We start from the raw sequence: 57,671 nt of genomic DNA on the forward strand, positions 1-57,671 counted from the left end.
ATCTGCTGTAGGCTTTCCAGCAAACATTGGCGCTGTTCAGGTGAGGGGGCAAGCGCTTCCGGGGCTAATGCCAGCATATCCAGATAGGCACGTTCCAGTGTTTTACGACGGAAAAAGTCGACCATTACCCGTTTGGCCAGGGTGACCAAAAAATCTTTGGGTTCACGGATGGCGGTGGCGGAATCACTTTTTAGGATCCGAAGGAAAGTGTCTTGCGCCAAATCGTCAGCATCAAATGCGCAACCTAGTCGACGGCGTAGCCAGCCCTGGAGCCAACCATGGTGGGTCGCATAAAGGCGTGTGAGCGCATCAGAGGGAGAAGGGGCTGTGGCTGACATGGATTCCGCGCTGCCGGTCAATAAAGATGCGCGGATGATAATTGAGAATGGTTATCGTTTCAAGTTTGATGCCGTCCCTGGCAGGGTGTTCCTCAACTTTCACTCAATCGTTGCCCTGTCGCGGCGTCAAACAGGTGGATTGCATTGCTGTTGGGGGCCAACCACAGCAACTGACCGCTGTCTGCATTCACCCGTCCGCTGAATTGGACATGCAGGCGATAACTGCCCCAGGTGAGATGTAGCAGGCTGACATCGCCCGTGATCTCCATCAGTCGCAGCGTGGCGGCCGGTTGCTCGCTGTCTTCCACTAAGCGGAAATCATGCGGACGCAAGCCGAGGATCACTGCGCTGCCAGGGATGGCTTGATGCCATTTTGCGGGCAGTGGAAACCACAATTCACCACAGGCCACACCGGGCCGATCGTCACGTGGTGTGACGATGCCTTCCAACAGATTCATTGGCGGTGAGCCGATAAAACGCGCGACAAAGGTATCAGCAGGTGCATCGTAGATTTCCAGCGGTTTACCTTGCTGCACGATATTACCGTCTTTCATCACCACAATTTGGTCAGCCAGCGTCATCGCTTCGATCTGGTCGTGAGTGACATACACCGTGGTGGTTTTAAATTGCTGATGCAGTGACTTGATCTCGGCGCGCAGCTCCATACGCAGTTGGGCATCGAGATTGGACAGCGGCTCATCAAACAAAAAAACCTTAGGATTGCGAACCATTGCACGTCCCATCGCCACGCGTTGGCGCTGACCGCCTGACAATTCTTTCGGATAGCGCTGTAAAAGATGGTCGATCGCCAAAATACGCGCAGCTTGTTGTACCTTGGCCTGCTGCTCGCTTTTGGCCACTTTCATCACCTGCATGTGGAACGCCATGTTTTCCGCTACCGTCAGGTGCGGATAGAGCGCATAGCTCTGAAACACCATGGCGATATCGCGATCGGCCGGGTCCAGATCGTTAATTTTTTGCTTATCCAGCAGGATTGCGCCGTCGGTAAGCGTATCCAACCCGGCTAACAGACGCAGTAGCGTGGATTTTCCACAGCCGGAGGGGCCAACCAATACGGTAAAACTGCCGTCGGGAATGGTCAGGTTCAACGGGTTTAGCACGCGTTGTTTACCGTAGTATTTGGCTACTTTTACCAATTCTACACTTGCCATCAGACCATTTCTCCGGCGCAGGTTTTCAGGGTGTTCCAGTCCAGGTACTGGCGCGGTGAGCTGCTGATGGCATGACTTGCGGCATGGATACCCCAGCGTAATGCTACCGCGGAGGAATGGCCGCACAGGCAGGCGGTCAGGAATCCCGCGTTAAAACTGTCGCCGGCACCGATGGTGTCGACCACCTTTATCGGATGTGCTGCCGCTTGCAACAAGCGTTCGCCACACCACATACGTGCGCCGTCTGGGCCGCATTTCACCACACAGGCGGCATCGGTCGGTTGTTGCCGGTTTAGAGTGCGGGCGGCAGTGTACAGATCTTCATGACCGGCCATACCGCAGGTCTCCACTTCATTGAGCAACAGAATGTCGCAGAACGGCAGCCAGTCGGCGATCTGCCCGCGCAGTGCATCACTCCACCCCTGTGGCGGCCAGCCGGTATCAACCGCAATGCGATAGCCGCGTTGGCGCAGGGTTTGTAGCAGCGCCGGATATTCCGCCATCAAGGTGGTACACAGGAAGGTGCCGCACAGCAACACGGTGTCGCCAGTGCCGGCGAACAACGGGATCTGATGTAATACGTCGTCCTGACTCAGGCGGGTTATATGGCCCTGATTGCTGAAAAAGGTGCGCTCGTTATCGGGGTGCGTGACACCGAAGGTCAGTGAGGTTTCGCAACTGTAGGTTGGCCAGTACAACGAACTTTCCGGGAACAGCTGTGCCAGCCAAGGGCTGAAATAGTCGTTGCCCTGGTTGGCCACCAACCGGTAAGGAGTTTCCAGCGCCGCCAGCGCGAGTGCGCAGTTACCGGCCGAACCGCCCGGGCGCAGTTCGCTGTGATCCAGCATCGCCTCGGTACCTTTTTGCGGCCACTGTTGCAATGTGCTCATGATTACATCGACGTTAATATTGCCAACCACATACAACGTGGGTCTGGTGTTGGTGTTCATCATATTAATTTCCCTGAATAAATTAGCCCTTGCTGCCGCCGCTGGTTAAACCGCTAACCAGCGTTTTTTGCAGCCAGATGGCAATAAAAAGAGGCGGAATGGCGGCCAGAATGCCGACGGCGGCGATCAAACCGTCATCGGTGGCGCGTCCGGCGGTGAAACCGGCGATGGTCACCGGTAACGTCTGTGCCTGAATATTGCTGGTGAACAACAGCGCGTAAAAAAACTCGTCCCAGGCCAACAACCAACCGAATAACGCTGAGGCGCCCAGTGCCGGTTTGGCCAATGGCAGGGTAATGCGCAACAGCACCTGCCACTGACGCAGTCCGTCCAGCCGCGCGGCTTGCTCGATGTCTATTGGCAGGGCATCGAACTGGTTTTTCAGCATCCAGGTGAGGAACGGCAGGATCAGCGAGCAGTAGACCAGTACCAGACCGATATGGGTGTTCAACAGCGCCAACTGCTGCAAAATAAAGTACAGCGGCAGCACAAAGGCCACGGGGGGCACCATGTAAATGGCCAGGCTGGCAAACAGCCAGCCATCGCGTCCTGGATAGCGTGAAAAGCTGAACGCTGCGGGGATTGCCAGCAATAATGAAATGAGCGTAGCGCCGCAGGCCACCAGCAGGCTGTTGAATAGCGCATGCAGGAACAAGGTGCCCGGCTGGCCTGGCTGCATTGAAAGCAGGCTGTCGTAGCGTGAAAAGTCCCAATGACGCGGCAACCATTCCAGCGGTACACGAGTCAAATCAGCCGAAGAACTGACGCTCATCAGAAACAGCCACAGCATGGGGGCAAGGATTGAAACCGCCAGCAACAGCGCGGCACTGTAGCGCAGTACCAAACGAATTTTACGCTTCATCGGCGAGGCTCCTTTTGCGCTGACGGAACAGCATCAGCATGTACAACGCGATCAGCAGGCCGCATAGCAATGTCATCAACACCGCATAGGCTGCGCCGCTGCCGGCCCGCAGATAGCTGAACGACTCCTGGTAAACGAAGAAGCTGAGGGTCTTGGTACTGTCCATCGGCCCGCCACGCGTCATCACGTAAACGATGTCGAACACTTTGAAGGCATCAATCGTCCGTAGCACCAAGGCCACCGCCAGCGGTGCCAGAATGGCGGGCAGGGTGATGGCTTGGAACCGTCGCCAGGCAGTGGCACCGTCCAGTCGCGCAGCTTCGTACAGATCGTCAGGGATGGATTGCAACGCTGCCAGCGTTAGCAGGGTAATCAACGGGTAGTTCTTCCAAATATCCGCCAGCATCACTGCGTTCAGCGCCGAAGCAGGATCGCCCAGCCAACTGCGATAATGGTCAATCACCCCTAGTTGGGTTAACAGCGCGTTGATACTGCCGTAATCCGGGTTGAAGTTCAGCCGCCACATCGTGGCGTTGACGATGGTGGGTAGCGCCCAGGGCAAGATAACCAACACCCGCAGAACGTTACGACCATAGAATTTCTGGTTAAGCAGCAGCGCAACCAATACGCCAATCACGCCTTCAAATACCACTGACACCACGGTGAAATACAATGTGCGCCACAGTGCAGCCTGGAAATCCGGGTCGGTCAGTGCGTAGAAAAAGTTATCCGTACCGACCCAGGCGGGCGTTACGCCGTCGCCCACCAGCGCCACGTCGGTAAAGCTCAGCCATAGGGTGCGAGCCAACGGCCAGGCGGTTAACAGCAGCATCATCAGCAGCATGGGTGCCAGCAGCACCCATGCCTGACGCCGCTCACGTTGAGGTAAAGTGAGCATCGTCATCGCTTAACGCAGCCGTGCAGCGCTTTGGGTCGCGGCATCCAGCCCGGCCTGCGGCGTGACCTTGCCCTGCAAAATTTGCTGCAAATCCTGTTGCAAACCGTTGGACAAGCGGGAGTAGTCAGCGGTTTCAGGGCGCGACAACATCACGTTCAACGATTGTTTGGCGGCGGCGATCAACGGCTCCTGATCCTTCTGCACTGCCGGATCATCGTAGGACGATTTCCAAATCGGCAGGCTCAGCTTGGCGTATTTGTCTTGCACCGGCTGTGAGGTCATATAGCTGATGTACTGCCAGGCCTGATCGGGATGGGCGCTCGCCTTGGCGATACCAAGCCCCATCGAACCATTAACCGCAGAGACCTGACCTACCACCGATCCCGGAGCCGGGACAATCCCGACGTCACCGGCCACTTTGCTTTGCTTCGGATCGTTAGCCATGTTGTACATGTAGGTCCAGTTGAGGGCGAAGGCGGCATCACCGTTGGAAAACGCCTTGCGCACGTCTTCTTCCAGATACTCGCGGGAGTTTGGGTTGGTCAACCCTTTATCCAGAGACGCTTTCATATAGTCGACAGCTTGCAGTGAACCCGGCGTAGAGAAGGTTATTTTCCCTTGCTGGATAAACTGTCCCTTAAAGGCAGACACCAAGGTGGTGTAGTCGCAAACCAATGCCTCTGCCTGTGACCAGCTCCACACCAGCGGGTATTTGACCACGTTTTTCTGTTTCAGGATTTCTGCCTGTTGTGCCAGCTCCTGCCAGGTTTTCGGTGGGGCAGTGATCCCGGCCTTGGCTAGCATGGCTTTGTTGTAATACAGGTATTTAGTGTCGAGTATCCACGGCATGCCCCAGCGTTTGTCCTTATAGGTAACGGTGGTCATGGCTCCGGCAAAGATCTTGGCGCTGTCGTCGGCACTGATGCGCGAGGTAACGTCCTGCAACAGGCCGAATTTGGTGAATTCCGCCGGCCAGATAGCATCGAACAACACCACATCGTAGCCGTTGCTGCCGGCACCGCGCGCCGCGACGATTTTGTCGTGCAGCGCTTCGTAAGGGACGAACTCCAGGTTAACGGTAATATCCGGGTGTTGTTTGCTAAAGTCTGCGGTCATGGCACGGATATCATTTTCGCTGTACGCCGCTTGAGTCATAAACAACGCGTTGATTTGCGTCGGGGCGGCATAGGCAGATGACAGGCTAAGTGCCAGGGCAGAAAGGGTACAGACTGCCGTAGCGGCAAGGGTATGGCTTTTCATTGTGCGTTCTCCGGTGTTGAAAAAGATTCTTAAATCAATTTGATTGCTTTATTGGAGGGCACCATACTGCAAAGACGATTTCCCTTTCTGCATAGGCAGTTATGACGACTTCCGGCACTAACCTTGAACATGCTCGTGCACACAACCGGCGCGTAGTGATAGAGGCTATCCGTCTGCACGGTGAACTGACCCGTGCTGAAATTGCCCGACTGACCTCACTGACGCCGCAAACCGTTTCAAACATTGCAACAGAACTGGAACAGGCCGGAATTCTCTCCTCGCACCTGCCGCGTCGTGCCGGCGGGCGAGGTCAACCGGCTACGCCTTTGACCCTGAACCCAGACAGTGCGTATTCCATCGGCATCCATCTGGATCACCAGTCATTGCTGATCATCGTGGTTGACTTATCAGGCAGCGTTCGTTTCCACCGGCTGATTATGGTGCAAAAGCCGCAACCTGCTGCGACCTTGAAACTGATTTGTGATGTACTGCAAGAAATGCGCCAGCAGCCGGATCTGAGCTGGGGAAAAATGTTGGGGATCGGTGTCGTGATGCCGGGGCCGTTTGGCGTAGAAGGGATCTCATCTGTCGGGCCGACTACGCTTAACGGCTGGGAAAATATCGATGTAGTGGCTGAACTTAACGCGCAGAGTGGCCTGCCGGTGACGCTGGAAAACGATGCTACCGTGGCGGCCATTGGTGAGCGTTTGCACGGTGTAGCCAGGCAGCTTAACTCGTTTATTTATTTGTATCTTGGCACCGGTCTTGGTGCAGGGATTTTCACCGATGGCCGAATTTATACCGGCCATGCGCACAATGCTGGTGAAGTCGGCCACATGATTGTGCAACCGGGTGGGCGGGCGTGTTATTGCGGTAACCAGGGGTGCCTGGAACGCTATGTTTCATTACAGGCGGCCTATGAAAGTTGCGGGCTGGATCCGATGCGCGCTATGCCGCAAGACCTGCTGACGTTACCGCAGTCGCAGATCGACGCCTGGCTGGATACGGCGGTGCCGGCGTTACGTCAGGCGATTAACATTATCGAATGCATGTTTGACGCTGAAGCCGTGATTATTGGCGGTCTGATGCCGGAAAGTCTTGTTGAGCAACTGATCAAACGGCTCGCGCCATTGCATCGCTCTGTGCGCAGTAAATACCTTGACGGTCTGCGTGTACGACTGGGGACCACCGGTGCGGATACTGCCGCATTAGGTGCGGCGGCATTACCCTTGTTTGATGAGTTTAACCCACGTTATGAAGTGCTATTGAAGTAATAAAACCCATTCCTCCATTTGTATTCTTGCCCAATATTGGTGCGCGCACACAATTAACGCAATACAAGCAAACGGTTGCTATTTAAATGCAACCGTTTGCTTATTCCTGGCTTATTTCCATTGATTCAGAATGTTGTGTGATTTGTTTTTATTGCTTTGTTTTTAAAGGTAAATATTCAATAAAAAACCAACTGGCACGCTGATTGCTATTCTTAAATCAACACCTGCGATCGATAAAAAGACCGCGATCATTCCCTGGCCTGAATTGACTCAGCCGGGAGCTGTGCGCTGGTCGGTAAAGAAGGAAAGCAAAATGAGCATCCCATTCACCACGGCAATCCGTGGCAATTTTTTCGATATCACTGCCTGTGTGGATAATCCGCAACAGTTGAGTCAGCAATTACGCCATCTTCCTGACGGATTAATTCTGCTGAATGAAGGCACCATTGCCTGGTTTGGTAGTTGGCAGCAAGGGGAGTCGCTATTGCCGCCGGGATGTGAGGTCACACACTATCAGGACAAACTGATCGTGCCGGGTTTTATCGACACCCATATTCATTACCCACAAACCGAAATGATTGGCGCCTACGGCGATCAACTACTGGCGTGGCTGAAGCGTTATACCTTCCCGACAGAAAGCCAGTTCTGCTGCGAACATCATTCCGACAAGATGTCTGCGTTTTTTCTACAACAACTGTTAAGCAATGGCACCACTACTGCGCTGGTGTTTGGCACCGTGCATCCGCAGTCAGTTGAAGCCTTGTTCAGTCAGGCCGCGGCACTGAATATGCGCTTGATCGCCGGCAAGGTGATGATGGACCGCCACGCGCCGGACGAACTGTTGGAAACCCCGGAACAGAGTTATCAACAAACACGTGCGTTGATTGAACGTTGGCACGGTAAGCAACGGCTGAGCTATGCCATTACACCGCGTTTCGCTCCTACCAGTACACCGGCCTTGTTAACTCAGGTGCAACGGCTGCGTGAAGCCTTTCCAGATGTGTATTTGCACACCCATCTGAGTGAGAACCTCGATGAAGTGGCATGGGTGAAAGAACTGTTTCCGGACAGCCGCAGTTATCTGGATGTTTATCATCAGTATGGAATGACGGGAGAGCGGAGCGTGTTCGCCCATTGTCTGCATTTGGAAGAACAAGAATGGGACTGCTTATGCCAGACCCGGTCGGCGATCGCCTTTTGTCCGACCTCCAATCTGTTCCTTGGCAGTGGCCTGTTCAATATACAAAAGGCCTGGCAAAAACAGGTGAAACTGGGTATCGGCACCGATGTTGGTGCGGGTACCACGTTCAATATGCTGCAAACGCTGGGTGAGGCCTATAAGGTTGGTCAGTTGCAGCGTTATCAACTTTCTGCCTGCGAGGCGTTTTACCATGCCACGCTGGGCGGAGCCCGCGCACTGTCGCTAGAGGATAAAATCGGCAACTTTGACGTCGGCAAAGAGGCGGACTTTGTGGTGCTGGATCCTGCGGTGTCACCGTTGCAGAAGCTGCGCCATGAAAACAGTCGCGAACTGGCGGAACAGCTGTTTGTGCTGATGACGTTGGGAGATGATCGCAACGTTTACCGTACCTACGTCGACGGTAAAGTGGTCTATCGACCAGCTACGCATCAGGAGGCGGCATGATCCAGTTTCTGCTTAATCAAACGCTGAAAATCGAAACTGCGCTCGATCCCAACACCACGGTGCTGAACTATCTGCGTCGCGATCTCGGCCGTTGCGGTACGAAAGAAGGCTGTGCTTCTGGTGACTGTGGTGCCTGTACAGTGGTGCTGGCGGAGCCGGACGGCGAGCAATTGCGCTACCGTAGCGTAAACGCCTGTCTGACCTTTGTCAGCGCACTGCATGGCAAACAGGTGATCACCGTAGAGGATCTGAAACAGCAGGGAGAGTTGCACAGCGTGCAACAAGCGATGGTTGACTGCCATGGTTCACAGTGCGGTTTTTGTACGCCGGGGTTTGTCATGTCGATGTTCTGCCTGCAAAAGAACAGTGAAACCTACCAGCGTGAACAGGCGCAGCATGCGCTGGCCGGTAATCTGTGTCGTTGTACCGGCTACCGACCAATTTTGGCGGCGGCGCAGCAGGCCTGCAATACCAGAACACCTGACAGTTTCGATCGCGACCAGTTACAAACACGGCAGCGCTTACAGGCGATCCGCGCGGCGACTTTGGTGGCGTCTGCGGGAAAACGCTGCCTGTTGCCACAAACCCTCGATGAACTGGCGACGCTTTATCAACAACACCCCCAGGCCAAACTGTTGGCCGGTGGCACCGATCTGGCCCTGGAGGTGACACAACGCCATCAGGATTTACCTTTGATGATCGCCATTGGGCAGATTGACGCGCTCAAACTCGTCAGTTGGCAAGGTGATCGTCTGATCATTGGCGCCGGGGCCACGTTGAGTGACTTATCCCCGCTGCTGGCCAGCTATCACCCGGCCTTTGGCGAACTGCTGGGGCGTTTTGCTTCGCAACAAATTCGCAATCAGGGCACATTGGGCGGCAACATTGCCAATGCGTCCCCGATAGGTGATGGTGCACCGCTACTGTTAGCGTTGGATGCACAGCTGACTTTACGCTGTGGTAGCGAATGTCGTGAACTACCGTTGAAGGATTTCTTCCTGGGCTACCGCCAGACCGCATTGCAGCCGGGTGAATTTATTGAAAACATCGTGCTGCCAGCCCGTGCGCCGACTGACTTCCGTGCCTGGAAAGTTTCCAAACGGTTGGAGGATGATATTTCAGCGGTGTGTGGTGCCTTCAATCTGACCATTGAACAAGGCGTCATTCGTGACGCCCGCTTGGCGTTTGGGGGGATGGCTGCAACGCCGAAGCGTGCCTTGCTGAGTGAACAAAAACTGATAGGGCAGCCGTGGCAGCGTGCAACGGTAGAGCAGGCAGCGAAGGCGTTGGCACAGGACTTTACGCCGCTGAGCGACTTTCGCGCCAGTAGCGCCTACCGTTTGCTGGTCGCGCAAAACCTGCTGCGTCGCTATTTCATAGCGCTGACCGAGCCACAGATGGCAATCGAGGTGACCTCTCATGAGTCATAACAAACACAGCGAACAGACGCAGGCACAACTGGCCGAACGCTTCCGTCAGTCGTTAACCAGCGGTGTGGGACGGAGTCGTAAACACGAAAGCGCCGACAAACACGTCAGCGGAGAGGCACAATACATTGACGACCGGCTGGAGTTTCCCAATCAATTGCATCTGGCGGCCAAACTGAGCGAACGAGCGCATGGACGTATAGAAAAACTGGATCTGTCCGCCTGTTACGATTTTCCCGGTGTCGTGCGAGTAATCACCTGGCAGGACGTGCCAGGTGAGCTGGATATTGCCCCGTTAACGTATGGCGATCCGCTGTTGGCGAAGGAAGTGGTGGAATATGTCGGACAGGTGATCGCCGTGGTGGCCGCGGAAGATCCTGAGATCGCCTGGCGTGCCGCTCAGGCGGTCAACGTGATCTATCAGGATTTACCTACCCAGTTGGACGTCACGCAGTCTCTGCGTGACGGTTTTGTCGTGCAGGAGGCACATCATCATCAACGTGGTGATGTCGAGGGCGCGCTGGCACAAGCGAAACACCGCATCCAGGGAGAATTGCACGTCGGTGGTCAGGAGCATTTCTATCTGGAAACCCAGATAGCCTCGGTGTTGCCGGTCGAAGACGGCGGCATGCTGGTCTATTCATCAACTCAGAACCCGACCGAGATACAAAAACTGGTCGCTTCCGTGCTCAACCTGCCAATGCACAAGGTAACAATCGACATGCGTCGTATGGGCGGTGGCTTTGGTGGCAAAGAGACCCAGGCCGCAGGCCCTGCGTGCTTGTGTGCCGTGGTGGCGCATCTCACCGGACGACCGGTAAAAATGCGACTTAATCGCCGTGACGACATGTTGATTACCGGTAAGCGTCATCCGTTTTATATTCGGTATGACGTCGGCTTTGACGACAACGGCGTGTTGCACGGCGTGAAAATCGACCTGGCCGGTAACTGTGGTTACTCGCTAGATCTTTCAGGTTCTATCGTCGATCGTGCGATGTTTCACGCCGATAACGCCTATTTCTTGCAAGATGTATTGATTACGGGTCATCGATGTAAAACCCATATTGCGTCCAATACCGCCTACCGTGGTTTTGGTGGGCCGCAGGGCATGATGGCTATCGAAGAGATCATGGATTGTATCGCGCGCTATCTTGCGCTCGATCCACTGGCGGTGCGTAAAACCAACTATTACGGCAAAGATCAGCGCAACGTCACCCATTACTATCAACCGGTGGAGCAGAACCTGCTGCAAGAGATCACCGCCGAACTGGAACACAGCGCCGACTATCAGGCGCGGCGTCAGGCAATTCGGCACTTCAACAGACAAAACCCGATTTTGAAGAAAGGGTTGGCGCTGACACCGGTGAAGTTTGGCATATCCTTTACCGCCAGTTTCCTCAATCAGGCAGGGGCGCTGGTACTGGTTTATACCGATGGCAGTATTCAACTCAACCACGGTGGTACCGAAATGGGACAGGGACTGAACACCAAGGTGGCACAGATTGTCGCTGAAGTGTTCCAGGTCGAGGTGGAGCGTATTCAAATCACCGCCACCGATACCGGTAAGGTGCCGAATACTTCGCCGACGGCGGCGTCGTCTGGCACGGACTTGAATGGCAAGGCGGCGGAGAACGCAGCCCTGATCATTAAGCAACGTTTGATCGACATGCTGAGCAAGCAGCATCACGTCGATGCTGCGCAGATCACCTTCAATAATGGTCAGGTTAAGGTGGGAGATCACTATTTCAGCTTTGAACAGGTGGTTGAACAGGCTTATTTCAATCAGATTTCACTCGCCAGCACCGGCTATTACCGCACGCCGAAGATTTTCTACGATCGTGACCAGGCCCGCGGCCATCCGTTTTATTACTTTGCTTACGGAGCAGCCTGTGCGGAAGTCGTGATTGATACCCTCACTGGCGAATACAAGTTGTTGCGCGCCGATATTCTGCACGACGTGGGCGATTCACTGAATCCGGCGATCGATATCGGTCAGGTTGAAGGGGGATTTGTGCAGGGAATGGGGTGGCTGACCAGCGAAGAACTGGTGTGGGATGAAAAGGGCAAGTTGCTGACCAGTGGGCCGGCCAGCTACAAAATCCCGGCGATTGGTGATGTGCCTGCCGATCTGCGAGTCACACTGCTGGAGAACCGTAAAAATCCGGAAGACACGGTGTTTCATTCCAAAGCCGTGGGTGAGCCGCCGTTCATGTTGGGGATCTCGGTCTGGTGTGCAATCAAAGATGCGGTGGCTAGTCTGGCGGATTACCGCCTGCAACCTAACATTGATGCGCCGGCGACGCCAGAGCGCGTGCTGTGGGGCGTACAGCAGATGCTAAGTAGTGACATTGTCACTAATTTGGTGCGGGAGAACGGTGATGGATGAGTGGATTGAGGCTCTGGCCGACCTGCGACGGCGCGGAGAGCCCTGCGTATTGGTGACGCTGGTGGACGAATTGGGCTCCACGCCCCGTAACCGCGGAACTAAAATGCTGGTAACCACAGAACGGGCGGTGAATACCATTGGTGGGGGGCATCTTGAGTTTCAGGCGCTGGCGATAGCCCGTGACATGCTTAAACAGGGGACTGCCATGCTGCGGCTGGAGCATTTTCCTTTGGCGGCGCGGCTGGGACAATGCTGTGGAGGAACCACCAACGTGCTATTCGAACCGCTGATACCCCCTCGACCACGGATTGCGCTGTTTGGTGCAGGACATGTGGGGCGGGCGTTGGTGAATATCCTTGCTACGCTGCCGTGCCGGGTGCAATGGGTGGATGGTCGCGCAGCGGAGTTCCCTGCTGTGATCCCGGAGGGCGTTCAACAACAGATCTGTGAAGACCCTCTGGAGATTGTCGATGCCATGCCCGCAGGAAGCTATTTCATCGTCATGACCCACGACCACGCGCTGGATCTGGCGCTGGCGGAACGGATTTTACGCCGTGGCGATGCCGGTTACTTCGGCCTGATCGGCTCGCTAACCAAACGCAAACGCTTCGAATATAAATTGGGTCAACGTGGTATCAGTGAACAGATGATTGACGGCATGCGTTGTCCACTGGGTCTGCCGGACGTGAAAGGTAAACTGCCAGCGGAAATTGCTGTGGCGGTGGCTGGGGAAATTATTGCCTGTTATGGGCGCTCACACGCTTAGTCAATCTTGGCATAATTTCCCTGCTTCAGTACGGGACATTGGATGCTTTTTGCTATTTATAAATAAATTAACGAATGGCGATATTAATTAATTTACAAAATCGCCATTGTTGTTAATTAACTAACGGTATGTTTTATATTTAAATTAAAAATCGTTAAGCCAGTCACAAGTTCCCATCAATAATTTTGCGGTTTCAATTCCCTCTATGTATATCTCTATTCATTAACATATTAATGATGAGTCTTGCGTCATGGCGCAGACATCGAAAACGTGCCGGTCGGTGCCAGTGCCCACGCCGTCTGGTCTGAGAAAACGCCAGTCAGGAGCAGGTATGAATTCCTTTACCGTACAAGAGAGTGCTGAACAGCCAACGGAAAGTGATCATGTCATTATCCGAAAACTGTTCAGACGTCTTATTTCTTTCTTATTTATCTTGTTTGTATTTTCTTTTCTCGACCGGATTAATATCGGTTTTGCCGGATTAACTATGGGCAAAGATCTTGGCTTGAGTGCCACGATGTTTGGCTTGGCAGCCACGCTTTTTTATATTACTTATTCGACATTTGGAATTCCGTCCAATGTCATGTTGGGGATTGTTGGCGCCCGACGCTGGATTGCGACCATTATGGTGTGCTGGGGAGTAGCGTCCACCCTGACAATGTTCGCCACAGGACCACTATCACTTTACGCTCTGCGGATGATTGTGGGTGTCGCAGAGGCCGGCTTCTTCCCCGGTATCATGCTGTATCTCACTTACTGGTTCCCGGCTTACTACCGGGCTCGTGCCAATGCACTGTTTATGGTCGCTATGCCGATCACCATGATGCTGGGCTCCATCCTCTCCGGCTATATTTTGGCGTTGGACGGTGTAATGAACCTGAAAGGCTGGCAGTGGTTGTTCTTGCTGGAAGGGCTTCCTGCGGTGGTGTTGGGCGTCGTGACCTGGCATTTTTTGGATGATGGCCCGCAGCAAGCGAACTGGTTAACCGCTACAGAAAAGATGCGGCTGAGCGAAATGCTTGCGGCAGAGCAAGACAGAGGTGTCGCCACAGCACAACGGCTCGGTCTGTGCTCGGTGTTCACGCCTGTAGTAGTGTTGTACGCACTGGCCTACTTCTGTCTGACCAATACCCTGAGCGCGATTAATATCTGGACCCCACAAATACTGCAGAACCTGAACCAGGGCAGCAGTAATCAAACCATTGGTCTGTTGGCGGCTATCCCACAGTTTTGTACCGTTCTGGCAATGGTAGGGTGGAGTCTACGCTCCGACCGTTATCGAGAACGTAAATTTCACACTTGGTTCCCTTTTGCCGTTGCGGCAGCAGGTTGGTTGGTGACGATCATCTCTGCCCAGCCATTTTGGCAACTTACCGGAATTATTCTTGCGTCTGCGGGTTCCTTCACCGCCATGGCAATCTTTTGGACAACCCCAGATCACGTGATCGCCGCGCCATCGCGCGCGCTAGCCATTGCACTGATATGCGCGATCGGCAATCTCGGCTCGGCATTCAGTCCGGTGCTACTGGGCGTTCTGCATGACATGACAGGCAGTTTTTCTGCCGGGATTGGTGTGATGGGTATATTGCTGTTAGTGGGGGCCGCAGTGATCACGGTTATCCCGATGACGGAAACACCTTTACCGAAGGGCAATGCATCAGACTCGGTGTTCAGACCTCGTTGAGGCAACCCGCAGCTGATTGGATAGGTTAACAACGGAGAGGTAATGATGGGAAATACAGCAACCACCGGTCAGACCATGGTTCGCTCGCTTATCGCGCATGGCATAGATACGGTATTTGGTATCCCGGGTGCACATATGTACGATTTCAATGATGCCCTGTATCAACAGCGGGAGCAGATTCGATTCATTCACACTCGTCATGAACAGGGCGCGGGCTATATGGCTTATGGCTATGCCAAATCTACGGGACGCATCGGTGCTTATACCGTGGTACCCGGCCCAGGCGTGCTTAACTCCGGAGCAGCATTGTGTACCGCTTATGGTGGCAACACCCCAGTATTGTGTCTGACGGGCAATATCATGTCCCACCTGATTGGTCAGGGGCGTGGGCAATTGCATGAGTTGCCGGACCAACTCAATACACTGAGTGGAATAACCAAGGTCGCCCGTCGGGTCAACCATGTAACCGAAGCCGCTCCGGAAATGGCCGAGGTGATCGGCCATATGTTGTCGGGACGACAAGGACCCGGCGCTATCGAAGCCCCGTGGGATGTATTCGGCATGCAGGGGGTGGAGACGGAGTTACCCTTAGCCAATCTGCGCCCGGCGCCGGCGATCAATCCTGCGGCGATAGAGGCGGCCGCGAGCCTGATAGCACAGGCTAAAAATCCGCTCATCATGGTTGGCGGTGGTGCCGTAGCGGCAGGGGACGCAGTGGCCGAACTGGCCCGGCGATTACAAGCTCCGGTGACGTCACATCGTTCCGGTAAGGGTGTGGTGCCTGACGACTCGCCTTATGCGCTTAACTTTGTCGCGGGCTTCGACTATTGGCAACAGACCGATCTGTTAATCGGTATTGGCAGCCGGCTTGAACTGCAATTTATGCGCTGGCGCTGGCTGCCGAAGAATTTGAAAGTGATACGCATTGATATTGACCCAACCGAAATGGTCAGGCTCAAACCAGACGTCGCTGTTGTCGCGGATGCACAACAGGGTGTTGAGGCGTTATTAGCGGCACTGCCGCCCGTGCAGCCGGTGGATCGGCGTGCGGCGCTGAGTCGGTTGAACCAGCAGGCCAGAGAGCGTTTCTCCTGTGTACAGCCGCAGGTTGATTACCTTAATGCCATTCGCGCTGCGTTGCCGAGGGATGGTTTTTTTGTAGAAGAAGTCAGCCAGGTAGGTTTTACCGCTCGTTTCGCTTTTCCGGTGTATGAGCCGCGTCATTATGTGACCTGTGGCTATCAGGATAATCTGGGGTTTGGCTACAACACGGCACTGGGCGTCAAAGTGGCGCATCCAGATAAGGTGGTTATCTCAGTGTCCGGTGACGGCGGCTTTATGTTTGGGGTGCAAGAGCTGGCGACGGCAGTGCAACACGGCATCAATGTGATCGCCATCGTGTTCAATAATGGCGCTTATGGCAATGTGTTACGCGATCAGCGGGATAGTTACCAGGGGCATTACCTGGGGTCTGAGCTAACAAATCCGGACTTTGTCAGACTGACGGAAAGTTTTGGTGCCTTGGCCTATCGTGCGACGACCCCTGATGAACTTAGAGTGCGGTTGGCGGAAGCGATGAACGCCGAACGTCCCGTGGTGATCGAGGTGCCTGTTGAGAGAGGATCAGAAGCCAGTCCTTGGCCGTTTATCCACCCTCAAGCACCGCAGTAACATGAGCAAAATTAGGCAGGTATCACGTGTAACGCTCGCGCTATTGAGCTTTTTGCAGCCAAAGGCTCAACAGTGCTGAAACGAAGGCACTTAGTGCACAGAGTAACAGCAGTGACGGCAAGCTTTACGGCGTGATGCCGACACCATAGTGAAATGGCACTGCGTGCCGTGCTGGCGAGGGTAGGATTCGCCATTTTGTCTGAACCAGCCTGTCGACATTTTTGGACGATGGCAGAGTGCAGCAAATATCACTGGCGTTGCCGCCTGCGCCGTTGCTGTTATTTGCCTGCCAAAACATGGGCGCTGTTGGACTTTATGAAACAGCGGCTCGATGTCGACCGAATCTTCTAATCACTTGTTTTTGCTCAAACTGCCAACTGCGCCTAAGCTAGGATGTGACTCAAGGGGAGATGAGCTTCCCGCGACATTATTCTGTGAACATGGAGGAGTTTCGATTTGATGCGTTTATCAACATTGGTGCTGGCGATCGGCATGGCGCTGGGCACTCAGGCACAAGCAGAAGAGACCAACTCGCACGCGGATCATAGCGCGTTGCCAAGCGGCCAGGCGAAGGAGGCTACCGTGACCGGCGAAGCCAACAAACACGACAATAAAAAGAACGAAAACCCGTTCTTCTACCAAAGTCGCCTGCCATTCCAGGCGCCCCCCTTCAATGAGATCAAAGAAAGTGACTATGCGCCGGCGATTGACGCCGGTATTAAGCAAAAGTTGGAAGAAGTGGAGAAGATCGCCAACAATCCAGCCAAGCCTGACTTTAAAAATACCTTCGTAGCCTTGGAGCAAAGTGGCGCATTGTTGTCGCGAGTGATGAATGTGTTTGGCGCCATGACTTCGGCCAACACCAGCGACGCATTACAGAAGCTGGATGAGGAAAGCTCACCGAAGCTGGCAGCGTTGGACGATGCCATTATGCTCAACAGTAAACTGTTTGCACGCATCAAGGCTGTTTATGAACAGCGTGACGCGTTAAAACTGGATCCTGAATCACGTCGACTGGTGGAAGTGACCTACAAGAACTTTGAGTTGGCAGGGGCTAATCTGTCTGATGCTGATAAAACCAAGCTGAAGGCGCTGAACCAGGAAGCGGCAACGCTGAGCACTCAGTTTTCCAACAAATTACTGGCAGCGACCAAAGACGGCGCGCTGGCTATCGCCGATAAAGGCAAGCTGGACGGTCTGTCGGAAAGCGAACTGGCCGCCGCAGCCCAGGCCGCCGGTGAACGTAAGCTGGATAAACAATGGTTGTTGGTATTGCAAAACACCACCCAGCAACCAGAGCTGCAGAGCCTAAAAGATCGTGATACCCGCAAAGCACTGTTTGATGCGTCCTGGAATCGGGCAGAAAAAGGCGATGCTAATGACACACGCCAGACTATCGCTCGTCTGGCCAAGGTCCGTGCTGAACAGGCCAAGCTGCTAGGCTTCCCAAATTATGCTGCCTGGAAACTGCAAAACCAGATGGCCAAAACACCGGATGCCGCACTGAGCTTTATGCGTAACATCGTCCCTGCGGCGACGGCCCGGGCCGAACGTGAAGCCAAAGACATTCAGGCCGTGATCGACCAGCAGAAAGGTGGATTTAAAGTCGAAGCCTGGGACTGGCAGTTCTATGCAGAGCAGGTCCGTAAAGCAAAATATGACCTTGATGAGTCGCAGATCAAACCTTATTTCGAACTGAATAACGTGCTGAACAACGGCGTGTTCTATGCTGCGAATTTGCTGTACGGCATCAGCTTCAAAGAACGCAAAGATATCCCGGTTTACCAACCGGATGTGCGGGTTTATGAGGTATTCGATAAAGACGGTAAATCATTGGCATTGTTCTATACCGACTTCTTTAAGCGCGACAACAAGGGCGGTGGCGCCTGGATGAGCAACTTTGTTGAACAGTCGAAGCTGAAAGGCACCAAACCGGTGATTTACAATGTTGCCAACTTTACCAAGCCTGCGCCGGGCCAGCCTGCATTGCTGTCATATGACGATGTGATCACCATGTTCCACGAGTTTGGTCATGCGCTGCACGGCATGTTCGCCGATCAGGAATATCCAAGCCTGTCTGGTACCAACACGGCGCGTGATTTTGTGGAATTCCCATCACAGTTCAACGAGCATTGGGCCCGCGATCCTAAAGTTTTCGCGCACTTCGCCAAGCATTACAAAACCGGTGAAGCGATGCCGCAGGAACTGGTCGATAAAATCAAAAAAGCCGATAAGTTCAACAAAGGCTATGACATGACGGAGCTGCTGTCTGCGGCGCTGTTGGATATGCACTGGCACATGTTGAGTGCTGATCAACCGCAACAGGACGTGGATAAGTTCGAAGCCGAATCGTTGCAAAAAGACAAGATCGATCTCAGCTATGTGCCGCCACGCTATCGCTCCAGTTACTTCAAACATATCTGGGGTAACGGCTATGCCGCTGGCTATTACGCCTATCTGTGGACCGAAATGCTGGCGGATGACGCTTTCCAGTGGTTCACCGAACACGGTGGCCTGACGCCAGAAAACGGCCAGCGTTTCCGCGACATGGTGTTGTCACGTGGCAACAGCCAGGATCTGGAAAAACTGTACATCGACTGGCGCGGCAAAGCGCCAAGCATTGAGCCGATGCTGATTAACCGTGGCCTGAAAGACCAGTAATAGGTTACGTTGGGTGCTGAGGCTGTTTGATGCTATACCCGTTGTCAGACGTTTAACCAAGTTCGTTATTAGGGAGAGCGTGCCGAAGGGGTCGTAGCAGCTTTAGCTGCCGGAGTCGCCCCTCGGTGCGCTAGGCCCGGGTATCTCGGGATCAAAGACAACTTTGTCATCAAATTAAGGACGCAAGCTTGCTTGCGTCCTTTTTTATTCCACGGGGACATGGCCGGTGTGATCGTTTATTATGCGCCGGTTATTTTTGACCCGTGAGCAATGAAGATTAAAATTCCCCTAAAGCGCAGTGTCGCCCTGATTATGCCATTGCTTATTTCCGCCTGTGGCACGCTGTCGCGCATGCCGACCGACACATCGTCGCTGGAAAGTCAGCGTCTGGCATGCAGTGGTGATCTACGCGCTGAAGTCGACAGTTTGGCGCAGCCGCTCATTGACGGTCAGCAGACACCGGGGCTGGTCGTCGGGGTGCTGACGGCAGATGGGCAAGCGCGTAGTTTTGGCTATGGCATGACGGACGCGCAGCAGCGCTATCCGGTCAATGGCAAGACGCTGTTTGCCGTGGGGTCGGTCAGCAAAGGGTTCATTGCCGAAGTCACCGTGGTGTTGGTTAATAAGGGCGTCCTGAATTGGGACGATACCTTGGCGACGTTGCTGCCCGTTGGTACACCGCTCAGCAAGGATGCGGCCAAAATCACCTTACTGCAGTTGGTGACACACACCTCTGGGCTACCGCGCCAAATGATGACGCCGGAGATGCTTGGTGCATTTGTCCGCTACCTGTTTACGGGGGATAATTTTTATCGCTCTCTGGATACGCCAAAATTCCTCGATTACCTTGCACAGTTTGAAGCCCCTTCAGTGGAGGAACCGCGCTATTCCAATCTGGGTTATGCGCTGCTGGATTACATTTTGCAACGGCGAACTGGAAAAACGGTCGATCGCCTGACAACGGAAAATATCCTCCAGCCATTGGGGCTGACGCACACCAGTTACGGTGCCCAGCAGTTGCCGGGTTACGCGCTGCGGGCCATTGGTCATGCGGGCGATCAACCCAAGTTTATTCGACGCGGGGAGCCGGTGCCGGATTGGCAGTTTTCTTCTTATATGGTCGGTGCCGCAGGGCTGTATACCGATGCCGATGATCTGCTGCGTTATGCGCAGGCGCATTTTGTCCCTACTGGTTCAGCGGCGTTGAACAAAGCCCTGAAAGATTCGTTGACCGTGCACTTTGCACGTACAAAAGAAGCCGCGGCCATTGCCTGGGTAGTGGATGATGTGGGGACTCAGCAGATTACGTATCAGGTCGGGTTTATCGGTGGTTACTCCAGCTATATCGGTATGGATCTGCGCCATAAGACGGCGGTAGTGGTGCTACAAAACAGTTTCAACTGGAGCAATAATATCGGCCACCGTCTATTGCAACGTATGGGCGAAGCCGCGGACGGGCATTTTACTTGCCAATAAGCCGGGCTCCGCGAACGGAGCCCAACACCCTTAGCGGTTAACCACTTTAGCGGGCAGAGCAATCACCAGTAACGAACTTAACAGCAAGCAACCGGCGAACGCCCAGAGAGCACCACCGCTTTTGCCAGTCAAGTCCAGTGCCAGCCCCATCAGCGAGTTACTCACCAACCCGGCGATATTCGCCAGTGAGCAGGCCAGCGCAAAACCGGTTGCCGCCGCAGTGCCGCGCAGAAAGGTGGCTGGCAGGCTGAAAAACACGGGTACTGCACCGATGATCGCCGCCTGAGCGACAGAGAACAGCAGCACGGTGGCAATGACGTTATGTGTGAAGAACGTGCTGCCCGCCATTGCCATTGCACCAACAATAAACGGCACGATGATATGCCAACGTCGCTCACGCATGCGGTCGGAGCTGGCACCGATCAGCAACATACCCAACAGGGCAGCGACGCTCGGCAGCGCAGTTAACATGCCGATGGTGGTAATGTTGGTCACTCCGGCGGTTTTGATAAAGGTCGGCATCCAGAATCCCATCGCATAGGCACTCAGCAGGATCGAGAAGTCTATGCCACCCAGCATCCAGACCTTGAGATTAAAGAAGCCATCACGGAAACGGTGTTTACTGTGGTCGGCCTCGGCTTCATCCTGTGCCAAATCATCGGCAATGCGCTGTTTTTCCTCGTCGGATAACCATTTGGCCTGCCCAAAGTTATTCGGTAATACCCAAAAAGTCAGCACACCCAGCAGTACACTGGGAACACCTTCCAGCAGGAACAGCCATTGCCAGCCGTGCAACCCGTGGCGCATATCAAAATGCCCCATAATCCAGCCGGAAATTGGGCCACCGATCACGCTCGACAGCGGTAGGCCAATCATGAACAGCGCAATAATGCGACCGCGACGGTAAGTCGGGAACCACAGCGTCAGGTAATACAACACGCCAGGCAGAAAACCGGCCTCTGCTACACCGAGAAGAAAACGGATAACGTAAAACTGATTAGGGGTAGTGACGAACATGGTGCAGGCAGAAAGCAGACCCCAGGTGATCATAATACGGGCAATCCATACCTTGGCGCCGACGCGCTGTAAGATCAGGTTGCTCGGTACCTCAAAAAGGATGTAGCCAACAAAGAACAATCCTGCACCCAAACCAAAGGCGGCTTCGCTCAATTGCAGTTGGTCGGCCATCTGCAACTTGGCTAATCCGACGTTGATACGGTCGAGGTAAGCCGCCAGATAACACAAACATAGGAATGGGATCAGCTTCCAGGTTATTTTGCGGTACAGAAGCGATTCTGCGCCCGCTTTCCCGGTTAACGGGGTTTCAACAATGGCCATGATGATGTCTCCAGGTGGTGCATTGTGGCCTCCGGAGGAGGAGCGTTGTGTGTTTGCTTGGAAGCCGCCCTGTCTCGGGCGGTCACCTGAGGCGCTTGCCGCGCCTTCTTTATTTTCAGCTCTCCGTGCAGGTGAAACTCTGGATTACAGCCGGTTCAGATAATCGATAGCCTCCTGTTTTGCCACAACGTCGCCGTATTTATTGTCGATGTCGAACAGGTTGGCCTCATGTGGGCCAGGGTGACGATCGCCCACACATTCCCGTACCACTATGGTACGGAAGCCGTGCTGTACTGCGTCCACCGCACTGGCGCGGATACACCCGCTGGTGGAACAACCGACTAACAGCAGGGTATCGACGCCGAGTGCCACTAGCATTGAGGCTAACGAGGTACCGAAAAAAGCGCTGGCATATTGCTTGGTCAACACCACTTCCGTTGTCCGCGGTGCCACCTGTGGGCAAAACGCCGCCAGCGGGTTACCGTCCACCATGTCCTTCATAACCGGTGCTTTTTTCACCCAAATACCACCATTGGCAAAATGCCCTGCATGATAGCGGATATTGGTGTGGATCACCGGAATTCCCGTCTGGCGAGCGGTAGCCAACAGCGCGATGCTTTCTTCGACCGCACTGACTACGCCGGGAGCGAACAATGGGGCACCCTCGGTGGTGTAACCCTGCATAAAGTCGATCAGTAGCAGGGCCGGTCGCTGGCCGAAGCCAATACGGTTGCCCCAAACGCCGCTGTAGTTATCGCTGAGCGAGTCATTGGCTGTGGATGCCATGATTCCTCCTTAATAGGCGCCGGACAGCAGGGCACCGGCGCCGGGAACGATCGGTTCCAGTTCCAGTGCAGTTAGCATGGCGTAAGTGGTGGCGATAGCGGCCGTCAGCACCGGTTTTCCGGTTTGCGCCTCAACGGTAGCGACTGCCGGCAAGGACGGCATTTGCACGCAGGCGGACAGCACGATGGCGTCAACGTCGTTCAGATCCATCTCAGCGACAATACCGGGCAGTTTGGCCGGATCATGACGGCCTACGGCCAGGTTGTCGGCAATTTCCAACGCCCGCCACACCGTGACCTCAATGCCTTCGTGCTCGATATAGTCCACCACCATTTGGGTCAGTGGCTTCATGTAGGGGGCCACCAGCGCAATGCGTTTGGCACCCAACACCTTCAGGCCATTGACTAATGCCCCTGCGCTGCTAATCACCGGGGCCCCGGCGTTATTGTCCTGGGTAACCTGCGCCAGCCGGGCCTGAGATTCACGGTGATAACCTAAGCCCATCGACATGATCGCTACCAGGCAGGCATACCCCAGTACATCTACCTGGGCGTCGGAAAGCTCCAGTGCGCAGCGGTCTGATTCGGCATCCATCGCCGCCAGTTCTGCCTTGCTGACGTGCTTCATACGCATGCGGCTGGAGTGAAAGGTAAAGCGTTCCGGGCGGATCAACTGGCGTGCTGTCAGCATTGCTGGGATCTCGGTTTCCATCGTGGTGTTGGAACTGGGCACTATCTGGCCGATACGGTAATTTTTACTCATGACAACGCTCCTTAATTAATCCAGAAAATCGCCCAGGGCGCGGAAGAAACCGTCAAAGTCGTCCCACGGGATCATATGTCCTGCATTTTCAACGTGTGTGATAGTGATCTCCGGTTGCAATGTGCGGATCTCCGCCTCGTCTTCCGGTTGGATCACGCCTCCCAGGCCTGCCACCATCAGCAAGGTTGGCATGTGCAGCGCGGGGTAATCGCGATGGCTGTCAACCTGATGAAAATCTTCATAGGCGCGCTGAATCGCCGGTTCATAGCAGGTGTGCAGCCACTCGGCACGCAGTTGACGCTGTTGTTCGCTCCAGGTCGGGCAGTAGGCACGCATCTGTTCCGCGTCCATTCCCAACAGCGACTGACGAATCGAATCCACGTACCAAGGCCATTTGCCTGGATATTCACGACGGCCGGGCCCTGAAACAGGCGGATCGACCAATACCAATCGCCGAACGCCAACCGGTTGCAGTGCTGCGGCGCGCAGGGCAAAGCGCGCCCCCATTGAATGGCCGAGCAGGGCGTAGTTTTCCAGATTTAGTGCTAGGGCGAAGGCGTTGACGTCTGCGGCGCAGGTTTCGGCGTCATAGGCTAGATCCGGGCCGCTGGCAGACAGACCACGGCCACGCACGTCCAGCACGTAGGTGTCGTAGCGCTCGGCCAGGCGTTTGGCAACAAAACCCCAGGTGATCGCTGGGCTCGTGATGCCGGGGATCAGGATCACTACGGGGCCTTGGCCGCCATAGCGCAGGTAGTGTTGACGAATGCCGTTAGCCTGCACGTTGGCGCCATACAGAAAGTGGCTCATGCGGCGTTCTCCGACTTCAGCGTCTGTGCGTACAGGTCATAACCATAAACCCAGGCCGGATCTTCCTGAGTGCGCAGGAAAGTGTTGGCATTGGAGACAGCCTGGACGCGGGAGGCGCGCTCTTTACGGTTGGCTTCATACAGTTGGAAAGCGGTGCGGTAGTCAGTCAGACCAGTTTCCTGCAGACAGCGCGCCAGCATAGCGGCGTCTTCGATCGCCATCGCCGCGCCTTGCGCCATGTGTGGTTTCATTGGGTGGCAGGCATCACCGAGCAGCACCATGCGGCCTTCGCTCCACAGCGGTAACGGTTTACGGTTCAACAGTGGCCATTTGGTGACCTGCTCGCTGGATTCGATCAGCGCTTGCACAATCGGGTGATAGCCAGCGAAGGTTTCGTACATTTCTTCGCGGCTGCTGTCGATAAAACTGCCCTGAAAATCCCATGCAGGGTGTGGTACACCGCTGACATAGTAATATTCGTCACGTTTTTGAGTGGTGTAATAGACCATCAGGTGACGATCTGCCGACCACCATTTCACGCAGTCTTCAAAGCTCAGATTGTATTTGGCCAGCTTCTCACCGCGGATCAACGCGCGGTGGGCAACCCAACCACTGTAGGTTGGCGCTTCTGCCCCCAGCAGATGTTCGCGAATACGGGAGTTGATACCATCGGCACCAATCACGATATCGGCGCTGGCCTGGGTGCCATCGGCAAAGTTCAGCACCACTTCGTTGTCACGCTCCTCAATTTTGCTCAGACACTTGCCAAAATGCACAGTGCCCGGTTGCAGGGCCGCCATCTGCAACGCCTGTAAATCGCCCCGGTGCACCGTCACGTAAGCGGCACCGTACTCTTTACGTGCAAAGGCCCCCAGTTCAATCCGCGACAGGTAATCACCGCTTTCGGCATCGCGGCTGAACCAAAAATCCGGATGCGAGGCCATTTGTTCCAATGGTTGCTCGATACCGAGACGGCGGAAAATCTTCAGTACGTTTGGCCCCATATGGATGCCGGCTCCCAGGCGGGAAAACACCGGACTCTGTTCGTACAGGTCGACGGTAAAGCCGGCTTTCTGCAGCAGACCCGCGGCGGCGGCGCCACCTAAACCGGCACCCACCACGGCAATGCGTTGTTGTTTGCTCATCATTTATCCCCTGACTGTTGGTTTTTTACCTGGGCATCTTAAGTGATGCCAGATGATCGATTTATAGTGTATACGCTAAATAACGCAAAGTTGCACAAGTGTTAATTTAGATCTGGCTCACGCTTATCCATGGCCGATTCCTGTTAATATCATGTTAATCACAGGATTGTCAGGGGTTAAAATAGGATTTGCTTATGGTCGACTCCGACGCCTTGCTTCCTGGTTGATTTTGGTCTTAGATAACTAAAAGAGTGTATTCGCTTTAATTTGTGCAAAATAACCTCACCGACACTGGGTGTGTCGGCCAACCCTTAGCGAAACAGGAGATACACCATGGCGGTCCATGATAGTCAGTTGGTTCAACTGTTCGAGCAGGTGCTTACGCTGTCGAAGGTTGATGCATCGCAAAGCGTAGCGATCCTGAAAAGTCACTATTCCGATGCGCGTACGGTGCGTGCCGCCACCGATGCAGCACTGCGCCTGGGTGCCAAGGTTTATGCGGTAGAACTGCCATCGTTCAACCATCCGCGCGCCATGGGTAATGACATGACGGCTTACTGTGGTGATACGGCACTGACCGGTAACCACGCGGCACAACGTGCACTGGAGGCAGCCGATCTGATTGTCGACACTATGATGTTGCTGCACTCGCCGGAGCAGGAGCAGATCCTGAAAACCGGCACGCGCATTCTGCTGGCCGTTGAACCACCGGAGGTATTGGCACGGATGTTGCCTAATGCAGAGGATAAAGCGCGGGTGCTTGCAGCGGCTGCGGTGCTGGAACAAGCAAAGCTGATGCAGGTGAAATCCGCCGCTGGCAGCGATTTCCGTGCGCCAATAGGGCAATACCCGACAGTGACTGAGTACGGGTATGCCGATGAACCGGGGCGCTGGGACCACTGGCCGAGCGGCTTCCTGTTTACCTGGCCGAATGAAGAACAGGCGGAGGGGGTGCTGGTGTTAGAAGTGGGCGATATCTTGCTGCCATTCAAAAGTTATACGCGTGAACGCATTACGTTGGAGATCGACAAGGGCTTTGTGACGCGTATTCACGGTGGTTTTGAGGCTGAATATCTGCGGGAGTACATGAAATATTTTAACGATCCGGAAGTGTATGGCATTTCGCATATCGGCTGGGGCTTGCAGCCGCGAGCGCAGTGGACGGCAATGGGGCTGCACGACAAAAATGACGGTATGTGCATGGATGCCCGCGCTTTCTACGGCAATTTCCTGTTCTCCACCGGGCCGAATACTGAAGTCGGTGGCACGCGCAAAACCCCGTGTCATATGGATATAGCGCTACGTCATTGCGACATCAGTCTGGATGGCAAGACGGTGGTGGCGGATGGTGAAGTGGTAGCGCCGGCAGCATCGCGAGTCAGCCAGGGTTAACTTGCTGCCAAACGCGGGGGTTTGTACTATTCTCGGTGGTTTCCATAGATGGTGAGAGTAACGCAATGACGCCCCCCGAATACCCGACTGCTGATAACGGCAAGACCGAAAATTATCATTTTACCGAACAGGTCGGGCACTTGCTGCGTAAGGTTTATCAGCGCCATGTGGCGATTTTCCAGCAAAACGTTGGCGATTCGCAACTGACCGCCGTGCAGTTTATTACCCTGTGCGCAGTGCGCGATATGGGCCCAAGTTCCTTGACCGAGCTGGTACAGGTGACGGCGGTCGATCAGGCCACCATTCGCGGCATTATCGAGCGGCTTAAAGCGCGCGATTTGATCACCGTAATGCCGGATCCTGTCGATCGACGCAAAGTGGTGGTTGGGCTGACTGATACCGGCGCCGCGCTGCTGGTGGAAACGGTGCCGCATGCGGCGACGATCACAGAATTAACTTTCGGTAAGCTTAATCCGGCCGAACGTATAGCACTGATGTTCCTGCTTAATAAAATGCTGGAAGACCAGCCGTCTGACTGATTCGCTACCCGCAACTGCGGTTGTCTGGTGAGTGCGGTGGCGGCGAGGTCACAGCCCACAAGACATACCCTATAGCTTTCAAATTGCAGCCAGGTGACCAACTGCGGTTTGAAAGATAACGGGTATAACCAGAGCGCAGGCGGAGACGCGACAATGGCGATAGCTGAAGTGCAATTGCCCAGGGAAGGCGCGATAAAAACACTGACGGAGCATCCGCTGATGCTGTCAGTCAACGGGGAAAATACTCATACCCGGGTCATGGCGGATACCCCTCTGCTATTGGTGTTACGTAACGATCTGGCGCTCAACGGCCCGAAATACGGCTGTGGCCTCGGTGAGTGCGGCGCTTGCACCGTGTTGGTCGACGGCATTGCCGCACGTTCTTGTGTGATCCCAGCGCTGGGTATGACCGGCCGCGCGGTGACCACGCTGGAAGGTTTGGGCGATCGCGACTGCCTGCACCCTGTGCAGCGCGCCTTTATCGAAGAACAGGCCGCGCAGTGCGGTTACTGCCTCAATGGCATGATTATGACCACCAAAGCCCTGTTGGATCGCAATCCGTCGCCCAGTGATCGCGAAATCCGCCAGGCGCTGTCCGGCAATCTGTGCCGCTGCGGCACCCATATTGAAATTCTGCGTGCGGTTCAGCGCGCCATCATTCTCTGCCGCAGTGAGGAAACCTCGCCCCATGACTGACGCCCATTCCTCATTACCGAGCCAGGCTGAATTATTACAGCGTCATGGCACCTTGCTGATTATCGATCAAATCCAACCGCCGCCGGGCCTGGTACCGAAAGGCCAGACGCCGAGCCTGAAACCCAAAGAGCAGGGGCTATTTATTGCTATTTGCGACAGCGGTGAGGTCTACGCCTTCAACGGCCATGTTGATCTCGGCACCGGTGTGCGCACCGCGCTGGCGCAAATTGTCGCCGAAGAACTTTACCTGCGTATGGAGCAGGTGAGCATGGTGTTGGGCGATACCGAAAGCACGCCGAATCAGGGCGCGACCATCGCCAGCGCTACGCTGCAAATTTCTGCCGTGCCGCTGCGCAATGCCGCCGCCGAGGCCCGTCGCTGGTTGCTGCAACAGGCTGCGCAGCATTTTAACGTCACGGTTGAGCAACTGACATTGAGCGACGGTATGGTTGTCAGTCCACAGGGACAGGTGGTGAGCTATGGCGAGCTGGTCTCAGGTGTACATATTGAACTGCCGATTTCCGGCGATGCGCCGCTCAAGCCACAGGCCGAATATCGCCTGGTCGGCACCAGCACCGTGCGCGTTGATATCCCGGCCAAGGCCACCGGCGAATCCACCTATGTGCACGACATGCGGTTGCCGAATATGTTGCATGGGCGGGTGGTGCGACCGCCGTATGCTGGTTATGACAGTGGTGAGTTTGTCGGTACCAGTTTGTTGGCGGTGGACGAGCGGTCAATCGCACATATTCCCGGTATCGTTAAACTGGTGGTGATCGGGGATTTTATCGGCATCGTCGCCGAGCGCGAAGAACAGGCGATCAAGGCAGCAGAGGCGTTGCAGGTCAGCTGGAAGGACTGGCGGCGTAACCTGCCGCAGATGACCGATGTGGCGCAGGCGCTGCGTGATAACCCGCATTCGACACGGGTGGTGCATGACACCGGCAATGTGGATGCGGCATTGGCCGCTGCCGATCGTCGCTTTACCCGTAGTTATCTGTGGCCGTACCAACTGCATGCCTCGATCGGCCCCTCCTGCGCATTGGCGGACTACCAGCCGCAGCAGTTACGGGTGTGGTCAGGTAGCCAGAACCCGCATCTGCTGCGTGCCGATCTCGCCTGGTTGCTGGAATACCCGGAAGAACAGATCGACATTATCCGCATGGAAGCGGCGGGCTGCTATGGCCGCAACTGTGCCGACGATGTCTGTGCCGATGCGGCGTTATTGTCGCGTGCGGTTGGTCGGCCGGTGCGGGTGCAGCTCACCCGCGAGCAGGAACACCTGTGGGAACCCAAGGGCACGGCACAGTTGATGGAGGTTGACGGTGGGCTGGACGCCGCCGGCCATCCGGTGGCCTATGATTTTCGTACTTATTATCCGTCTAACGGCGCCCCCACGCTGGCGTTGTTGCTGACCGGCATGGTGGAGCCGGTGCCGGTAGCTTATGAGATGGGGGACCGCACCTCGGTGCCGCCATACGAATACCCGGAACTGCGCGTCAGCATTGAGGACATGGCACCCATCGTGCGAGCCTCCTGGATGCGCGGGGTGTCGGCACTGCCGAATACCTTCGCGCACGAGTCCTATATTGATGAGCTGGCCATGGCTGCCGGTGTGGATCCGCTCGAGTACCGCCTGCGTTATATTAAGGATCAACGTGCCACGGAACTGATGCTCAGCACCGCCGAGCGTGCTGGCTGGACGCCGCATACCGAACCGATGCAAACCCCTGCGGAAGATGGTGTGCTGCGCGGGCGTGGTTTTGCCTATGCGCGCTATATTCACAGCAAGTTTCCCGGCTTTGGTGCCGCCTGGGCGGCCTGGGTCGCTGATGTCGCTATAGACAAGGTCAGTGGCGAAGTAGCGGTTACGCGTATTGTGGTCGGGCACGACGCTGGCATGATGGTCAACCCGGACGGCGTGCGTCACCAAATCCACGGCAATGTGATTCAGTCGACCAGCCGGGTGCTGAAAGAGCGGGTGACTTTCGAAGAATCGACCATTTCCAGCAAGGAATGGGGCGCTTATCCGATCCTGACATTCCCGGAGGTGCCAGAGGTGGATGTGGTAATGATGCCACGGCCCTATGATCCACCGCTGGGGGCTGGGGAATCCGCTTCGGTGCCTAGCGCTGCAGCTATTGCCAACGCTGTGTTTGACGCCACCGGCATTCGTTTTCGTGAGTTACCGATCACATCCGATCGACTGCGCGAGGCGCTGAACGGTCCGGATAGCGCCCGACAGGAATCCGCATCAGTGACTAAACCCAAGAGAAGTAAATGGTGGTTTGGCGGTGCGGCCGGTATTTTCGGTGCGGTGTTGGGCGTAGCGGCTACGGCACTGCCATGGCGTGCTGAGATTGCCCCAGTGGCAACACCGGGTTCCGGTACCTGGTCGGCAGCCACCTTGGAACGCGGCCGTCAACTGGCTGCTGCCGGGGATTGCGCGGTGTGCCACACCGCCTCCGAAGGGGCGACCAACGCCGGGGGATTGGCGATGGCAACGCCGTTCGGCACGCTGTATAGCACCAATATTACTCCGGATGTGGAAACCGGTATTGGCAACTGGTCGTTTACTGCTTTTGATCGGGCGATGCGGCAGGGCATTAGCCGCGATGGGCGTAATTTGTACCCGGCATTTCCTTATACGTCGTTCAGCAAGATGACCGACGGTGATATGCAGGCACTATATGCCTACATGATGTCGCAACCCGCAGTTTCGAAGAGTAATTCAGCTAATCAGATGCGTTTTCCGTTTAATATCCGTCCACTGATGGCCGGTTGGAATGCACTCTTTTTGCGCCAGGGCGAGTTCCAGCCAGACGCTGCGCAAACTGAACAGTGGAACCGGGGTTCTTATCTGGTTAATGGTTTGGGGCACTGTGCGGCTTGCCATTCACCACGCAATTTGATGGGAGCGGAAAAGGGCGGCGCCAGTTTTCTGGCAGGTGCGATGGTGGACGGTTGGGAAGCCCCGGCGCTGAACCAACTGGCCAATGCTGATAAACCCTGGGACGAGGAGCAACTGTTCCAGTATTTGCGCAGCGGTCACTCTACCGAGCACGGCGTTGCGGCTGGGCCGATGGGGCCGGTCGTCAGTGAACTGGCTACATTACCGGAGTCCGATGTGCGCGCGATGGCCAACTACCTGATATCCTTGAGCAACCCGGTTACATTGAACGTAGAGCCGCAGGTTAAGCTGACCACTAATCTGCAACCTGTTCTGGGGCAACAGGTCGGTGAACGCCTGTTTCAGGGGGCCTGTCAGGCCTGCCACAGTGCCGCCAGTGGAGGGCCACAGCTGTTTGGTGTCAGTCCGGATTTGGCAAACAATACCAATATCTTCAGTGATCGACCGGATAACCTGATCAATGTGATCCTACAGGGTATCGCCAAACCAGCCACCACCGATCTTGGTTTTATGCCGGGTTTTAAGGATAGTTTCACCGATCGTCAGGTGGCTGATTTGGTGAACTATCTGCGCCAGCGCTATGCCAGTGATAAACCGGCCTGGCGTGACGTCGAGGCGCAGGTAGCCAGATTGCGAGCTAATCCGGGCAGCCATTAGCAGTTACTGGCGATTGACGTTATTGCGTTTGCAGGAACGCGATCAATCGTTGCGCCGGTTACGGTAACTGGCGCGTGGCCCAGGGGTTGGTGTGACAACATGCGTTGCCGGGCGCATTTTGGGTAAAGAGATGATCCAGGATGAATCGGCTTATTCACCCGTCTGGTGTTGGGCGGCAACGCTTCTTTTGGCTGTAAAGAGGAAAAAATCAGGCCAGCGGCCCACCCATAATGGTTTCTTTCATGCCAGAGAGAATGCGTTCGCCGGTTTCGGTTTTCAGCTCTTCATACCAACTATGGGTGATCTCCATTTCTTTGCCGTGCGTCACATCGCAACGTTTACGTGCTTTGAGCACCAAATCCTTTACGCGATAGCTGCGTTTTTCCTGATAGCGCAGCAGTGCGTCTTCAATACCCAGTGAATTTGTCTGCAAGGCAATCGCCAGTACTACGGCGTCCTCCATTGCTGCGCATCCACCTTGGCCGATATCCGGTGTGGTACTGTGTCCGGCGTCCCCCAGCAATGCCACGCGACCGCGTACCAGTTGTTCGAAAGGTTCGATATCGTGGATTTCAATGCGGTTGATGGTGTCGGGGTTGATCGCCGCGATCAATTTTTGCACCGGTTCAGCCCAGCCCGAGAAGTAACGCTGTAGATCGGCCCGCGCGGTGCTGCGATCTTCCGCCAGCCCCGTGGGCAGTGGAACGTCGAAGAAAAAGTAGAAACGGTTGCCGGACACAGGCATTAGCGACACGCGTTTGCCTTCGCCGACAAAGGTGGTCCACTGGTCAGCCGGTGCGATGGATTCATCAATGGTTACCAGCCCGTTCCAATTGACGTAACCGGCATAACGGCGATCAACGCCATGGCCCAGCACATACGGACGAATGACGGAATGGGTGCCGTCGGCGGCAATCAGGAAATCACCGCTGACCTGGCTACCGTCTTCGAACCAGGCCGTCACTCCTTCCGGCGTTTCTTCAATACCGCTGACACGTTTGCCAAAACGTACCTGATCGCGGCCATAAGTATCGAGTAACATAGCTTGCAGTTCGGTGCGGGCTACCGGGTAAGGGCGTTCGCCAACGCTGGCGATGAGCGGATCCAGGCTAAAGCGCGTCAACGTCTGGCCGTGCAGATATTCCTGATAGGCCATGTAGTGCATGGTGCCGCCGAGCGCGCGCAGCGGTTCTTTCATCCCCAAATAATTGAGGCATTTGACTCCGTTGGGCCAGATGGAAATTGCAGCACCAACCGGTTTGATCTCTTTGACGGCTTCAAAAACTTCGGTGTCGATGCCACAACGCTTTAATGCGATTGCGGTGCACAGACCGCCGATGCCGCCACCAATGACGATTGCCTTCATATTCTTCTCCTTCATAGCCATGCTGAGGAGAAGCAATTTCCATACCAGTCGGTGAACAAGGCACTGGCGCGGTATCAAGCGACGGATTGATGCAAAGTGGTGCAATGCATGAATGCGATAGTGCATTTTTGCACCAGAAAAGCCAACACGCTAAGTGCGATCCCGGTTTGCCAACTGGATAGCCAGGTTTTCAATGCGCTCTGCCATTTGTTTCGTCAGGGCGGTTAATTCTGTGTTTTGTTTTAACAGCGCCAGTAACTGATCAGATTGCTGCGCGGCGAGCGTTTGCCGTTGTGCCATGGCCTCATCCAAATCCTCACGGTGCTGAGCATCGGTCAGCGCATGCGCCTGATCGCGCTCGGCCTGACGGGTCTGTGCAAGCAAGATCAATGGGGCGGCATAAGCGGCCTGTAAGCTGAACGCCAGGTTAAGCAAAATGAATGGATAGGGGTCAAACTTGGTGAAACCTGCCAGATTGAGATAAATCCAGACGGCAACGACGACGGTCTGGCCAACCAAAAACGTGGGTGTACCGAAAAAACGGGCGAAGGCCTCAGCCTTCAACGCAAACCATTGGTCACCAAAGGTGTGGGTTAAGCTTTTCAGTGGGCGATAAAAACGAAACTTTTTATTGGGTTGCGACATGGCTTTCACACTCGTGGATATAATGAAGAGATACCTAATTTATAGCATGGGGGCCGAAATCCCCACGCAATACACAGCACAAATCCACCACAGAAAACCCCGCCTGAATGTTAAATAGACAAAATAATAGACTACGCTAACTATTAGTCCGTTGTGCTGGTGCATGCAGACGGTGCGTATAAAAAGAATGACTTCGCCGCATTGATTAAGGTTGATCGGCATTTTGGAGCTATGAGCAATGAATCTACCCGAAGTCCCGCTTACCCGGCGGCGTTTTATCGTCGGCGCCAGTGCGTTGGTGATCGGTGCCTATCTGCCGTCTACCGGCGCTCTGGCCCGCTCATCATCGGCTACCGCGCCTGAAATCAATCCTCATGCAGCCAATGCTTTTGTGCAGATTGACCAAGAAGGCATTGTCACTGTGATCAGTAAACATACCGAGGTGGGTCAGGGCGTATATACCGGCATGGCAACGTTGGTCGCCGAAGAGTTGGACGCTGACTGGGCACAGGTGCGGGTCGTTGCCGCGCCGGTTGACACCAACGTCTACAAAAATCTGTCGTTCGGTTTCCAGGGCACCGGTGGCTCCAGCTCGGTAGCTAATGCCTATGAGCAGATGCGTCGCATGGGCGCCATGGCGCGGGCGATGCTGGTTCAGGCCGCCGCGCAAAGTTGGAAAACCTCGGCGCAGGAAATTACCGTGCAGGCGGGCAAGATCCGCCACGCGGCCAGTGGACGTGAAGCGGGCTTCGGTGAGTTTGCCGTGTTAGCCAGTCAACTGCCACCCCCCGATCCCGCTACATTGACACTGAAAGATCCCGCCAATTTTACCCTGATCGGCAAGGCCAGTGGCCTGCACCGGGTGGATTCATTGGCGAAGACCAACGGTACTGCGCAATTTACTCAGGATATTCATGAGCCGGACATGCTGACGGTGACCATCAAAAAGCCGCCGCGCTTCGGTGGTAAAGTGGCCTCATTTGATGCCAGCCAGGCGCTGGCAGTGCCGGGTGTGGTTACGGTGAAATTGACCGATACCGGCGTAGCGGTGTACGCCAAAAACACTTGGGCGGCGATCCAGGGACGTGAAAAGTTGCAGGTGGAATGGGACGACTCGCAAGCTGAACGCCGCAACACTGAACAGATCTTTACTGAGTTCCGACAGGTGGCCCAGAAGACCGGCGTTGTAGCGAAAAGCCACGGCAATCCGGATGATGCTTTTGATAAAGCCGATAAGGTCATCGAAGCTGAATATACCTTCCCGTATGTTGCCCATGCGCCGATGGAGCCACTGGACGGCTACCTGTTCTGGGATGGCGAAAGCGTCAAGGCACGTTATGGCTGCCAGATCCAAACCCTCGATCATAAACAGCTGTGCGATCTGTTCCAACTGCCACCGGACAAGGTAGAAATTGAAACCATTTTGGCGGGCGGCAGTTTTGGACGACGTATCGATTTGGGCAACCCGACGCTGGGGCCGGATCTGGCAGCGGATATGGCGGCAGCAGCCAAAGCCATTGGCCCAGGTCACGGAGTAAAGGTGGTATGGACGCGTGAAGATGATATTCGCAATGGGTGGTATCGCCCGATGATTTTGCACCGGTTACGTGGTGCGATCCGTGGCGGTAAAGTGGTGGCCTGGAGCGATACCATCGTCGGTCATTCCTGGACGCTTAACAGCGCGATGACGGCACTGGTGGTTAATGGCCTCGACCAGATGATGGTTGAAGGCGCCAGCGAGGTGCCTTATAGCTTTGAAAGTTTCCGCTGCGACGCACATATCGTACCGGGCAAGGTGCCGACGACGTCATTGAGATCGGTCGCCAGTACTCACACTGGCCATGCGGTGGAAAGTTTTATTGATCAACTGCTACAGGAGACTGGGCAGGATCCTGTGGAAGGGCGTTTGGCGTTGATGGGGGATGCGCCGCGTGAGGCCGGCGTGTTACGGGCGGTAGCGAAAGCGGCCAACTGGCAAGGCGCGAAAGTGGTGGATGGTCGAGCGCGTGGTGTAGGTGTTGCCAAGGCGTTCGATACCCGGGTGGCGCAAATAGCCGAGGTCTCTATCGGCGAAGGCGGTATTCCACGTGTACACAAGGTGTGGTGTGCGGTGGACTGCGGCGTGGCAGTGAATCCCGATGTGATTCGTGCACAGATTGAGGGTGGCATCGGTTATGGCTTGAGCATGGCGCTGTACGGCAACATCACATTGAAAGATGGCGTGATTGAACAATCCAACTTCAACAATTTCCGCCCACTGCGCATTGATGAAATGCCGGAAATAGAAGTGATTATTGTGCCTTCAACCGAGAAACCTACCGGCGTGGGTGAATTAGGTGTACCAACGATTGCACCTGCGGTTGGCAATGCGTTGGCGTTGCTCGGGCGGCCCCGAACTTCGCTGAGTCTGCCTTTACATCGACCGAACCGCGACGCCAGCGTCTGATCAAGGAGAACAGCATGATAACTTTAACCGTGAACGACCAACCGCTGACGTTTGATGGCGATCCCCATATGCCTCTGTTGTGGTTCTTGCGTGATGAAGCCGGGCTGACCGGCACCAAATTTGGTTGCGGCATTGCGATGTGCGGCGCGTGTACCGTCCATTTGGACGGCGTGCCGGTGCGTTCTTGTATGACACCGGTCTCTGCCGCAGAAGGCAAGAAAATCACCACCATTGAAGCGATTGGCGAGACGCCGACGGGCAAAGCGGTGCAGGCGGCTTGGGTCAATCTGGACGTAGTGCAGTGTGGTTACTGCCAATCCGGTCAAATTATGAGTGCCAGTGCACTGCTGGCCCAGAGCAAAAATCCGAGCGATGCAGATATTGACGCGGCGATGAGCGGTAACGTTTGCCGCTGCGCTACCTACGTGCGCATTCGCGCCGCCATCCACCAGGCCGCCAAGGCGTTGGATTAAGGGAGAAACCCATGAGCAACGCCCTGAGATGGCTGTTATGGCTAATTGTCGCGGTAGTGGTGTTAGCAGGCGGTTACGCGCTCTATACCTTGTTACGCCCGGTCGGCCCCGAGCCCGTAGCACCTATCGCCGGTGCACCTGCGGGGATAAGCGATAAATTAGCGCGTGGCGAGTATCTGGCTCGTGCCGCCGACTGTGTGGCTTGCCACACGGCGCCTGGCGGTAAACCCTTTGCCGGTGGCTTTGCCTTTAAGCTGCCGTTCGGCACAATTTATGGCACCAACATTACCGCCGACGCAGAAACCGGTATTGGTGGCTGGAGCGACGATCAGTTTGTGCGTGCGGTGCGTGAAGGGGTTGGGCCGCAGGGTAATCTGTATCCTGCCATGCCTTACACCTCATACACTGCCATGAGCCGCGACGATGTGTTGGCGATCAAAGCCTACCTGTTTAGCCTGCCACCGGTGAAGCAGGCTAATCCGCAAAATGGATTGTCGTTTCCGTTTAACCAACGCTGGGGCATGAAGTTCTGGAACCTGGCATTCTTCAATGAAAAACGTTTTGAACCTAACCTGAATCAGGATGAACAGTGGAACCGTGGGGCTTATCTGGCAACTGCGCTGGGGCACTGCAGTGAATGTCACACGCCACGCAACCTGGGCTTTGGTATTAATCAAAGTAAAAACCTCAGCGGTGAGGTGATCCAAGGGTGGTTTGCAGGCAATATTACGCCGGACCCACAAACAGGTATTGGGGGCTGGAGTGAGCAGCAACTGTCGCAGTATTTGGCAACCGGTCATGCGGAAGGTCGTAGCAGTGCTTCCGGCCCGATGGCCGAAGCAGTAGAAAACAGCCTGCAGTACCTCACGCCGGAGGATAATCAGGCGCTGGTGAAATACCTGCGCTATATCGAACCTATCGCCACCGACAGTGCCAGTACGGTAAACCTACAGCCGAAAGGAGCGTCATCCTCAAGTGCGGTATTACCGGGTGGGCAAGAGGATTCGCTGGGGCGCCGCTTGTTTGCGGGAGACTGCAGTGGTTGTCATCAGTGGAACGGTACAGGCCGCCAGAGTAAATATGCGTCTTTGGTCGGCAGCACCGCAGTAAACGATCCACAGGGCCGCAGCGTAGTGCAGGCAATACTCAAAGGTACGCGTATCAGTATCGGTGAACAGCACGAATTTATGCCGGATTTTGGCGCTCAATATTCGGATGAGGAAGTGGCTGCAGTAGCCAACTACGTGGTTGGTCAATTTGGTGAAAAACAAGGAAAGGTAACGGCCAAGCAGGTCGCGGAACAGCGTAAACAGTAGCCGTTGGCGAGGGGGATTGCTCCCCCTCGCTATCCATCAACGCCTGCGTCGAGACATCACCAGTTTATCCTTGGGGCGATCTTGCCAGTCGGCAATCTGATTATTGAAGTTATCTGCCAGAAGATAGGCCGGGGTTTTTGCCAGCCAGTCAGACAGCGAAATATCCTGGTAAATACCGTTATCCAATACAATTAACACCTTTAGATCCTCATCACCCATATTCTCAATGTAATGGCCAAAACCTTGCGGGACATAACCAACGTCGGTGGGTGCGTATTCTGCGGTCTGCGCGTGGCCGTGTGAGCTAAATACAGTCATGCGACCCTTGCCGGAAATATAGTATTGCCACTCATTGGCATTGGGGTGCCAATGTAATTCCCGCACGGCACCGGGCTTGACGATTTCTATAATGCCGGTCATGGTGGTTGAGATTGGGAATTCTTTTGACGATACTAAATGAACGCTGCCTGCATCATTTTCAAAAAAAGGTTTTTGTTTCATTAATTCATAACGATGAGCCAACGGGGCATTATTCAAACCGCCGTCGTTGGCGGGCAGAGGGAGAGCTGGGGGGATTGAACCGCCGACAATATAGGCCTCACCCTGTTTTGCTTTGGAAAATACCGATGCCGGCATATTGACGCTTTTTTCCAACACTTCTTTGGGCATGTGCGCTACCCAATCGGTAATGCTGAAAGTACCGAATTCGGAAAAATGGCCGTTATCAAAGGTCAAGACAAAGTGCGCGCCGTCTGCCAGCGCTTGGATCGAATGTCCGTAGCCTTTGGGGAAATACCAGACGTCACCTGCGCCGAAATCCGCCACTTCGCACTTTCCTTCCGGGTCGATGATGGTGATGCGCGCATGGCCTTCCAGCATAAATGCCCACTCGGCGGCAATGGCGTGCCAGTGCAGTTCACGTACACCGCCTGGTTCCAGTGTCATATCAACCCCGGCAACACCTTCAGAAATCGGGAACTGTTCGACGGTAGCCTCTCTGGCCCAACCGTTGGGCAGGCTGCGCTTTTTACTGTTGGCAAAGACATACTTATAAACGTTTTGCGCATCGGCTGTGGGTTGGAAAGTACTGGGTGGGACAATATTACGATGTTCGTCGGCGCTGGTAGATTTAATCATACCACCCATGACGCTGGCTGCCGCTGCGCTGAGCGCAGAGGCTTTTAATATATCACGACGCGATAGCATATAACTTTCTCCAATATAGACTGCCTGCCAAAATACCGGCTTGGTTTATCGGTTTCTTATTGTCTACCAGTGTTGATTACTGAGTTTGAAATGTTCGGTGACGGTTAAATCATAGTGGGTTAAGCTGCGTTCGCAGCGAATAATTTATTTGTTTATGTTACCAATTGAGTGTGGTTGTAATTATTGATTTTGTTTTTAAATAATAATCTATCGTTATCAATTTAATTACATTTTTATTAAATAAATCATAAACGGAATTAACCCATTAGGCCGAGATTTTTATTGTTGGTGTTATTTTAATCGGTTAGTTCAACCTCGATATGTTCACGTGGGGCGTGGCGAACAACATTGCAGTGCATTTCCGAAAATTAGTGATGTCAATCACAAAGCTTAACGCAGGCTATTGCCGAAAAATCACAACTATGACGATACTTTCGCCGCGATCTTAGCGATCGCCAGACATTTTTATTACGGCGTGTTACTGCTCAGGCAGGCAAGACCAAAATAGGAATGCACCTCTCATTGCGATGAGGCGCATTTTGATTTTGGTCTTTTTTTTGCTTTTTTACCGGGGAAACATGATGGATTACAAACAGCTGGGGTTAGAAATACTGGCGCGGGTCGGTGGCAAGGGTAATGTCAGCAAACTGACACACTGTGCCACCCGTCTGCGTATGGAATTTAATGATGACAGCAAGGTGAAGGCGAAGGCTATTGAGGCATTGCCGGGGGTGATCAGCGTGGTGGAACGCGGTGGCCAGTTCCAGATCGTGATCGGCAACAACGTGCAACAAACCTTCCGCACGCTACAAAAAGAAATTGGCAATCTCAGTGGCCGTCAAAGCGAAAAGACATCTCAGGCACGAGGTGGGGTCATTTCGCAGATTATCAGCGTGATATCTACTACGTTCACTCCCGTGATCCCGGCGATTACCGGGGCGGGGATGATAAAAGCGCTGCTGGCGATCCTCAAGCTGACGGGGGTGATAGATGCTGCCAGCCCGACCTATCATCTGCTAGACACCATAGCCGATGCGGCCTTTTTCTTCCTGCCGGTGCTGCTGGCATATGGGGCGGCGATCAAATTCGAGTGCAACCCGATCTTGGCAATGACCATCGCCGGGGTGTTGCTGCACCCCAATCTGGCACAAATGCTGGCGGCAGGCACGGCGATTGATTTTATCGGCGTTCCTGTGCGTTTGGCAGATTACGCAGGCTCAGTGCTGCCGATTATTTTCACCGTATGGCTGATGTCTTATATCGAGCGCTTTGCCGAGAAAGTCTCACCGACGATGATCAAGTTTTTCACCAAGCCAATGATTATCTTATTGGTCACCGCACCGCTGGCGTTAGTGGTGGTGGGGCCGTTTGGCATTTTCCTTAATGACCTGGTTGCGGCTGGTGCGGCAATCGTTGACGGTAAAGCCAGTTGGTTGATTCCGATGCTGATGGGGGGATTACAGCCTTTCTTGGTGATCACCGGCACCGCCTGGGCCATGACGCCGATCGCCACTGGTCAGTTGAGTAAGAACGGTTTTGAAATGATCAATGGACCTGGCATGTTGGCATCTAACATTGCACAGGGCGCGGCAACTTTGTGTGTGGCTTTTCGGACTAAAAATAAAAACCTGCGCCAACTGGCGTCTTCTGCCGGTTTCACCGCGCTGTTGGGCATCACCGAGCCTTCGTTGTATGGCGTTACGCTCAAGCTGCGCAAGCCGCTGATTGCGGCGATGATCGGCGGGGGCTGTGCAGGCATCTATGCCGGTTTGAGCGGGCTGGTTCGCTATGCCTTTGTCTCCCCTGGGCTTGCTGCACTCCCTGCGTTCATTGGCGAAAACCCGATGAATATCGTCCATGCATTGATTACCTGCGCCATCGCTATTGTGGTGACCTTTGCACTGACCTGGATACTGGGTTTTGAGGATCCGGTCGATGAGCAAGACGTTAAGACAGCAGAGCCACTCATTGACGGAGAACTGCAGATTTTCAGCCCAATGTCCGGTCAACTTGTGGCGTTGGATCAGGTGAATGACGATGTTTTCTCTCAGGGATTATTGGGCCAGGGTGTCGCTATACGGCCGCAAGAAGGGGTGCTACGCGCACCGCTTGACGGCGAGGTCGTGACCTTCCTGCCGTCGAAACATGCGGTCGGGCTCAAGGGTGACAACGGCGTCGAACTGCTGGTGCACATCGGCATTGATACCGTCAATCTAGCCGGTCAGCATTTTAGTTCTACCTTGCAGATTGGCGATCGGGTCAGGGTCGGGGACGAATTGGTGTGTTTCGATCTGACGGCCATCACCGATCTGGGGTATGACGTCACCACGCCGGTATTGGTGGTCAACAGTGAGGCATTTCCACAATTGAGTTGTCGACTGCCTGGTTCTGTGGGCTTTGGCGAGCAGATTATCACTCTCAACAATGCGAAACAGGGGCAAGCATGATTTATCAACGACTGAATGATTTCCCTGCAAATTTTCTGTGGGGGGCTTCCACTTCAGCTTATCAGGTGGAGGGCGCCTGGGACGAAGATGGTAAAAGCCCATCGATCGTGGACATGCTCGATCATCCGAAAGAGACCGCTGATTTTAAGGTCGCCAGCGATCACTACCACCGATTTCGCGAGGACGTTAAGTTATTTGCCGAACTCGGGTTAAAGGCCTACCGTTTTTCGATCGCCTGGTCGCGGGTATTGCCTAATGGCACGGGTGAGATCAACGCTGTCGGGCTGGATTTTTACCGTCAATTGATTGATGAGCTTTTGAGTCAGGGTATAGAACCTGTAGTGACGCTGTATCACTTTGATTTGCCTTATATACTGGAACGACAGGGCGGCTGGTCTCATCGCGCCACCATCGACGCCTTTGTCGAGTATGCCGGGGTATTGTTCGATGCCTTTGGCGATCGGGTGAAGTATTGGCTGACTATCAATGAGCAGAACACCATGATCTTGCACCCGGGCGCCATTGGCATGCCTAAAGGGGGCGAGTTGCCGTCCAAACGGGTGTTGTATCAGCAAAGCCACCATATGCTGGTGGCCCAGGCCCGCGTGATGACGTTATGTCACCAGCGCTGCCCGGGCGCTAAAATCGGCCCGGCGATTAACACCACTTCCATGTATCAGGAAACCTGTAACCCGCTTGACGCTATCGCTGCCCACAACTGGGAGACACTTCGTTGCTGGAGTTTCCTCGACGTGGCGGTACATGGTCGTTATAACCCGCTAGCCTGGCGTTATTTGCTGGATCGTGAACTGGCTCCGCAGATGGATCCGGGCGATGCGGCGCTGTTGCTGCAGGGCAAACCGGACTATGTAGCGATAAACTACTATTCTACCGCCACCATTGCCGCCAGCCGCGGCGACGCCTCCGACATCAGCGCACGTGCAGGCGATCAGCAAATCATGCTGGGAGAACCGGGAGTTTACCGTGCAGCGGAGAATCCGTTTGTTGGTAAAACCCGCTACGGCTGGGTGATCGACCCAGTTGGGCTGCGGTTAACCTTACGCAAAACCGCTGAACGTTATCATTTGCCAATATTAATTACTGAAAACGGCATCGGTGCCCCGGATGAATTACAGGCCGATGGTACAATTGACGACAATTATCGCATTGAGTTTATGCGTCAGCATGTCGAACAGATGCAGTTGGCGATCAATGACGGGGTAGAACTGATCGGCTATTGCCCGTGGGCGGCGATAGACGTGGTCAGCACTCATCAGGGCTATGCCAAGCGTTACGGGTTTATCTATGTCAACCGGGGTGAGCAGGATCTGAAAGATCTGCGGAGAATTAAAAAGCGCAGTTTTGACTGGTATCAACGGCTGATTGCCTCCGGTGGCCGGCAACGCTAAAAAATAAAGGGTGATGGCCGCGACGATGAAAGTCATTAAGGTACTCAATAATAGCCTGGTGCTATCGACGGATGGTGATAACAATGAAGTTATCGTTATGGGCAAGGGTATAGGCTTTAACAGCAAAGTGGGTGACATTCTCGATCCTGACGCGATCGAAAAAGTGTATGTGGTGCAAAATGGCCAAAAGGGTCGAGATTACCTGCGATTGATAGAAACGACGCCGGAAGAGCATATTGAGATTGTGCAGATGATCCTCGCAGAGGCCAATCGACAGCTCAACGGACGGATTAATGAGCAGATTTTCTTCACCTTGGCGGACCATATCAGCTTTGCTATTGAACGCTATCACAAAGGGATCGCGATCCAAAACCGGCTGTTATTTGAAGTAAAGCGTTTTTACCCGCAGGAGTTTGCGGTAGCGGCGCAAGCGCTGGCACTGCTCAACCAGAGGCTGAACATTAGGCTACCGGAAGAAGAGGCGGGTAACATCGCTTTCCATTTGGTTAATGGTCAAACCGATGTGCAAAATATGGAGCACACGCTGCTGGCGGTGAAGATGTTGAAAGATATATTCAACATCATCAAATATCACTTTCGCATCAATATCGACACCGATTCACTGAATTACGCACGTTTTTTGGTACATATGCAGTTTTTTATTCAGCGAATGGTAGAAGGACAACAGGTGGTATCGAAAGACGACTTTATTTTTGAGCAGGTAACCAAAGAATATCCACATGCTTATCGCGGTGCGTTACTGATCCGCGATTACGTGAAGAATCTGCTGCAGATGGAGATGTCGAACGATGAACTGCTGTACCTGGTGATCCACCTCACGCGTATTACCGACACACAAGACTAGTCAGTCGGCTGCTCACTGACCGCCTCTGTCACCAGATCGCGAAAGCGTTTGATGATGGCGGAGGCGCGATTGCTGCGTAATGCCAGGTAAAGTGGCGCACTCAACTGGGCACGATCGCTAATCGGCCGATAGATAATGCCATCTCCCCCCAAACGCCGCATCGAAGCAGGCACGATGGATAGCCCCAAACCGGCACCGACCAAACTGAGGGTTGCGGGCAGGCGCGGGGCTTCCTGAATGACGCGTGGGCTGAACCCTGCGCGGTGGCAGGCTGCCAGAATAGCGTCGTATAAACCCTGGCCCGCAGGTCGTCGATAAAGGATAAAGGATTCGTGGGTTAGTGCCTCCAGCGGCAGGGGTTGCTCACTGTTGACAGCCAATGGGTGCCCGACCGGCAAAGCGACCAGCATGGACTCACGTAACACCGGCTCAATCGTTAGTCCTGGAATGCCTCCCACCGGCGAACGCACAAAGGCAACGTCAAGCCGTTCATCCACCAACGCGTCCAGGAGTTCTCCGCTGCCGGCCTCTTCCAACTGGGTGGTAATACCGGGCAGGATCTCACGATAGCGGCGCAGCAGATTGGGTACAAACGGATGCAGCGCGGCGGAACTGGTGAAGCCGATGGCAATATGCCCTTGTTCACCACGAGCTGCGCGGCGCACTGCTTCGGTCAAGTGTTCTGCACGCGCCAACAGGGCTCGTGCCTCATTGAATAGCACGCTGCCAGCCTCTGTGACGCGTACCCCGCGTGGCAGGCGTTGCAGCAGTTTGACCCCCAACTCATCTTCTAATCCTTGCAACAGCCGGGTCAGCGGTGGTTGCTGAATAAATAAGCGTTCGGCAGCACGGGTGATATTACCTTCTTCTACCACAGTAACGAACGCCCGCAAGCGGCGAAGTTCGATCATAGCCATACCTTATAGGTATCCTTATTGCTTCCGAAATGCATTAGACATCATGGCATGGCGGCGCGCATCATACCAGTCATCACAATAAGCAATGTGGAACGGACAATGTCTGAATCTGATGCGGTAAAAAACGATCAACTTGCGACCCCGCCAGGCAATGGTGAGTTGTTCTTGGGTTTTCTGATGCTTGGGCTGATTGGCTTTGGTGGTGTATTGCCGCTCGCGCGCAATATGCTGGTGGAAGATCGGCGTTGGCTGAGTGGCGAACAGTTCACCGAGCTGCTGGGATTGTGCCAGTTTTTGCCTGGGGGCAATGTGATCAACCTTTCGGTGGCCGTGGGGATGGAGTTTCGCGGCCTGCGTGGTGCTTTCTGCGCATTGCTGGGGCTGATCAGTGCGCCGACGGCGATAGTGGTCGGTCTGGGTATGGTTTACGCCCGGTTCCAGAACGATGCTCATGTGCAACATGTCTTTGCCGGATTGGCAGCGGCAGCGGCGGGTTTATTGCTGTCTACTGGAATCAAAATGCTGTTACCGTTACGCGGTAAATGGTTGGCGCTGGGGATTGTCGCACTCAGTCTGATTGCCATCGCCTGGCTGCGTCTGCCGTTACTCCCGACCATGTTGGTGCTGGCGCCGCTGAGTATTCTGCTGATGTGGTGGAGGAGCCCATCATGATCGGTGTTTTGATTTCGCTGGCGATTATCTTCACTGAATTGTCACTGTTGGCGTTCGGTGGTGGTATGACTATTTTGCCGGAAATGCAGCGTCAGGTGGTGGAGGTTCATCAATGGATGAGCGCGCAAGAATTCAGTGCACTGTTTGCTATGGCGCAGGCCGCGCCGGGACCGAATATGATGATCGTGCCGCTGATTGGCTGGCATGTGGCCGGTTGGGCCGGGCTGTTGGTGTCATCCGTTGCCAAATTCGGCCCATCGTCGATAGTCACGTTGCTGGTGATGGGCGCCTGGCGTCGCTTTAAGGATAAACCTTGGCGGCGCCGCGTGCAGAGTGGATTAGTGCCGGTTACCGTTGGGTTGGTGGCGGCGAGCGGAGTGTTGATTGCTGAGGCGTCAGCGCCCAGTTGGCCGTTGGCGGTGATTATTCTATTGGCAACGGTGTTGAGCATGAGCAAACGTATTCATCCGCTGTGGGTGTTGGCGGGCGGGGCGTTAATGGGATTGTTAGTAGCGTAATGAAAGGGCTTAGGCGGCAGAATAGTCACACTGCCGCCACGTAAACAACTCAGTGACTATGGGCGAGGTGTTAGCGTAAAACGAGCTTTGCCAGTGTGATTCATCACTTCATAGTGTTTTGGCGCGGTCAGCGCCAGAAACGCGACCATGCTGCCATCGGCATTGGTCAGTGTCATGCCGTCCGGTGTTGGGCGCCAGGCAACCGGCAATTCTTTAAGTGCCAGTGGGTGCAGGCATTGCGCGGAGGCAGTGAAGCGATAGGCATTAGTGCCTTCAATGGGGTCATCACTAAGTTCAACGTTGCAGGTGGCGGTCTTGTCCTCAGCGTCGATCAGTTGCCAGTGTCCCTTCAGTGCCGAGGGGGCCAGCAGAGGCAGTGAGCTGGCAAAAGTACTGTTGCTTAACATAAGGCTCATAACAACTCCTGTCAGGGCAACGCGCCGTAATGCGCGTAAAGAGATAAATCTCGGCATCGGCCACTCCTTACTAAAATCCGTTAATACCATAGCACGATCCCCGGTAATGGGTGAGTGAAGGGTAAGGGATTTTGATCCTCGTTTATTTTGTTTGTCTGATACTCTCATCAGTCTTATCGCTACCAGAATTAGGGCCATTTGGCCCTTTCTTTCCGTTTAGGAGCCGTCGATGCGTTATTTCTCGCAATTTGAGTTCGATACCCGTCTTGAATGGGGAGAAAACGCCATCGAGCACATGGCAGGTGATGCTGACTGTGTCATCATCGTTGATGTAATGTCATTTTCAAGCTGTGTGAGCGTTGCAGCCGCGCGCGGGGCAACGGTTTATCCTTACCCATGGAAAGATGCCACGGCAACGGAGTACGGTGACGGGCTAGGTGCTATCACAGCCAGTACTACTCGCCGCTTTGAAGGTGAAGGCTATTCTTTGTCACCGGCTTCGCTGGTAAAGATCCCCCCGCAGACTAAACTGGTGCTTCCTTCGCCTAATGGTTCTGCGTTGGCTTTTAAAGCAAGAGATTCAGGGGCGGCCGTGTTTTGCGGTTGTTTACGTAATCTTGAAGCGACGGCCATCGCTTGTGCGCCATTTCAACATATTCTGGTGGTCCCTTGTGGCGAAAAATGGCCGGATGGCCGCTTGCGGCCGGCACTGGAGGATTGGGTTGCGGCGGGAGGGATTATTTCTCACTTGGCAAAGAGAAATTTATCGCCGGAAGCACAGGCCGCGGCAGCGACCTTCCGGGCGTTGCCGATGGATGTATTGCGTCGGTGCAGCTCAGCCTGCGAATTGGTTGAACGTGGGTTTACCGCTGATGTTGACCTCTGTCTGGCAATAGATACAGATGACAAGGCTTGCCGGTTGCAGAACGATCACTTTGTTTATGTCTAGCCGTTACTTAGCCTCGCTGGCTTCTAACGCGAAAGAACCCGTGGTGATGTTACCGGCGCGCTGATAGTGCGCGATGATCACCCCACTGGGTGAGATAACGGATTTAACCAGTTTGAAGGCGGCCGGTGATGCGCCGTTACCGAACAGACGTTTACCGTCGCCCAGCACCAGTGGGTAGGTCAGTAGACGCAGTTCGTCCACCAAATCCTCCGACAACAACAGTTGGATTAACTCGGTGCTGCCCTGAACCACCAGAGTCGGTCCTTGACCGGCTTTGATCTCTCGCAGGCGTGCGGCGACATTCTGACTCAACCATTGGCTGTTTTCCCATGTCAGCGTCTCACCGTGGTGGGTAGCCACATATTTGGTCGCCCGATTGAAGGTGTTGGCAATCTCTGCGTTGATCTGTTCAAAACCCTCTGCGTTGGGATCGGTTTCGATACGTGGCCAGTGTGCGGCGAAAATGTCATATGTTTTACGACCCAGCAGCAAATCAAACGGCTGAGAGAAGGTATCACCCATTGCTGCGGCAATGCTGTCATCCCAATAAGGTACTGTCCAACCACCAAACTGAAAGCCACCCGTCGTATCTTCTTGTGGGCCGCCAGGGGCCTGCATCACACCGTCGAGGCTGATAAACGCGCCAACAATAATCTGTCGCATGGTCGTCTCCGCTTCTATTGCTGTCTGTAGCGCAAAGTTTAGGCAGGCGTGGACGACAGATCCAGCTTGCGGATGCTTAGCGTTGTAATGCCTTAATCAGCGCACTGTTAAATTGTGCCGGCTCCTCCATCTGAGGAGCATGACCCAATCCGGGGAATTCGATCAGGTTGGCGTGCGGAATCAGCTTCGCCACCTGCTTGCCCAGTACGTTGTATTTGCCAAGGGTGGCTTTAATCGCTGGTGGCGCGATGTCACTGCCGATGGCCGTGGTATCGGCGGTACCAATCATCAATGTGGTCGGCGTTTGCAGATCTTTAAACTCGTAGTACACAGGTTGGGTGAAGATCATGTCGTAAATCAGTGCCGAGTTCCAGGCGACCACGCGATGGCCTGGCCCATTGTTCAATCCGGCCAACATATCGACCCAGCGGTCATACTCTGGTTTCCAGCGGCCCACATAGTAAGTCTTCAACTCATATTGTCGAATCCCGGCCGCAGAGGTTTTCAGCTCGCGTTCGAACCACTGATCAACGCTGCGCCACGGCACGCCTTTAGCTTTCCAGTCTTCCAACCCAATTGGATTTACCATTACCAGACGTTCAACTGCCTGCGGATACATCAGGCTATAACGCGTCGCCAGCATGCCACCGGTGGAGTGGCCGATAATCACCGCTTTACTGATTTTCAGGTTATTGAGCAACGCGTGAGTATTTTGTGCCAACTGCTGAAAGCTGTATTGATAATGTTGCGGTTTTGTCGAACTGCAAAAGCCGATTTGATCCGGGGCAATCACCCGGTAACCGGCTTTGCTCAATGCCTTAATGCTCTCCTGCCAAGTGGCTGCACAGAAATTTTTGCCATGCATCAGCACCGCCGTGCGACCGTTGGCGTTGCCTTCTGGCGGCACATCCATATAGCCCATGCGTAAAGTTTGTCCCTGAGAGGTGAAGCTAAATTGTTGCAATGGGTACGGGTAGTGAAAGCCCTGAAGCTCTTGGCCATATTTTGGTGTTTCTGCGGCTGTCGCGGTCGTTGCGAACGTAATAAGGGCCGCTGATAACAGCCAACGATGAGAGAATCTCAGCATCCTGATGTCCTTATGAAAAATCGGCAGAGTCTGAGTATAGCCCCTAAGGTGCTGGTCTTTAGGATGAAAAGGGGATGTTCGCGATAACCGCCAGTGCACTGGCGACGGGTTTCAGTAAAACGGAACCACTATAGCCAGCCTTTGGCGCAGAAGTCATGACGAGTTTTGGCGACAAAGGGGAGTGCCGAGCGAAATGGGACACAAGGCCTCTAAAAGAGAGATGAAAGAAAACATGCCAGTTTTTAATGTGTCGATTTTGCTTAATTAAAGTTAACTGGTGCACTAGAGTGCACCGACATGACTAGGTAAGTAACTGCACCAAACAACGCTTTTACTTGTGCCATTTTGTGTCTGTTGAACTGAAACTGCCCCCCGAATTCAGACGGTTGTCCAGCATTCGGGGGCATACGTTATTAAATCTCTTTATTAATAATATCGGCAACGCGCAGAGCCATCGCATACCCGGTCAGGGTCGGATTAACTACGGTGGAGCTGGGGTGGACGCTGGTGCTGGTAATAAAGAGGTTGGCATGATCGAAAGAGCGGCATTCGTGATTGACCACCGAGTCTCGTGGATCGCTCCCCATGATGGTGGTGCCCATAATATGGGAACTGGGCACCCAGGCGTGGATATCATTCAGCACTTCAGTCGCGGCGAATAGGTTTTTGAACTGATCATAGTCTTTATACAATCTGGCCATGGCGTTCATGGTGTATTCATGGGCAATATCATAGTTGATACGTGGGGTGGGCAGATCGAGTGCATCCCGCCGATTGCTTAAGGTAACCCGGTTTGCCGGGTCGGGTAATACTTCAACATACGATGCAATCTTCAAATAGCGCGCGGAATTGTGTCGAATCAAACGATCGAGCGTCGGGCCAACAATACCCTGATCCAGCAAGTGTTGGGTGATCAACTCATTAGGAACGGTGTTATCGAGGAAATGTCGAATCGCCGCATGTTGGTGCCGGAGTGGCGTGTCGCGCCAGGTGTTGATACTGCCTTGTTGGGTAGGCCCCCGACCAGCCCAAACGGGATCTTTTGCCAGCATAGAGATAGCCCGACCGGTGTGGCCCATCATGTTACGGCCGACCTGATCAGACGAATTACCGATGTCTGACATCAACATCAGCTTCGGTATTTCCACCCCATGTGCCGCCAGGACGAAATAACGTGCAGTCAGACGCGTGCTTTCCCCTTGTGGGTTTTTATAATGGATGGCGGTGATCTTGTTATCCGGCCCTTTTTCGATACGGTAAACCACTGCATTCACTAACAGTTTGGCGCCGTGCTGTTCGGCCCATACGACAGGTTTATCTCCAGAGAACTGTGCTCCAATTGGGCAGATAGGTGCGCAGTTGTTATTACCTGCACAAATGGGCCGCCCTTGGTATGGCGTCGTCGCGCGTGCATTCGGCTCGTCAACAAAGTGATGGTTTACGGTTGATACCTTTTCCGCCACTTGGCGAGTGAGATAGGTCCAGGGTTGCATTGCCATAGGGTAGGGCTTGGATCGCGGAGGATAGGGCGTTTTCCCTTGTCCTCGCTGGTCGTCGGTATCCGAGCCACTGACCCCAATTTCTTCTTCAGCCCGCTGATACCAGGGCTCCAGCATATCGTAATCAATCGGCCAGTCGCGGCCATGACCGTACAGCGTTTTCAATTTGAAATCGCTGGGCAAATTGCGCCAGGTTGCGCCGCCCCAATGCCAGGTCGTGCCGCCCACTAAACGTAGGAAAGCCGGTTTTTGAGTGATTGCACCGACGCTCTCAATATAATCGTCAGAATATTTTCCCGTGGAGGACTTAGGCGCCCAAGGGACGTCCGGGTAAGGGCCGTTATAGTCCGACTTATTGCCGTACTGGCGGAATGCCTCCAGGATTTCCGAGCGCTTAACGCGCGGGCCTGCCTCTAAAATGATCACTGACCGCTGCTGTTTGGCAAGGCTATTGGCGATCGCGCCGCCCAGAATACCGGCACCCACGACGATAATGTCGCAATCATATTCAATGGACATAGTTTTACTCACTATTGATCTTTAATTATCTAAATTTGGCGTAGCAACCCAGTAATTAGGTCGGGCGCGGATATAGGTTGGGATGACGGTGACATCAAGGGTTTGTTGGAACATCAAGGCCTTTTCGTAACTCACGACGACGGCTTGGCGTCCACGACCAACATTACCGGTATAAAAACTTTCTATGATAAGCAGCGCGAATATCCGATCTTCATCCTCATTGGGCAGTGCGGAGATAAAGGATTGCACGTCCTGCGCACCGTTTGCCGCCAGCCTTTTTTCTAATGCCGCCAGCCTGACGCCAAAGTGGTCCGTGTGGGAGGCCAGGGTTGAATACATGGCGGTCGCAAATGCCGGATCGAGTTCCGGTCTGTTGGTCAACCGCTGGGCCAGTTTAAAAAAGGTACCCGCTGAAGGTTTATCCTCAATCGACGTGAGTGGGGCTGATGCCGTATTGAACGACAGCAAGGCGGCCCCGACGATGGCGGTGCTTTTCAGCAAATGCCGTCGGGATAAACCATAGCTGGATTTACTTTTGCGCTCATTTTTCATAACACGACGTCCTAATTGCTGGTTCCACGGAGCTTTTTAACCTGATCAGAAGTCACCGTAAGCGGGTGCCCATCGAAGCTTTGCACCAGATATTCGGCCAGTTGTGCCACTTGTTCATTGCTTAATTGGTCAGCAAACGCGGGCATAAAGTAGTGGTCCTTGCCATTGTTGACTTCGGCTCCGTGCAAGATGACCTGAAGCAGATTGTTGGCGTCTGTCGCGCCGACCACGCTGTTGCCGACCATGGACGGATAATAGCCGTCGGCGGTTCCTGCACCGTCTCTGCCATGACAGCTGGCACAATTATTCAGGTAGATCTTGGCCCCCGGCATTGCGTTTTGCTGTGTTGTTTGAACCTTGGAGGAGCGTGGTCTGCTCTGCTCATCGCTAACGGCTTTTATGTCCTTCAAATACAATGCAATAGCAGATAGGTCTGCATCTTTCATTTTGCTGAAACTGTGTGTGATGGCTTCTGCCATAGAACCGGCCGCCTGGGCTTTAAACGGGACATTGCCTGTTTTTAGATATTGCACGACGTCTCGCTGCGACCAGTTACCGATGCCAGAGGCTTTGTCGCTGGTGATGTTAAAGGCTTCCCAGCCGCCAATTTTCGCACCGGATAGAAAACCGTCCTGGCTTTCGTCATAAGCTTTTTCTTGCATACCCAGCCCACGTGGCGTGTGGCAAGAGCCACAGTGCGCCGCACCCTGCACCAAATAAGCACCACGGTTCCACTCTGTGCTTTTATCAGGTTTATAGTGATAAGCGCCTTTATCGAGAAACAGGGTGTTCCAGGCTATCAGTGGCCAGCGCATGGTAAGTGGCCATGGGAAATCGGGCGTTTTATTTGGTTGATTAACAGGTTCTACCCCATGCATAAAATAAGCATACAGATTGGCAATGTCTTCATCGGTCAGTTTGGTATAAGACGGGAACGGCATGGCAGGATAGAGATTTGAACCGTCGGGTTTAATCCCCTCGCGCAACACCTTCTTAAAATCATTCAGTGAATACGTGCCAATACCGTAGGTTTTATCTGGGGTGATGTTGGTTGAGTAGATATTCCCCATCGGCAGAGGCATTGCCAGACCCCCACTAAATGGCTTGCCGCCGGAGGCCGTATGGCAAGCAACACAGTCGGAGGCAACGGCTAAATAACGGCCTTTTTCCTGTGGAGTATCATTGCCTGTATCGACAATTTCAGCGTAACTCAATGAAGAGGATAAAGATATTACGGCGACGGTGACGCCGGCACAGATCTTTATGCCTAAATGAGTGTTTTTATTGCTCATTTTCATATTCCAAACCAACAAGTTGATATAAGTGGCTTAACTAAACCACAATACTGTAACGGTTTAGTATTAACTGTATTGATTTGTCGTTACGACTGTCAACGCTTACTTCTGGCGTGCCGCATTAATTGTTAATTCTTTGTGGGTTATATCGAGGGGCCAAAAATTCACATGGGGAATTGTTGATGTTTGGGCAAGCGCCTTACAGGAAGGCGCTTGATACTTAAACGGTCCTATGACGCCATAACGCACTCAACATGCCGGGTTTGGCGAACATTACCAGATTACCCAGCAGTATCAGGCACAGACCAACCACCGCATTCAGGTGCCATTGATACCCCTCGTAGAGTGTTGAAATGCTCAACGCGACCAGCGGGAACAAGAGTGTACTGTAGGCTGCTGCTCCGGCACCAATACGGCCCAGCAGACTGAAGTAGGCTGCAAAGGCAATCACTGAGCCAAAAATTGCCAGATACAGCAATGAGCCGATATAGCGAGTGTTGAATTCAATCTGGAACGATGCTCCCTGAGACAGGGCGATCAATGCCATCAGAACTGCGCCGTAGCTCATCGCATAGGTATTGGTGGAGAGAATATCCAGCCCGCGCCGCTGGTGGCGAGCACTGATCATATTCCCCAGAGAAAAACCGTAGGTACCGAGTGCGCTCAGCCCAATGCCTTTCAACAGCTCTGGTGCCATTTGCGTGGCTGCCAGATCTTGCCAGAACAGGGCGACGATGCCGGTTAAGCCCAGGACTGCCGCCGGTAACAGGTTTGGGCTAGGGCGTTGGCGAAAGAAAATCATGCCGTTAACGGCATTGAACAGGACTGCCATTGAAAAAATCACCGATTCCAAACCACTGCTGATATAGGCTGCAGCATGGTAGAAGCAGTAAAAATTAAACCCGAACACGCAGCAGCCTTGCAGGATGCAAAACAAATGGTCTCGTGGGGCAATACGGCGCAAGCGTCGCATGAATAACAGAATGACAAACATCGTTATGGCGGCGACCACAAAGCGATAACTGATGGAAACAGGAATGGCCACCGGCCCTGCCTGCTGTAAGGTAATGGCAATCCAGGTGGTACCCCAAATCAGTACCACGGCAAGGTACAACAGCGCGTTCATAATAGACTCCGACAAAATAGACCGGGTCAGTATCCGTCGTGGCACGTTATCGCGCTTTCAGCGCATTGCGCGCAATTGCATATTCTTGCGCTTTTTTTGGCAAAAGCGTGGGCCAGCGTCTGGTGTGGCACGGCACCACTCACTACACTGGAAACATTGAAGAAAGCGGGGTTAGGTGATGTCCAGGTACAAAGCGTTTGAAACACTGCGGGAACATAACGCGCGGTTGCACAACAGTGTGCAACTGGGGTCCGGTGTGGAAATTGCGGCCTGGTCCAACTGTAACGATCGCATTACTCAGGAAAGTGCCGATCACCACACTTTGAGTCTGTATGTTGCAGATGGGTATGAGTGTTATCAGAAAGTGCCCGGTGGTTGGAAAAATGGCGGAGGGCCAGACCGCTTCTGTATTATGCCGCGCCAGTACGAGTCCACCTGGGATGTGCGCAGCGATTTATCTTTCGTACACCTTTACTGCACCGATCAGCACCTGCGTCAGGTGGTGGAGCAAACCTGGGATCGTAGCCCAGCCACGATTAATCTCGATCAGCGTGCGTTTGGTGAAGATCCAAAGATTACGCTGCTGTTCCGCCAGTTTCTTCTCAACTGCAACTGGCAGGAGAATGCCAATCAGCTGGTGCTCAGCAGCGCGACAACCCTCTTGATGTCGCATTTGGTGCAGCGCTACAGCCAACTGCACTGGACGTTGCCGCAGGTGCGAGGTGGGTTGGCACCTGCCGTCGCCAAGCGGGTGAAAGCGTATATTGAGCAACATCTTGACCAACCGTTGCTGTTGGCCGATTTGGCGGCGGAGGCCGGGCTGAGTGAATTCCACTTCGCCCGTATGTTTAAACATGATACTGGTTTGGCGCCGCACCAGTTCGTGATGCGTGCGCGGCTGCAACAGGCAGAAAGGTTGCTGTGCCACAGCGTACTGTCACTGACGCAGATTGCGTTGGAGTGCGGTTTTAGTTCGTCCAGCCACTTCAGCAATCGCTTCAAAGCGGCCTACGGATTTTCCCCAACACAAATGCGCCGGGGGCGTTGATACCCCCAACAGGAGAGAACATGGAACAGCAGTTCGCAGGACTGGGTGTGTTATTTATCGCTGGATTCGGGCCTATTACTCAGCAGACGGATAGCAGCAAAGCATTGTATGTTGAAGCACTGGGATTGCCCCTTAAACCAATGGAAGGCAATGCCGACTATCTGTTAACCGAACATGGTGCACTGGCAGGGGTGAAACACTTTGCGCTTTGGCCGCTGGCGCAAGCTGCACAATCGTGTTTCGGCAATGATCAATGGCCGGCAGACTTGCCGGTGCCACAGGCCTGGATGGAGTTTGATGTTGCCGATATGGCGGTGGCGACGCAAGGGCTGATAGATCGCGGCTATCGCCTGTTGGTTGCCAACCGTGAAGAGCCGTGGGGCCAACGTGTGACCCGTTTACTCAGCCCGGAAGGCTTGTTGATCGGCGTGACTTATACTCCTTGGCTGCGGGATTAATCGCTGCTTATTACATTCCCTTTCTGCTGGAGAGGGATATCTTCTTTTTAAGAATACTTTTTTATTAGCTTATAAAAAAACGGATTTAAACACTTCCTATATCCGAACTATCCCCCCAATTAACGAAAGTAACTCCTGTTATTAAGATAAAATCAGCACTCATGGTTCGTTATTTCCTGTTCGTTGAAACAAAATTAACATAGCAAGTTAATGGTTACTTTTATCTCAAAATGAAATAGAGACAATTCTTATATTTCCTCTTCTACACTGAAACAATAATGATTCTTGTTTTCAACTATGAAAGGGAAGAGGGAACGATGAGAAAATTACGGATGGCAGGGATTGCAGCAGTAATATCCTTGGGGCCGACAATGATATTACCGGCGGCAATGGCGGGAAATATCACCACATCTAATAAGGATGCTAGGGTGCAAAAGAATAATTCGAACTTTATTGCCGTGGGGAAAATCGTACAGGTCACTTTCGGTGAGTTTGCCTTCACGTTGGACTTTACTGATGACAAAACCATGACCTTTACTGGCATCGGAGCCGCATCTCAGGGGGTGACCGACACCGTGCAGTATACGGCGGTCGAGATACGCCCACGGGTGTATATGGTGTACTGGAGCGAGCCTAAGTCTGGCGATAATGTCACCCATGTTGAAGATTTCGAGCGCGGTGAGGTCTACACCAACATTGCCAGTAAAGACGGTACATTTACCCATTTGAAAGGGCAGTTAAAGATTGTAGGTCATTCAGGAAAATAAAGGAGCAGTAATGAAAAAGGCATTTATTCCGTTACTTATCGTCGGCAGTATGCTTGCCAGTTATCCTGTTCTTGCCGTTGAAAACAATGCGCCGCAAAAGCGAACTGGGAAAAATCATCTGCACAGCCAGAAGAAATTAAAGGTCGTTGAAGATCTGTATGCCGGTTTCTTTAATCAGCATGACATCAGCGTGGCACAACGGTTGATTGTAGAAAACTACAAACAGCATAATCCGTTTGTCGGCGACGGTATTAAACCGTTCCTGGACTTCTTCAGCCAAAATTTTAAAGATAACCCGCAGTTCAGTGCAAAAATATACCGCAGTGCGGTCAGCGGTGATTTGGTTTTCGTCCACGTGTTGTATAAAAACAACCCGCAGGATCGTGGGACTGCCAGCGTAGATATTTATCGTGTAAATGATCAGGGAAAAATTACCGAGCATTGGGACGTCAATCAGGAAGTGCCTGAGAAATCGGCTAACGACAATACCATGTTCTAGTGCAACAGGGCCGCTGCTGCGGCCCCATTGATCACGCCGGGTCACCCTCGACTTTTTTAAACTGACTGCGAACTTGCAGGCAGTTGATCAACACCAGCACTGCCGTTACGGCGAATACCCAGCGGAAACCCATCAGTGCCGAAACACCTGAGCCTATCAGCGGGCCGACCACATTACCCAGGTACATAAATGACTGGTTATAACCAAAGATACGGCCAGTGACTTGATCGGACGAATACTTCAGCAGCAGTGTCTGTACGGCAGGCATCAAGGCACCATCAGCAAACCCCAGCATAAACCTTAAGATCCCCAGTTGGAGTGGCGTTTCTACCCAGGCCATGATCGCGAACAACACCGTTGTTAACCCCAGCGCTGCTAACAAAATACGTGAGGTGCCGATACGATCGCCCAGCCGGCCGAGGCGCGGAGCGGAAATCAAAGCCGCAATGCCAGGAACGGCGGCAATCATGCCGCTAATGAAAGCAATGTTGCTGCTATCACCGGATAATTCCTTGATAAAAAGTGTCAGGATTGGGCTAATGGACGAGTTGGCTAATTGGATCATCAGCGTGCTGACAAACAGCGTTACGATCAGCGTTGGATAGGGCAGCGACTGGAATACCGCCTTGCCGCTCAGCCGATCGGCTTTTTTGACTTCGATGCGATGTTCTTTTATCAGGAACAGGGTAATCAGGAAACTGACAAACATCAGCCCGGCAGTGACAAAAAACACCACGCGTAAGCCCAGATGGTCGGCCATCAGGCCCCCTAATAGTGGGCCAACGATCACCCCGGTCACCGGGCCGGTAGATAAGGTGCCTAAAGCCCAGCCGCTTTTATCACGTGGCACCTGCGAGGCGACCAATGCCATTGCGTTGGGGATATAGCCGGAGGTTAGGCCCATTAACGCCCGTAATGCAAAGAGTTGATAAACGTTAGTGACCAAGCCTTGCAACGCAATCACGATCGCCATCCCCAGGGACGCACGCAGCAACATCAGTTTACGG

At 53.9% G+C, this 57,671-nt stretch carries 49 protein-coding genes (2 of these 49 cut by a window edge); 26 read left to right on the forward strand and 23 right to left on the reverse strand.

What is annotated here, in order from left to right:
- From fecI to SGBXF1_RS11560, 6 genes are all read right to left on the reverse strand, one after another.
- Nucleotides 1–338, reverse strand: the 5' portion of a protein-coding gene (gene fecI, locus SGBXF1_RS11535) for a ferric citrate uptake sigma factor FecI (RefSeq protein ID WP_037414902.1). Its footprint begins 184 nt before the window's first position; 338 of the gene's 522 nt are visible here — the first part of the coding sequence; its start codon is at nt 336–338; its stop codon lies beyond the left edge, outside the window.
- A gap of 92 nt (nt 339–430) precedes the next feature.
- A complete protein-coding gene (locus SGBXF1_RS11540) occupies nt 431–1,510 on the reverse strand; it encodes an ABC transporter ATP-binding protein (RefSeq protein WP_186428400.1) in 1,080 nt (359 codons plus the stop codon).
- Nucleotides 1,510–2,463, reverse strand: a complete 954-nt coding sequence (locus tag SGBXF1_RS11545; RefSeq protein WP_130380552.1) for a carbohydrate kinase family protein — start codon at nt 2,461–2,463, stop codon at nt 1,510–1,512. The genes SGBXF1_RS11540 and SGBXF1_RS11545 overlap by 1 nt, the downstream gene beginning before the upstream one ends.
- Before the next feature lie 19 nt (nt 2,464–2,482).
- A complete protein-coding gene (locus tag SGBXF1_RS11550; protein WP_061806138.1) occupies nt 2,483–3,322 on the reverse strand; it encodes a carbohydrate ABC transporter permease in 840 nt (279 codons plus the stop codon).
- Entirely contained in the window at nt 3,312–4,220 is a 909-nt protein-coding gene (locus tag SGBXF1_RS11555; protein WP_186428401.1) for a carbohydrate ABC transporter permease, read from the reverse strand. The genes SGBXF1_RS11550 and SGBXF1_RS11555 overlap by 11 nt, the downstream gene beginning before the upstream one ends.
- A gap of 9 nt (nt 4,221–4,229) precedes the next feature.
- A complete protein-coding gene (locus SGBXF1_RS11560) occupies nt 4,230–5,480 on the reverse strand; it encodes an extracellular solute-binding protein (protein WP_061806139.1) in 1,251 nt (416 codons plus the stop codon).
- A gap of 101 nt (nt 5,481–5,581) precedes the next feature.
- On the opposite strand from SGBXF1_RS11560, the gene SGBXF1_RS11565 reads away from it, so the two are divergent.
- From SGBXF1_RS11565 to SGBXF1_RS11605, 9 genes are all read left to right on the forward strand, one after another.
- On the forward strand, nt 5,582–6,754 hold the full coding sequence (locus SGBXF1_RS11565; RefSeq protein WP_130380556.1) for an ROK family transcriptional regulator: 1,173 nt from the start codon (nt 5,582–5,584) through the stop codon (nt 6,752–6,754).
- A 313-nt stretch (nt 6,755–7,067) separates the two neighbouring features.
- Nucleotides 7,068–8,399, forward strand: a complete 1,332-nt coding sequence (guaD, locus tag SGBXF1_RS11570) for a guanine deaminase (RefSeq protein WP_061806141.1) — start codon at nt 7,068–7,070, stop codon at nt 8,397–8,399.
- Nucleotides 8,396–9,829, forward strand: a complete 1,434-nt coding sequence (gene xdhA, locus SGBXF1_RS11575; protein ID WP_186428402.1) for a xanthine dehydrogenase small subunit — start codon at nt 8,396–8,398, stop codon at nt 9,827–9,829. The genes guaD and xdhA overlap by 4 nt, the downstream gene beginning before the upstream one ends.
- Nucleotides 9,819–12,212, forward strand: a complete 2,394-nt coding sequence (gene xdhB / locus SGBXF1_RS11580; protein ID WP_186428403.1) for a xanthine dehydrogenase molybdopterin binding subunit — start codon at nt 9,819–9,821, stop codon at nt 12,210–12,212. The genes xdhA and xdhB overlap by 11 nt, the downstream gene beginning before the upstream one ends.
- Entirely contained in the window at nt 12,205–12,978 is a 774-nt protein-coding gene (gene xdhC / locus SGBXF1_RS11585) for a xanthine dehydrogenase accessory protein XdhC (RefSeq protein ID WP_186428404.1), read from the forward strand. The genes xdhB and xdhC overlap by 8 nt, the downstream gene beginning before the upstream one ends.
- A gap of 331 nt (nt 12,979–13,309) precedes the next feature.
- Nucleotides 13,310–14,662 (forward strand): 4-hydroxyphenylacetate permease, encoded by a 1,353-nt coding sequence (gene hpaX, locus SGBXF1_RS11590; RefSeq protein ID WP_186428405.1) that lies wholly within the window; start codon nt 13,310–13,312, stop codon nt 14,660–14,662.
- A 42-nt stretch (nt 14,663–14,704) separates the two neighbouring features.
- Nucleotides 14,705–16,333: a thiamine pyrophosphate-dependent enzyme gene (locus tag SGBXF1_RS11595; protein WP_238321031.1), complete on the forward strand. Its 1,629-nt coding sequence runs from the start codon at nt 14,705–14,707 to the stop codon at nt 16,331–16,333.
- A gap of 459 nt (nt 16,334–16,792) precedes the next feature.
- Nucleotides 16,793–18,994: a peptidyl-dipeptidase Dcp gene (gene dcp / locus SGBXF1_RS11600; RefSeq protein ID WP_130380566.1), complete on the forward strand. Its 2,202-nt coding sequence runs from the start codon at nt 16,793–16,795 to the stop codon at nt 18,992–18,994.
- Nucleotides 18,995–19,264: 270 nt separating this feature from the next.
- Nucleotides 19,265–20,470: a serine hydrolase domain-containing protein gene (locus tag SGBXF1_RS11605; protein WP_186428406.1), complete on the forward strand. Its 1,206-nt coding sequence runs from the start codon at nt 19,265–19,267 to the stop codon at nt 20,468–20,470.
- A 30-nt stretch (nt 20,471–20,500) separates the two neighbouring features.
- Here SGBXF1_RS11605 and SGBXF1_RS11610 read toward each other — a convergent pair whose 3' ends face one another.
- The 5 genes from SGBXF1_RS11610 to SGBXF1_RS11630 form a co-directional block, all read right to left on the reverse strand.
- Nucleotides 20,501–21,808 (reverse strand): MFS transporter, encoded by a 1,308-nt coding sequence (locus SGBXF1_RS11610; RefSeq protein ID WP_186428407.1) that lies wholly within the window; start codon nt 21,806–21,808, stop codon nt 20,501–20,503.
- 144 nt (nt 21,809–21,952) lie between these two features.
- On the reverse strand, nt 21,953–22,594 hold the full coding sequence (locus SGBXF1_RS11615; protein ID WP_186428408.1) for an N-carbamoylsarcosine amidohydrolase: 642 nt from the start codon (nt 22,592–22,594) through the stop codon (nt 21,953–21,955).
- Between the two features lie 9 nt (nt 22,595–22,603).
- On the reverse strand, nt 22,604–23,356 hold the full coding sequence (locus SGBXF1_RS11620; RefSeq protein WP_390899940.1) for a maleate cis-trans isomerase family protein: 753 nt from the start codon (nt 23,354–23,356) through the stop codon (nt 22,604–22,606).
- Between the two features lie 15 nt (nt 23,357–23,371).
- A complete protein-coding gene (locus SGBXF1_RS11625; RefSeq protein WP_186428409.1) occupies nt 23,372–24,166 on the reverse strand; it encodes an alpha/beta fold hydrolase in 795 nt (264 codons plus the stop codon).
- Entirely contained in the window at nt 24,163–25,314 is a 1,152-nt protein-coding gene (locus tag SGBXF1_RS11630) for an FAD-dependent monooxygenase (protein WP_314727909.1), read from the reverse strand. Before SGBXF1_RS11630 ends, SGBXF1_RS11625 begins: the two co-directional genes overlap by 4 nt.
- A gap of 330 nt (nt 25,315–25,644) precedes the next feature.
- Here SGBXF1_RS11630 and SGBXF1_RS11635 point away from each other — a divergent pair, with 330 nt between their 5' ends.
- From SGBXF1_RS11635 to SGBXF1_RS11650, 4 genes are all read left to right on the forward strand, one after another.
- Entirely contained in the window at nt 25,645–26,703 is a 1,059-nt protein-coding gene (locus SGBXF1_RS11635; RefSeq protein ID WP_037414944.1) for a 2,5-dihydroxypyridine 5,6-dioxygenase, read from the forward strand.
- A gap of 65 nt (nt 26,704–26,768) precedes the next feature.
- Nucleotides 26,769–27,242, forward strand: coding sequence for a MarR family winged helix-turn-helix transcriptional regulator (locus tag SGBXF1_RS11640; RefSeq protein WP_037414946.1), 474 nt, complete (start codon nt 26,769–26,771; stop codon nt 27,240–27,242).
- Between the two features lie 153 nt (nt 27,243–27,395).
- Entirely contained in the window at nt 27,396–27,938 is a 543-nt protein-coding gene (locus SGBXF1_RS11645; RefSeq protein WP_186428410.1) for a (2Fe-2S)-binding protein, read from the forward strand.
- Nucleotides 27,931–31,506 carry a molybdopterin cofactor-binding domain-containing protein gene (locus tag SGBXF1_RS11650; protein WP_186428411.1) on the forward strand — a complete coding sequence of 1,192 codons (3,576 nt, stop codon included), beginning with the start codon at nt 27,931–27,933 and terminating at the stop codon, nt 31,504–31,506. Before SGBXF1_RS11645 ends, SGBXF1_RS11650 begins: the two co-directional genes overlap by 8 nt.
- 208 nt (nt 31,507–31,714) lie before the next feature.
- On the opposite strand, the gene hpxO is transcribed toward SGBXF1_RS11650, so the two are convergent.
- Nucleotides 31,715–32,872 carry an FAD-dependent urate hydroxylase HpxO gene (hpxO, locus tag SGBXF1_RS11655; protein ID WP_186428412.1) on the reverse strand — a complete coding sequence of 386 codons (1,158 nt, stop codon included), beginning with the start codon at nt 32,870–32,872 and terminating at the stop codon, nt 31,715–31,717.
- Nucleotides 32,873–33,022: 150 nt separating this feature from the next.
- Nucleotides 33,023–33,517: a DUF1003 domain-containing protein gene (locus SGBXF1_RS11660; protein WP_037414954.1), complete on the reverse strand. Its 495-nt coding sequence runs from the start codon at nt 33,515–33,517 to the stop codon at nt 33,023–33,025.
- Between the two features lie 238 nt (nt 33,518–33,755).
- Here SGBXF1_RS11660 and SGBXF1_RS11665 point away from each other — a divergent pair, with 238 nt between their 5' ends.
- From SGBXF1_RS11665 to SGBXF1_RS11675, 3 genes are read left to right on the forward strand one after another with little or no spacing between them, the layout of a single operon-like run.
- Complete coding sequence (locus tag SGBXF1_RS11665) at nt 33,756–35,963, forward strand: xanthine dehydrogenase family protein molybdopterin-binding subunit (protein ID WP_061806157.1); 2,208 nt, start codon at nt 33,756–33,758, stop codon at nt 35,961–35,963.
- Between the two features lie 14 nt (nt 35,964–35,977).
- Entirely contained in the window at nt 35,978–36,436 is a 459-nt protein-coding gene (locus SGBXF1_RS11670; RefSeq protein ID WP_012145048.1) for a (2Fe-2S)-binding protein, read from the forward strand.
- An 11-nt stretch (nt 36,437–36,447) separates the two neighbouring features.
- Nucleotides 36,448–37,752 carry a c-type cytochrome gene (locus tag SGBXF1_RS11675; RefSeq protein ID WP_186428413.1) on the forward strand — a complete coding sequence of 435 codons (1,305 nt, stop codon included), beginning with the start codon at nt 36,448–36,450 and terminating at the stop codon, nt 37,750–37,752.
- Between the two features lie 36 nt (nt 37,753–37,788).
- Here SGBXF1_RS11675 and SGBXF1_RS11680 read toward each other — a convergent pair whose 3' ends face one another.
- On the reverse strand, nt 37,789–38,958 hold the full coding sequence (locus SGBXF1_RS11680) for a cupin domain-containing protein (protein ID WP_037414958.1): 1,170 nt from the start codon (nt 38,956–38,958) through the stop codon (nt 37,789–37,791).
- 581 nt (nt 38,959–39,539) lie between these two features.
- On the opposite strand from SGBXF1_RS11680, the gene SGBXF1_RS11685 reads away from it, so the two are divergent.
- Genes SGBXF1_RS11685 through licT form a run of 3 tightly spaced genes read left to right on the forward strand, consistent with a single transcriptional unit; the run spans nt 39,540 to nt 43,679 of the window.
- Nucleotides 39,540–41,405 (forward strand): beta-glucoside-specific PTS transporter subunit IIABC, encoded by a 1,866-nt coding sequence (locus tag SGBXF1_RS11685; RefSeq protein WP_186428498.1) that lies wholly within the window; start codon nt 39,540–39,542, stop codon nt 41,403–41,405.
- On the forward strand, nt 41,402–42,814 hold the full coding sequence (locus SGBXF1_RS11690; RefSeq protein ID WP_186428414.1) for a glycoside hydrolase family 1 protein: 1,413 nt from the start codon (nt 41,402–41,404) through the stop codon (nt 42,812–42,814). The genes SGBXF1_RS11685 and SGBXF1_RS11690 overlap by 4 nt, the downstream gene beginning before the upstream one ends.
- A gap of 25 nt (nt 42,815–42,839) precedes the next feature.
- Nucleotides 42,840–43,679 carry a BglG family transcription antiterminator LicT gene (licT, locus tag SGBXF1_RS11695; RefSeq protein ID WP_061806255.1) on the forward strand — a complete coding sequence of 280 codons (840 nt, stop codon included), beginning with the start codon at nt 42,840–42,842 and terminating at the stop codon, nt 43,677–43,679.
- Here licT and SGBXF1_RS11700 read toward each other — a convergent pair.
- The gene (locus SGBXF1_RS11700; protein ID WP_186428415.1) at nt 43,676–44,596 is read right to left on the reverse strand and encodes a LysR family transcriptional regulator; all 921 of its coding nucleotides are present in this window, start codon (nt 44,594–44,596) and stop codon (nt 43,676–43,678) included. The two genes, licT and SGBXF1_RS11700, sit on opposite strands and share 4 nt — an antisense overlap.
- Nucleotides 44,597–44,695: 99 nt before the next feature.
- On the opposite strand from SGBXF1_RS11700, the gene SGBXF1_RS11705 reads away from it, so the two are divergent.
- Nucleotides 44,696–45,268, forward strand: a complete 573-nt coding sequence (locus SGBXF1_RS11705; RefSeq protein ID WP_061806163.1) for a chromate transporter — start codon at nt 44,696–44,698, stop codon at nt 45,266–45,268.
- Nucleotides 45,265–45,786 (forward strand): chromate transporter, encoded by a 522-nt coding sequence (locus tag SGBXF1_RS11710; RefSeq protein WP_037414968.1) that lies wholly within the window; start codon nt 45,265–45,267, stop codon nt 45,784–45,786. Before SGBXF1_RS11705 ends, SGBXF1_RS11710 begins: the two co-directional genes overlap by 4 nt.
- A 56-nt stretch (nt 45,787–45,842) precedes the next feature.
- Here the strand turns inward: SGBXF1_RS11710 and SGBXF1_RS11715 are convergent, their stop codons facing one another.
- A complete protein-coding gene (locus tag SGBXF1_RS11715; RefSeq protein ID WP_186428416.1) occupies nt 45,843–46,202 on the reverse strand; it encodes an AprI/Inh family metalloprotease inhibitor in 360 nt (119 codons plus the stop codon).
- A gap of 229 nt (nt 46,203–46,431) precedes the next feature.
- Between SGBXF1_RS11715 and SGBXF1_RS11720 the strand changes: the two genes are divergently transcribed.
- The gene (locus tag SGBXF1_RS11720) at nt 46,432–47,151 is read left to right on the forward strand and encodes a 2-phosphosulfolactate phosphatase (protein ID WP_186428417.1); all 720 of its coding nucleotides are present in this window, start codon (nt 46,432–46,434) and stop codon (nt 47,149–47,151) included.
- 3 nt (nt 47,152–47,154) lie between these two features.
- On the opposite strand, the gene SGBXF1_RS11725 is transcribed toward SGBXF1_RS11720, so the two are convergent.
- The 6 genes from SGBXF1_RS11725 to SGBXF1_RS11750 form a co-directional block, all read right to left on the reverse strand.
- The gene (locus SGBXF1_RS11725) at nt 47,155–47,814 is read right to left on the reverse strand and encodes a dihydrofolate reductase family protein (RefSeq protein WP_130380600.1); all 660 of its coding nucleotides are present in this window, start codon (nt 47,812–47,814) and stop codon (nt 47,155–47,157) included.
- A gap of 76 nt (nt 47,815–47,890) precedes the next feature.
- Entirely contained in the window at nt 47,891–48,901 is a 1,011-nt protein-coding gene (locus tag SGBXF1_RS11730) for an alpha/beta fold hydrolase (RefSeq protein ID WP_186428418.1), read from the reverse strand.
- A gap of 413 nt (nt 48,902–49,314) precedes the next feature.
- A complete protein-coding gene (locus tag SGBXF1_RS11735; protein WP_037414979.1) occupies nt 49,315–50,919 on the reverse strand; it encodes a GMC family oxidoreductase in 1,605 nt (534 codons plus the stop codon).
- A 21-nt stretch (nt 50,920–50,940) separates the two neighbouring features.
- Entirely contained in the window at nt 50,941–51,471 is a 531-nt protein-coding gene (locus SGBXF1_RS11740; protein WP_186428419.1) for a sugar dehydrogenase complex small subunit, read from the reverse strand.
- Nucleotides 51,472–51,482: 11 nt separating this feature from the next.
- Nucleotides 51,483–52,763, reverse strand: a complete 1,281-nt coding sequence (locus SGBXF1_RS11745; protein ID WP_186428420.1) for a c-type cytochrome — start codon at nt 52,761–52,763, stop codon at nt 51,483–51,485.
- A 223-nt stretch (nt 52,764–52,986) separates the two neighbouring features.
- Nucleotides 52,987–53,892 (reverse strand): DMT family transporter, encoded by a 906-nt coding sequence (locus SGBXF1_RS11750; protein WP_186428421.1) that lies wholly within the window; start codon nt 53,890–53,892, stop codon nt 52,987–52,989.
- 178 nt (nt 53,893–54,070) lie between these two features.
- On the opposite strand from SGBXF1_RS11750, the gene SGBXF1_RS11755 reads away from it, so the two are divergent.
- The 4 genes from SGBXF1_RS11755 to SGBXF1_RS11770 all read left to right on the forward strand — a co-directional run bounded on the left by SGBXF1_RS11755 (nt 54,071) and on the right by SGBXF1_RS11770 (nt 56,664).
- Nucleotides 54,071–54,940 (forward strand): helix-turn-helix domain-containing protein, encoded by an 870-nt coding sequence (locus SGBXF1_RS11755; RefSeq protein WP_061806172.1) that lies wholly within the window; start codon nt 54,071–54,073, stop codon nt 54,938–54,940.
- A 20-nt stretch (nt 54,941–54,960) separates the two neighbouring features.
- Nucleotides 54,961–55,398: a VOC family protein gene (locus SGBXF1_RS11760; RefSeq protein WP_186428422.1), complete on the forward strand. Its 438-nt coding sequence runs from the start codon at nt 54,961–54,963 to the stop codon at nt 55,396–55,398.
- 428 nt (nt 55,399–55,826) lie between these two features.
- A complete protein-coding gene (locus SGBXF1_RS11765) occupies nt 55,827–56,165 on the forward strand; it encodes a MoaF-related domain-containing protein (protein WP_037415903.1) in 339 nt (112 codons plus the stop codon).
- A 10-nt stretch (nt 56,166–56,175) separates the two neighbouring features.
- Entirely contained in the window at nt 56,176–56,664 is a 489-nt protein-coding gene (locus tag SGBXF1_RS11770) for a nuclear transport factor 2 family protein (RefSeq protein WP_061806174.1), read from the forward strand.
- A 31-nt stretch (nt 56,665–56,695) separates the two neighbouring features.
- On the opposite strand, the gene SGBXF1_RS11775 is transcribed toward SGBXF1_RS11770, so the two are convergent.
- Nucleotides 56,696–57,671, reverse strand: partial view of a multidrug efflux MFS transporter gene (locus tag SGBXF1_RS11775; RefSeq protein WP_037415014.1) — the 3' portion only. Its footprint extends 221 nt past the window's final position; the window shows 976 of its 1,197 coding nt (coding positions 222–1,197); its start codon lies off the right edge, out of view — the gene reads right to left on this strand; its stop codon occupies nt 56,696–56,698.

This window comes from Serratia grimesii, assembly GCF_900186025.1.
GTDB classification, from domain to species: Bacteria; Pseudomonadota; Gammaproteobacteria; order Enterobacterales; family Enterobacteriaceae; genus Serratia; species Serratia grimesii.

Excerpts from the sequence above, each read along its gene's own strand:
- SGBXF1_RS11615 (WP_186428408.1), bottom strand. The coding sequence starts at position 22,594 with ATGGCATCCACAGCCAATGACTCGCTCAGCGATAACTACAGCGGCGTT.
- SGBXF1_RS11680 (WP_037414958.1), bottom strand. The coding sequence starts at position 38,958 with ATGCTATCGCGTCGTGATATATTAAAAGCCTCTGCGCTCAGCGCAGCG.
- dcp (WP_130380566.1), top strand. The coding sequence starts at position 16,793 with ATGCGTTTATCAACATTGGTGCTGGCGATCGGCATGGCGCTGGGCACT.
- hpaX (WP_186428405.1), top strand. The coding sequence starts at position 13,310 with ATGAATTCCTTTACCGTACAAGAGAGTGCTGAACAGCCAACGGAAAGT.
- SGBXF1_RS11720 (WP_186428417.1), top strand. The coding sequence starts at position 46,432 with ATGCGTTATTTCTCGCAATTTGAGTTCGATACCCGTCTTGAATGGGGA.
- SGBXF1_RS11710 (WP_037414968.1), top strand. The coding sequence starts at position 45,265 with ATGATCGGTGTTTTGATTTCGCTGGCGATTATCTTCACTGAATTGTCA.
- SGBXF1_RS11690 (WP_186428414.1), top strand. The coding sequence starts at position 41,402 with ATGATTTATCAACGACTGAATGATTTCCCTGCAAATTTTCTGTGGGGG.
- SGBXF1_RS11745 (WP_186428420.1), bottom strand. The coding sequence starts at position 52,763 with ATGAGCAATAAAAACACTCATTTAGGCATAAAGATCTGTGCCGGCGTC.
- SGBXF1_RS11650 (WP_186428411.1), top strand. The coding sequence starts at position 27,931 with ATGACTGACGCCCATTCCTCATTACCGAGCCAGGCTGAATTATTACAG.
- SGBXF1_RS11700 (WP_186428415.1), bottom strand. The coding sequence starts at position 44,596 with ATGGCTATGATCGAACTTCGCCGCTTGCGGGCGTTCGTTACTGTGGTA.
- SGBXF1_RS11730 (WP_186428418.1), bottom strand. The coding sequence starts at position 48,901 with ATGCTGAGATTCTCTCATCGTTGGCTGTTATCAGCGGCCCTTATTACG.
- SGBXF1_RS11735 (WP_037414979.1), bottom strand. The coding sequence starts at position 50,919 with ATGTCCATTGAATATGATTGCGACATTATCGTCGTGGGTGCCGGTATT.
- SGBXF1_RS11565 (WP_130380556.1), top strand. The coding sequence starts at position 5,582 with ATGACGACTTCCGGCACTAACCTTGAACATGCTCGTGCACACAACCGG.
- SGBXF1_RS11715 (WP_186428416.1), bottom strand. The coding sequence starts at position 46,202 with ATGAGCCTTATGTTAAGCAACAGTACTTTTGCCAGCTCACTGCCTCTG.
- SGBXF1_RS11645 (WP_186428410.1), top strand. The coding sequence starts at position 27,396 with ATGGCGATAGCTGAAGTGCAATTGCCCAGGGAAGGCGCGATAAAAACA.
- xdhC (WP_186428404.1), top strand. The coding sequence starts at position 12,205 with ATGGATGAGTGGATTGAGGCTCTGGCCGACCTGCGACGGCGCGGAGAG.
- SGBXF1_RS11675 (WP_186428413.1), top strand. The coding sequence starts at position 36,448 with ATGAGCAACGCCCTGAGATGGCTGTTATGGCTAATTGTCGCGGTAGTG.
- SGBXF1_RS11740 (WP_186428419.1), bottom strand. The coding sequence starts at position 51,471 with ATGAAAAATGAGCGCAAAAGTAAATCCAGCTATGGTTTATCCCGACGG.
- xdhB (WP_186428403.1), top strand. The coding sequence starts at position 9,819 with ATGAGTCATAACAAACACAGCGAACAGACGCAGGCACAACTGGCCGAA.
- SGBXF1_RS11685 (WP_186428498.1), top strand. The coding sequence starts at position 39,540 with ATGGATTACAAACAGCTGGGGTTAGAAATACTGGCGCGGGTCGGTGGC.
- SGBXF1_RS11665 (WP_061806157.1), top strand. The coding sequence starts at position 33,756 with ATGAATCTACCCGAAGTCCCGCTTACCCGGCGGCGTTTTATCGTCGGC.
- SGBXF1_RS11755 (WP_061806172.1), top strand. The coding sequence starts at position 54,071 with ATGTCCAGGTACAAAGCGTTTGAAACACTGCGGGAACATAACGCGCGG.
- SGBXF1_RS11750 (WP_186428421.1), bottom strand. The coding sequence starts at position 53,892 with ATGAACGCGCTGTTGTACCTTGCCGTGGTACTGATTTGGGGTACCACC.
- SGBXF1_RS11670 (WP_012145048.1), top strand. The coding sequence starts at position 35,978 with ATGATAACTTTAACCGTGAACGACCAACCGCTGACGTTTGATGGCGAT.
- SGBXF1_RS11770 (WP_061806174.1), top strand. The coding sequence starts at position 56,176 with ATGAAAAAGGCATTTATTCCGTTACTTATCGTCGGCAGTATGCTTGCC.
- SGBXF1_RS11660 (WP_037414954.1), bottom strand. The coding sequence starts at position 33,517 with ATGTCGCAACCCAATAAAAAGTTTCGTTTTTATCGCCCACTGAAAAGC.
- SGBXF1_RS11630 (WP_314727909.1), bottom strand. The coding sequence starts at position 25,314 with ATGATGAGCAAACAACAACGCATTGCCGTGGTGGGTGCCGGTTTAGGT.
- SGBXF1_RS11560 (WP_061806139.1), bottom strand. The coding sequence starts at position 5,480 with ATGAAAAGCCATACCCTTGCCGCTACGGCAGTCTGTACCCTTTCTGCC.
- SGBXF1_RS11640 (WP_037414946.1), top strand. The coding sequence starts at position 26,769 with ATGACGCCCCCCGAATACCCGACTGCTGATAACGGCAAGACCGAAAAT.
- guaD (WP_061806141.1), top strand. The coding sequence starts at position 7,068 with ATGAGCATCCCATTCACCACGGCAATCCGTGGCAATTTTTTCGATATC.
- SGBXF1_RS11760 (WP_186428422.1), top strand. The coding sequence starts at position 54,961 with ATGGAACAGCAGTTCGCAGGACTGGGTGTGTTATTTATCGCTGGATTC.
- SGBXF1_RS11705 (WP_061806163.1), top strand. The coding sequence starts at position 44,696 with ATGTCTGAATCTGATGCGGTAAAAAACGATCAACTTGCGACCCCGCCA.
- SGBXF1_RS11605 (WP_186428406.1), top strand. The coding sequence starts at position 19,265 with ATGAAGATTAAAATTCCCCTAAAGCGCAGTGTCGCCCTGATTATGCCA.
- SGBXF1_RS11635 (WP_037414944.1), top strand. The coding sequence starts at position 25,645 with ATGGCGGTCCATGATAGTCAGTTGGTTCAACTGTTCGAGCAGGTGCTT.
- SGBXF1_RS11620 (WP_390899940.1), bottom strand. The coding sequence starts at position 23,356 with ATGAGTAAAAATTACCGTATCGGCCAGATAGTGCCCAGTTCCAACACC.
- SGBXF1_RS11555 (WP_186428401.1), bottom strand. The coding sequence starts at position 4,220 with ATGCTCACTTTACCTCAACGTGAGCGGCGTCAGGCATGGGTGCTGCTG.
- hpxO (WP_186428412.1), bottom strand. The coding sequence starts at position 32,872 with ATGAAGGCAATCGTCATTGGTGGCGGCATCGGCGGTCTGTGCACCGCA.
- SGBXF1_RS11550 (WP_061806138.1), bottom strand. The coding sequence starts at position 3,322 with ATGAAGCGTAAAATTCGTTTGGTACTGCGCTACAGTGCCGCGCTGTTG.
- SGBXF1_RS11595 (WP_238321031.1), top strand. The coding sequence starts at position 14,705 with ATGATGGGAAATACAGCAACCACCGGTCAGACCATGGTTCGCTCGCTT.
- xdhA (WP_186428402.1), top strand. The coding sequence starts at position 8,396 with ATGATCCAGTTTCTGCTTAATCAAACGCTGAAAATCGAAACTGCGCTC.
- SGBXF1_RS11725 (WP_130380600.1), bottom strand. The coding sequence starts at position 47,814 with ATGCGACAGATTATTGTTGGCGCGTTTATCAGCCTCGACGGTGTGATG.
- SGBXF1_RS11610 (WP_186428407.1), bottom strand. The coding sequence starts at position 21,808 with ATGGCCATTGTTGAAACCCCGTTAACCGGGAAAGCGGGCGCAGAATCG.
- SGBXF1_RS11625 (WP_186428409.1), bottom strand. The coding sequence starts at position 24,166 with ATGAGCCACTTTCTGTATGGCGCCAACGTGCAGGCTAACGGCATTCGT.
- licT (WP_061806255.1), top strand. The coding sequence starts at position 42,840 with ATGAAAGTCATTAAGGTACTCAATAATAGCCTGGTGCTATCGACGGAT.
- SGBXF1_RS11545 (WP_130380552.1), bottom strand. The coding sequence starts at position 2,463 with ATGATGAACACCAACACCAGACCCACGTTGTATGTGGTTGGCAATATT.
- SGBXF1_RS11540 (WP_186428400.1), bottom strand. The coding sequence starts at position 1,510 with ATGGCAAGTGTAGAATTGGTAAAAGTAGCCAAATACTACGGTAAACAA.